The 57,671-nt window shown below is 36.6% G+C and carries 39 protein-coding genes (1 of these 39 only partly in view); 28 read left to right on the forward strand and 11 right to left on the reverse strand.

The window, feature by feature from the left end; genetic code table 11:
* Positions 1-1,126: 1,126 nt before the first annotated feature.
* Entirely contained in the window at positions 1,127-1,546 is a 420-nt protein-coding gene (locus tag ABEB31_RS14405; protein WP_347052333.1) for a DUF4359 domain-containing protein, read from the reverse strand.
* A 469-nt stretch (positions 1,547-2,015) separates the two neighbouring features.
* Between ABEB31_RS14405 and ABEB31_RS14410 the strand changes: the two genes are divergently transcribed.
* A complete protein-coding gene (locus tag ABEB31_RS14410) occupies positions 2,016-2,948 on the forward strand; it encodes an AlbA family DNA-binding domain-containing protein (protein WP_347052334.1) in 933 nt (310 codons plus the stop codon).
* A gap of 233 nt (positions 2,949-3,181) precedes the next feature.
* Here the strand turns inward: ABEB31_RS14410 and ABEB31_RS14415 are convergent, their stop codons facing one another.
* From ABEB31_RS14415 to ABEB31_RS14425, 3 genes are all read right to left on the reverse strand, one after another.
* The gene (locus tag ABEB31_RS14415; RefSeq protein WP_347052335.1) at positions 3,182-4,270 is read right to left on the reverse strand and encodes an efflux RND transporter periplasmic adaptor subunit; all 1,089 of its coding nucleotides are present in this window, start codon (positions 4,268-4,270) and stop codon (positions 3,182-3,184) included.
* A gap of 115 nt (positions 4,271-4,385) precedes the next feature.
* Complete coding sequence (locus tag ABEB31_RS14420; RefSeq protein WP_347052336.1) at positions 4,386-7,670, reverse strand: efflux RND transporter permease subunit; 3,285 nt, start codon at positions 7,668-7,670, stop codon at positions 4,386-4,388.
* Positions 7,671-7,682: 12 nt separating this feature from the next.
* Positions 7,683-9,182, reverse strand: a complete 1,500-nt coding sequence (locus ABEB31_RS14425; RefSeq protein ID WP_347052337.1) for a TolC family protein — start codon at positions 9,180-9,182, stop codon at positions 7,683-7,685.
* 59 nt (positions 9,183-9,241) lie between these two features.
* Here ABEB31_RS14425 and ABEB31_RS14430 point away from each other — a divergent pair, with 59 nt between their 5' ends.
* The 4 genes from ABEB31_RS14430 to ABEB31_RS14445 all read left to right on the forward strand — a co-directional run bounded on the left by ABEB31_RS14430 (position 9,242) and on the right by ABEB31_RS14445 (position 12,168).
* Positions 9,242-10,279, forward strand: a complete 1,038-nt coding sequence (locus ABEB31_RS14430; RefSeq protein ID WP_347052338.1) for a sensor histidine kinase — start codon at positions 9,242-9,244, stop codon at positions 10,277-10,279.
* The gene (locus ABEB31_RS14435) at positions 10,276-10,974 is read left to right on the forward strand and encodes a LytR/AlgR family response regulator transcription factor (RefSeq protein WP_347052339.1); all 699 of its coding nucleotides are present in this window, start codon (positions 10,276-10,278) and stop codon (positions 10,972-10,974) included. The genes ABEB31_RS14430 and ABEB31_RS14435 overlap by 4 nt, the downstream gene beginning before the upstream one ends.
* Positions 10,975-11,180: 206 nt before the next feature.
* The gene (locus ABEB31_RS14440) at positions 11,181-11,654 is read left to right on the forward strand and encodes a PepSY-like domain-containing protein (RefSeq protein ID WP_347052340.1); all 474 of its coding nucleotides are present in this window, start codon (positions 11,181-11,183) and stop codon (positions 11,652-11,654) included.
* 58 nt (positions 11,655-11,712) lie between these two features.
* Positions 11,713-12,168: a hypothetical protein gene (locus tag ABEB31_RS14445; RefSeq protein WP_347052341.1), complete on the forward strand. Its 456-nt coding sequence runs from the start codon at positions 11,713-11,715 to the stop codon at positions 12,166-12,168.
* 157 nt (positions 12,169-12,325) lie between these two features.
* On the opposite strand, the gene ABEB31_RS14450 is transcribed toward ABEB31_RS14445, so the two are convergent.
* The 6 genes from ABEB31_RS14450 to ABEB31_RS14475 form a co-directional block, all read right to left on the reverse strand.
* Positions 12,326-13,090, reverse strand: a complete 765-nt coding sequence (locus tag ABEB31_RS14450) for an SDR family NAD(P)-dependent oxidoreductase (RefSeq protein ID WP_347052342.1) — start codon at positions 13,088-13,090, stop codon at positions 12,326-12,328.
* Positions 13,091-13,336: 246 nt separating this feature from the next.
* Positions 13,337-14,062 (reverse strand): SDR family oxidoreductase, encoded by a 726-nt coding sequence (locus ABEB31_RS14455; RefSeq protein ID WP_347052343.1) that lies wholly within the window; start codon positions 14,060-14,062, stop codon positions 13,337-13,339.
* A 380-nt stretch (positions 14,063-14,442) separates the two neighbouring features.
* Positions 14,443-15,366: a helix-turn-helix domain-containing protein gene (locus ABEB31_RS14460; RefSeq protein ID WP_347052344.1), complete on the reverse strand. Its 924-nt coding sequence runs from the start codon at positions 15,364-15,366 to the stop codon at positions 14,443-14,445.
* A 234-nt stretch (positions 15,367-15,600) separates the two neighbouring features.
* Positions 15,601-16,302 carry a 2'-5' RNA ligase family protein gene (locus tag ABEB31_RS14465; RefSeq protein WP_347052345.1) on the reverse strand — a complete coding sequence of 234 codons (702 nt, stop codon included), beginning with the start codon at positions 16,300-16,302 and terminating at the stop codon, positions 15,601-15,603.
* Between the two features lie 24 nt (positions 16,303-16,326).
* Positions 16,327-16,641: a hypothetical protein gene (locus tag ABEB31_RS14470; protein WP_347052346.1), complete on the reverse strand. Its 315-nt coding sequence runs from the start codon at positions 16,639-16,641 to the stop codon at positions 16,327-16,329.
* Between the two features lie 535 nt (positions 16,642-17,176).
* Positions 17,177-18,115 (reverse strand): alpha/beta hydrolase, encoded by a 939-nt coding sequence (locus ABEB31_RS14475; protein ID WP_347052347.1) that lies wholly within the window; start codon positions 18,113-18,115, stop codon positions 17,177-17,179.
* 393 nt (positions 18,116-18,508) lie between these two features.
* Between ABEB31_RS14475 and ABEB31_RS14480 the strand changes: the two genes are divergently transcribed.
* The 9 genes from ABEB31_RS14480 (at position 18,509) to ABEB31_RS14520 (ending at position 29,804) form a co-directional block, all read left to right on the forward strand.
* Positions 18,509-19,978, forward strand: a complete 1,470-nt coding sequence (locus tag ABEB31_RS14480) for an MFS transporter (RefSeq protein ID WP_347052348.1) — start codon at positions 18,509-18,511, stop codon at positions 19,976-19,978.
* A 43-nt stretch (positions 19,979-20,021) separates the two neighbouring features.
* Positions 20,022-21,338 carry an MFS transporter gene (locus ABEB31_RS14485; RefSeq protein WP_347052349.1) on the forward strand — a complete coding sequence of 439 codons (1,317 nt, stop codon included), beginning with the start codon at positions 20,022-20,024 and terminating at the stop codon, positions 21,336-21,338.
* 89 nt (positions 21,339-21,427) lie between these two features.
* Positions 21,428-22,267: a 5-dehydro-4-deoxy-D-glucuronate isomerase gene (kduI, locus tag ABEB31_RS14490; RefSeq protein ID WP_347052350.1), complete on the forward strand. Its 840-nt coding sequence runs from the start codon at positions 21,428-21,430 to the stop codon at positions 22,265-22,267.
* Positions 22,268-22,271: 4 nt separating this feature from the next.
* On the forward strand, positions 22,272-23,063 hold the full coding sequence (locus ABEB31_RS14495) for a gluconate 5-dehydrogenase (protein ID WP_347052351.1): 792 nt from the start codon (positions 22,272-22,274) through the stop codon (positions 23,061-23,063).
* A 24-nt stretch (positions 23,064-23,087) separates the two neighbouring features.
* On the forward strand, positions 23,088-24,488 hold the full coding sequence (uxaC, locus tag ABEB31_RS14500; RefSeq protein ID WP_347052352.1) for a glucuronate isomerase: 1,401 nt from the start codon (positions 23,088-23,090) through the stop codon (positions 24,486-24,488).
* A 289-nt stretch (positions 24,489-24,777) separates the two neighbouring features.
* Entirely contained in the window at positions 24,778-25,800 is a 1,023-nt protein-coding gene (locus ABEB31_RS14505) for a PfkB family carbohydrate kinase (protein WP_347052353.1), read from the forward strand.
* Between the two features lie 14 nt (positions 25,801-25,814).
* Positions 25,815-26,483 (forward strand): bifunctional 4-hydroxy-2-oxoglutarate aldolase/2-dehydro-3-deoxy-phosphogluconate aldolase, encoded by a 669-nt coding sequence (locus ABEB31_RS14510; RefSeq protein WP_347052354.1) that lies wholly within the window; start codon positions 25,815-25,817, stop codon positions 26,481-26,483.
* 216 nt (positions 26,484-26,699) lie between these two features.
* Positions 26,700-28,145: a tagaturonate reductase gene (locus tag ABEB31_RS14515; protein ID WP_347052355.1), complete on the forward strand. Its 1,446-nt coding sequence runs from the start codon at positions 26,700-26,702 to the stop codon at positions 28,143-28,145.
* 36 nt (positions 28,146-28,181) lie between these two features.
* On the forward strand, positions 28,182-29,804 hold the full coding sequence (locus ABEB31_RS14520; protein ID WP_347052356.1) for a UxaA family hydrolase: 1,623 nt from the start codon (positions 28,182-28,184) through the stop codon (positions 29,802-29,804).
* 131 nt (positions 29,805-29,935) lie between these two features.
* Here ABEB31_RS14520 and ABEB31_RS14525 read toward each other — a convergent pair whose 3' ends face one another.
* Positions 29,936-30,964 carry a LacI family DNA-binding transcriptional regulator gene (locus ABEB31_RS14525; protein ID WP_347052357.1) on the reverse strand — a complete coding sequence of 343 codons (1,029 nt, stop codon included), beginning with the start codon at positions 30,962-30,964 and terminating at the stop codon, positions 29,936-29,938.
* Between the two features lie 287 nt (positions 30,965-31,251).
* Here ABEB31_RS14525 and ABEB31_RS14530 point away from each other — a divergent pair, with 287 nt between their 5' ends.
* From ABEB31_RS14530 to ABEB31_RS14595, 14 genes are all read left to right on the forward strand, one after another.
* Positions 31,252-32,691, forward strand: a complete 1,440-nt coding sequence (locus tag ABEB31_RS14530; protein WP_347052358.1) for a glycoside hydrolase family 28 protein — start codon at positions 31,252-31,254, stop codon at positions 32,689-32,691.
* Positions 32,692-32,720: 29 nt separating this feature from the next.
* Positions 32,721-35,852 carry a SusC/RagA family TonB-linked outer membrane protein gene (locus ABEB31_RS14535; protein ID WP_347052359.1) on the forward strand — a complete coding sequence of 1,044 codons (3,132 nt, stop codon included), beginning with the start codon at positions 32,721-32,723 and terminating at the stop codon, positions 35,850-35,852.
* Between the two features lie 12 nt (positions 35,853-35,864).
* Complete coding sequence (locus tag ABEB31_RS14540) at positions 35,865-37,538, forward strand: RagB/SusD family nutrient uptake outer membrane protein (protein WP_347052360.1); 1,674 nt, start codon at positions 35,865-35,867, stop codon at positions 37,536-37,538.
* A gap of 97 nt (positions 37,539-37,635) precedes the next feature.
* Positions 37,636-38,574 carry an alpha/beta hydrolase fold domain-containing protein gene (locus tag ABEB31_RS14545; RefSeq protein WP_347052361.1) on the forward strand — a complete coding sequence of 313 codons (939 nt, stop codon included), beginning with the start codon at positions 37,636-37,638 and terminating at the stop codon, positions 38,572-38,574.
* A gap of 8 nt (positions 38,575-38,582) precedes the next feature.
* Positions 38,583-39,548, forward strand: a complete 966-nt coding sequence (locus ABEB31_RS14550; protein ID WP_347052362.1) for a DUF4861 family protein — start codon at positions 38,583-38,585, stop codon at positions 39,546-39,548.
* Positions 39,549-39,626: 78 nt separating this feature from the next.
* Positions 39,627-40,820 carry a glycoside hydrolase family 88/105 protein gene (locus ABEB31_RS14555; protein WP_347052363.1) on the forward strand — a complete coding sequence of 398 codons (1,194 nt, stop codon included), beginning with the start codon at positions 39,627-39,629 and terminating at the stop codon, positions 40,818-40,820.
* Between the two features lie 18 nt (positions 40,821-40,838).
* The gene (locus ABEB31_RS14560) at positions 40,839-42,047 is read left to right on the forward strand and encodes a glycoside hydrolase family 88/105 protein (RefSeq protein WP_347052364.1); all 1,209 of its coding nucleotides are present in this window, start codon (positions 40,839-40,841) and stop codon (positions 42,045-42,047) included.
* Between the two features lie 159 nt (positions 42,048-42,206).
* Complete coding sequence (locus ABEB31_RS14565; protein ID WP_347052365.1) at positions 42,207-43,430, forward strand: glycoside hydrolase family 88/105 protein; 1,224 nt, start codon at positions 42,207-42,209, stop codon at positions 43,428-43,430.
* 253 nt (positions 43,431-43,683) lie between these two features.
* The gene (locus tag ABEB31_RS14570; RefSeq protein WP_347052366.1) at positions 43,684-45,273 is read left to right on the forward strand and encodes a glycoside hydrolase family 43 protein; all 1,590 of its coding nucleotides are present in this window, start codon (positions 43,684-43,686) and stop codon (positions 45,271-45,273) included.
* Between the two features lie 9 nt (positions 45,274-45,282).
* Positions 45,283-47,280, forward strand: a complete 1,998-nt coding sequence (gene pelA, locus ABEB31_RS14575) for a pectate lyase (protein ID WP_347052367.1) — start codon at positions 45,283-45,285, stop codon at positions 47,278-47,280.
* A 220-nt stretch (positions 47,281-47,500) separates the two neighbouring features.
* Positions 47,501-48,856 (forward strand): glycoside hydrolase family 28 protein, encoded by a 1,356-nt coding sequence (locus ABEB31_RS14580; protein WP_347052368.1) that lies wholly within the window; start codon positions 47,501-47,503, stop codon positions 48,854-48,856.
* 145 nt (positions 48,857-49,001) lie between these two features.
* Positions 49,002-49,745, forward strand: coding sequence for a rhamnogalacturonan acetylesterase (locus ABEB31_RS14585; protein WP_347052369.1), 744 nt, complete (start codon positions 49,002-49,004; stop codon positions 49,743-49,745).
* Positions 49,746-50,284: 539 nt separating this feature from the next.
* Positions 50,285-55,543, forward strand: coding sequence for a T9SS type B sorting domain-containing protein (locus ABEB31_RS14590; protein WP_347052370.1), 5,259 nt, complete (start codon positions 50,285-50,287; stop codon positions 55,541-55,543).
* Positions 55,544-55,873: 330 nt separating this feature from the next.
* The coding region annotated (locus ABEB31_RS14595) for a collagen-like domain-containing protein (RefSeq protein WP_488168026.1) crosses the window boundary (this coding region is incomplete at its 3' end): on the forward strand, positions 55,874-57,671 show 1,798 of its 2,189 nt. The annotated region continues 391 nt past the right edge of the window.

Raw genomic sequence — 57,671 nt, forward strand, 5'->3', positions numbered from 1 at the left:
GAGTCTCCTTTCGTCGAAATGACACGATCACAAAAATCACATCCAGTTTGTCATTTCGACGGAGGAGAAATCACACTCGTATATCGACAAAGATTAACGAATTACTTTGTGTCCCGAAGCTTCGGAATAGTGTGATTTGCTTCGCCTGTTCGCTATCGCTCGAGTCTCCTTTCGTCGAAATGACACGATCACAAAAATCACATCCAGTTTGTCATTTCGACGGAGGAGAAATCACACTAGTATATCGACAAAGATTAACGAATTACTTTGTGTCCCGAAGCTTCGGGATAGTGTGATTTGCTTCACCTGTTCGCTATAGCTCTAGTCTCCTTCCAGTCTAAATGGCAAGATCACAAAAATCACATCCAGTTTGTCATTTCGACGGAGGAGAAATCGCACTCGTATATCGATAAAGATTAACGAATTACTTTGTGTCCCGAAACTTCGGGATAGTGTGATTTGCTTCGCCTGCTCGCTATCGCTCGAGTCTCCTTTCAGTCGAAATGACACGATCACAAAAATCACATTCAATTTGTCATTTCGAGGAACGAGAAATCACACGCGTATATCTACAAAGATTGGTGAATAGGAGCGGAGTTTCTAGTGTGATTTCTCCTTTCAGTCGAAATGACAAACTAAACTTTAAAATTTGATAAAGATAATATATAATTGTAAGAATAAATTTATATTTTAAATCAAATTTCCTTACATTTGCAGTTCTTAAATCTTCACATTTAAAATAAGTAAAATTTGCCTTTAATGGTTTTGGATTGCAAAAATCATTGCCAAAAGGCTTTAAATTCATTAAATGGAAGAAATGAAAACCAACATCCTTTCCAAAGAAGCCGAAACCAGGCTAATTGGATTTTTTTAATCCAATTATCGATCCCAAAGATAGGACTAAAATAGTATGTACAAGTAAACTGCATTTCAGCCTTAGGCGTAACGCGACAACACGAAACTCTCCAACTCGGACCAACAAATTTTGAAGACAATTATTATTGGCTCAATGAATTGGCGGAGATTTTAAATCCTTATTTGAGTGAGGAGTAAGGATTATAAAATGGAAAACCTCGATTATTTTAGAATCGAGGTTTTAGATACTGTAGAAATACCGACTATCGGATTATTCTGTTGCCATTGAGTCTACACTTACAGCCATAGTATCAATTGCTTCTAAAGTATTTTCATAACTGTTTATTTCATCATTATTAAATGCTTTATTTACTTTTTCAGAAAGAAAAACATTTCCAAATAGACCATATCCAATACTTTTGCTTTTACCTTGCCATGTAATTTTAGTAATTGAAAATAGTAAATAATTGTCTCTTGTTACAGAATTCTCAATTAACTTTTCTGCCAAAGAACTTCCAAACAAAATTCCTAAATTTTCTATATCAGAACCGTTTTCTGATATAGAATTTTGAACCACTTGATTTATTACTGATTTTACAGCTTGTTTGTGATCTTCACTACCTGGATTAGTTAAAACTGCTGTCAAAATAATAACAGCGAAAATTATAAGTATAATATCCGGTTTTTTCATAATATTTTTATTTGGTTTTCATTTTCAATAAATAAGACTTCCATTTCTGGAAGTCTTAAAAACAAACAATATACTTTAAGCATATCTAATTAATTTCCAGGTTACAGCTTTGTTGTTGTAAGGAGGAATTGATTACCTCTAGCTAGAGGTATAGTTGTTGATGGAGAAGACTGTGCCTCCCAAACTCCTGATTCAGGACACGTTTCACCTGTTTTGCGAGTTGTTCCTAATGGTAATGCCATAATTTTAAATAATTAACGTTAATAATTAGTAAACTTAAAACCAATCATTAGCTAATTATTACGGAAAACCTTATTTTGATTATTTTTATAAGATAATTTAATTTTTAGTTCGATTACCAGCCGTTTTTCCGTTCAATTGCCTTGTCTTGTTGATTAAAAAATTTGTTGATTTATTTTTGACAAAATAATTGTATGTTTGAAAGAATAATCAGCAAAAAAAATAACTTATGGAAATTCATAAACGAGAAGATTATGATATTGCATTTATTCAGTCACTTATTGATAATGGCATTGAGGAGTCAATAAATATAGATTTCAAAGCTTCTGGATCACTTTCAAAGGATGAAATGAAAAAAAAAGAAATATCCAAAGATGTTTCTGCTTTTGCAAATTCAAACGGTGGAATTATCATTTATGGCTTAACAGAAAAGAATCATAAAGCAGATAGCTTTTCTTTTATTGATGGTGATATTTTTTCGAAAGAATGGCTTGAACAAATCATTAGTACAACAATTCAGCGAAACATCAATGGTTTAAAAATTTTTCCAATTAGAAATAATGGAAATATAAAAGAATCAATTTATGTTGTACAAATTCCTGAAAGCCAAGACGCTCCGCATATAAATAAAGATAAAAAATTTTATAGAAGATATGATTTTCAATCTGTTGTAATGGAGGAATATGAAATCAGAAATCTATATGGACGAAAATCAAAATCTGATTTAATGATTTCACAATATATAATCTCATACAAAGAAATGATTAACGAAAAAGCAAGGTTTGAGTGCGTAATTGCTGTTCAAAATATTGGTGATATCGAAGAATCTTCATATAAAGTGAATACATATTTCTGCAATTATCTTCCAAAAGATCTTTCTATAACTTGGAATGATACAGAAGATATTAAAAGATATAATTATATTCATTTGGATAATAAAAGAGTTAAAATTTCTGCAAATTCTAATTGCACAATTTATCCTAACGAAACTATTAACGTTACTAGATTTTATTTTGATATTGATTTACAATACTTAAACGATTCCTTTAATCTGATGAAAATTGAGTTATTATTATTTTATAGTGGTGGAGAGCACAAAGTAAAAATAGATTTTAAGCAAGTAGAAGAATTTTACAATAAAAGACCTCTTAATAAGATTTAAAAATACGAATGTATTTAGGCAAAAAAAGAAATTTCCAATATTTATGGAGTTTCTTGCGGAGATTTCTCCTTCGTCGAAATGACAAAATTGGCGAAAAACTTTGTGTCTTAATGTCTTTGTAGCAAAAAAAACAGCCCTCCAAATAGAGAGCTGTCTTAAGCAAATTTTCAAATTTGCACTCCTAAGAATGCGTACAGTAATTGGTAATCACTAAATCGAAGGCTAAACGCAGGTTATTCGTTTATGGTATCGCCTTCTTTAGTTTCTTCGCTGGCCATTTTTACCAGTTTATCTTGCGGGGTTAAATCTCCGTAAATTTCGATTTTATCGTCGATTTCTCTTCCTTTTTTAATGTCAACTCTTGTCGCTTTGTGGTTTACTACTTTTACCACATACAAACCTTCAGCAGAATTTACAACTGCCGTTTTTGGTACTACAAATGTGCTGTCTTTCGCGTTAAGCGGTAATAAAACTTCGGCAACCATTCCGGGTAATAAATTTCCTTTGGTGTTGTGAACGTCCATTTCGACTCTTTCAGAACGTAATTTCAAATCTAAAGCTCCGGACATTCTGGTAATTTTTGCGGTAAAAGTTTCCGGTAACGATTTTACATTAAAACTCATTTCGTCACCCGGATGCAGATATCCTGTGTACAATTCCGGAACCGAAACCGCCAAACGCAACTTACTTTGTTCCTGAATCGTTAATAAAGGTAAATCAGATCCTTTTCCGTTTGGACCAACATACGTTCCTAAATTGACATTTCTTGCCGAAACCACTCCGTCAAAAGGAGCGCGGATTTCCAGGTAACCTCTCATAATCGAGATTTCCTTGTGCGCTGCAACTGCTGCCTGATATTGTGCGTAATCCGAATTTTTCTTTCCGCCTGCCATTTCTAAATCGTTTTTAGAAATCGTTCCTTCCACTTTGCTGGTTTCGTACAAACGGTTGTAAGTACTTTTGCTTGTCGTGTAAATCGCTTCCATCGATTTTAATCTCGATTCGGCTGCAGCCAATTGCGAAGAGATTTCCGGTGCTTCTAAAACAATTAAAAGTTGTCCTTTTTTAACTTTAGAACCAATGTCTACTTTTAAGGTTTTGACAAAACTGCTCACTTTGGCGTACAAATCCACTTGTTGAAAACCGGTTAACTCTGCCGGTAAACGCAATTCTGTAGTCAGTTTTTCTTTAGATAAAAGGAAAGTTTCTACTTTAGGTTCGATTGCTGCCGGTGCAGTTTCTTCTTTTTTCTTTTCGCAGCCGCTTAATACCACTAAAGCTGTAAATAATAATGCGGTTGATTTTATAATGTTACTTTTCATTTTTTGGTTTTATATAAATATATTTTAAGAAATAGAAGGAAAGTAATTTATCAAGTATATCCACGACGATTGTAACTTTCGACTTTCCAACTTTCGACTTTATGACTTTACGACTTTACGACTTTCTCGACTTACTTATTGATGCGATATAATGGATACTTTCTTCGTCTTCAGGATCTAAAGAAACCGATTGAGTCGATGTTTTTTCCTGTGCCCACGCAAAAATCTGCGGAAGGATCAATAATACGGCAAAAGTAGAAAATAATAAGCCGCCGATAACCGCTCTTCCTAGCGGAGAAACCTGATCGCCTCCTTCGCCATGACCAATTGCCATTGGTAACATTCCCGCAATCATCGCAACCGAAGTCATGATAATCGGACGAAGACGCAATGCAGCAGCTTCTCTGGCAGATTCTAAGGCGTTTCCGTTTATTTTTCGCAATTGCTCCGCATTCGTGACCAAAAGTACGGCATTGGCGATCGAAACCCCAACCGACATGATGATTCCCATATACGATTGTAGATTTAAGGTTGAACCTGTAATGGTCAGCATTAACAACGATCCTAAAACTACCGCCGGAACCGTCGTTAAAATAACCAACGATACTTTGAACGACTGAAAATTAGCGGCCAACATTAAGAAGATTACGAAAACGGCAACCAATAATCCTGTCTGTAAACTGCTTAATGTTTCACTCAATACAGTACTTAGTCCAATTGGCGTGATAAACAAACCACGAGGTAATTCGCCCAATGAACTAATTGTCGACGCAACATCTTTTGTAGCCGTTCCTAAATCGGTCTGGTTGATGTTTGCGGTAACGGTAATGTATGGCATGGCCCCTAAATTGTCATTTTCACCGCTTACAAAGCCTGGTGTAATTTTGGCAACGTCACTTAAAACAGGACGAAGCGAGTTTTTCAATACCGGAATTTCTCCAATATCGGTTTTGCTTTTCATTTTATTCAACGGAACCTGAACTTGTACCGAATAGGATAATCCGGCTTTTTCGTCGACCCAGTTGTTTTTTTCTGTGTAACGGGAAGAAGAAGTCGAAGCTACCAGCGAACGTGAAATATCATTCATATCAACGCCTAATTCCGCAGCACGGGTTCTGTCAATTTCAATATTCATTGCCGGATAATGAATTGGCTGTCCAATCTGAACGTCCCTGAAATACGAAATTGCTTTTAGTTTTTCTACGATTTGAGTTGCGTACAATTCATTTCGTTTTTTGTCTTTTCCTGCAATTCGAACTTCGATTGGAGTAGGGGAACCCTGACTTAGAACTTTATCTGTTAATTCGATTGGCTCGAAAGAAAGTTTGGTATCAGGCAATACTTTTTTGATTCTCGCTCTAAAATCGTCTTTAAATTCATCCATATCTGCATGATAATCTTTCAAACTCACCTGAAAAACCGCTTCGTGAGAACCTGCCATGAACAAGTAAATCGGGTTGATGGAGAATAGAGAAGGGTGCTGACCCACATAAACAGAAGAAATTCCGATATGTTCTTTGCCAACCATTGTTTCCAATTCCTTTAGAACAATTCTGGCTTGTTCTTCGGTTCTTTCCAAACGCGTTCCATCAACGGCGCGCATTCTTAACTGAAACTGACTCGAATTAGTTCTCGGGAATACATCTTTTCCAATGAAACCAAGAAATACAATCGCTAAAACGGTTGCTACAAGTAAATACGTAATACTCGTTATTTTTTTATGTACAAACAATCTGTCTAAAGTGCGCATGAAACGATTTCTGAATTTCTCGAATCCGCTTACTTTTCCGTCGTTGTTAAAATCTTCTCTTTCGACTAAATCTTTTTTCTGGCCAATTAAATTCTGCTCAGATTCAGGTGTTAATCCGCAGGCATTAAATTCTGCTTCATCGTCTGTTATATTGTGTTCATGAGTATGTTTTGGATGCGCTTTCATCATCCAGTTCGCCATAACGGGAACAAAGGTTTGAGAAAGTAAAAACGAAATCACCATTGAAAATCCAATTGCCAAAGCCAACGGCAGGAACAACGCTCCGGGAATACCAACCATCGTAAACGCTGGCGCAAAAACGGCCAAAATACAAAGTAAGATCAATAACTTCGGCAAAGCGATTTCCTGACAGGCATCCCAAATAGCGAGAGCTTTCGGTTTTCCCATGTCAAGATGCTGATGGATATTTTCAATCGTTACGGTACTTTCATCCACCAAAATACCAATTGCCAGAGCCAATCCTGATAAAGACATTAAGTTGATGGTTTGTCCGAATAATTTCAGGAATAAAACGCCCGAAATAATAGAAATCGGAATCGTCATAATTACGATCAACGCCGCGCGACGGTCACCAAGGAAAAGCATTACCATTAATCCCGTTAGAACCGCACCGATAATTCCTTCTGTAATCAAACTTTTAACCGAATTAATTACATAAACCGACTGGTCAAATTCGTACGTAATATTGACATCTTCAGGAAGTGTACTCTGAATTTTAGGTAGTTCCGATTTTAATTTCTGAACCACATCCCAGGTCGAAGCATCTCCGGCTTTTGCAATACTAATGTAAACCGAACGTTTTCCGTTTACCAAGGCGTAACCGGCTGTAATATCGGCACCATCTTTTACAGAAGCAACATCGCCTAATTTTAAGTTTTGAACGCCGCCTTTGAATAACGGAATCTGCTCAAAATCTTTTATTTCTTTAATCGTATTATTGGTTGGTGTAATATAGTTTTTGTCACCCATTCTCACGTTTCCGGATGGAGCCGTCTGGTTGTTCAGACGAATCGCCTCGACAATCTGATCGGGTGTCATATTATGCGAACGCAATAAATCTGGATCTACGTTAACCTCAATAGTTCTTGGGCTTCCGCCGAAGGGTGCCGGAGACAATAAACCGGGAATTGAAGTAAAGGAAGCACGAACATAAACGTTGGCCAAATCCTGTAATTCGTTGTTGGATCTGATTTTAGAACTCAAAACCAATTGTCCGATCGGTAATGAAGAAGCATCAAAACGAATGATAAACGGAGGCTGTGTTCCCGGAGGAAAAACCGCCTGAATCCTGTTCGAAAGCGCACTTAACTCGGCTGCAGCCTGAGCCATATTGGTTCCTTCATAATAGGTTAATTTCATAATCATTAACCCCTGAATATTTTTAGTTTCTACCGATTTGATACCGTTCGAAAAAGGTAAAACGTTCACGTAGTTTTTAGCAAAATAAGCTTCCATCTGGTCCGGCGTATAACCTCCAAATGGGTGTGCGATGTAGATAACCGGCAAATTCATTTTCGGTAAGATATCTACCTTAATATCTTTGATGGCACCAATTCCGAAGAAAAATAAACCCGCCACCAATACTAATATGGAAATGGGTTTGCGGAGTGCAAAACGTATTAAATTCATTAGGATTTATAATTAAAATTCATTTATAAATAAGTCAAAATTCCCTGTTGCAGCAACTTTCAAAAGGTATGACTGCCACACATTATTATTGACAATATCACGATCGATTTCGGCACGGTTTAAAACATACATCGTCTGCGTTAAATCGGTTAAATCGGTTAAGCCATTTTTGTATAAAGTCGATTTTTGAAGATACGCTCTTTTGGCAGCATCTACCTGAATCGGCGCTTCGGCATAATTTTCCAGAGTGATTCTGATTTTATCTTCAGCAAAATTCAACTGCGATTTTAGTTCACGATCAGCCTGATTGTATTCTTCCTGTAAACCCTGTGAAATAAATTTCTGTGCGCTAACTTGTTTACTAGATCGAAATGGAGTGGTTAAATTCCACGTAATTCCAACACCGATTAAATAATTCGAGCGATCCGGATTTACACCATCCCAATAATTTCTGCTAAAAGCGGTCTGGTCTGCTGCATAAGAATTTTCAAAACCGGATGCTCTGGTTTGTAAAACCCCAAAAGCAGTCATAGTCGGGTAATAAAACCTTTTGTACAATTTAACCTGCTGATTGCTGTAATCGATTCGGGTTTTATACAATTGCAATAAAGGATGAAGACTATCGGTTGAAATTTCTTTGGTAACTAATTCTTTCGGAATCTGAGTTACAAAAAGCGTGTCAACAACAAAATCCTGAGGCGCAACGCCCATTAAATCTACTAATTTGTTGTTTTGTTCTTTAACGAAGTTCTTCGCGAGATTCAAAGCAATTTTAGCTTTAGAAACTTCAGCTGTTGCTAAGGTAGAGTCTACGCCTGCCAATAATCCGTTTTTAACTCTTGCCGCGGCGGTTTTTTTGAAAACTTCGGCACGTGAAAGGTTTTTTTGCTGCGAAATCAATAATCTCTGACTTGCTAAAAGATTTAAATAAGCGGCAGAAATTTTAATTTCCTGTTGGAATTTCTCCTGCTGTAAATCTCTTTCCTTGGCCTGAACATCAATTTTAGACAAATTGATTCTTTCTTTGGTTTTTCCGAAAGTAAAGAAATCCCAGTTCATGTTGACCAGATAAAGCGCTCCAAACGCCGAATTCCAGTTTTGTTCAGGAAGAGGTAAACCTGACGAAGCAACTCCTAAACCTCCAAATCCGTAAAGTGGTCCGTTTTGTCCGTTTACGGTTCCGTAATCCTGTTGCGCCGATAAATTTAAATTGGGCAGGTAATCACGTCGGGTTTGTTTCAGAGTCTCTTTTGATGCATTGGTGTAATTGTTTTTTGCCCGGATAGCACCGTAGTTTTCAAGACCGGTCTTTATTGCTTCTTTTAAAGACAGGGTTTGAGCAGAACCGATTGAGGCAAAAATCAATAAAAATAATAAGGTAATTTTTTTGAAGTACATAAACTCAAGGTGTAATAAATATGTTTTTGATGCAGCAAATTTATTTCTCTTGTATTGATAAAACTCAGGTTTAGTGATGTACTGCACTAGTAAATGACGAATTGAATTTGTCATTTTTTGAAAAAATTAATTAAATATTTGTCCGTACTTTGTAAACTATTTCACAATTAAGAATGAACAAAAGAATTGATAACATACTGGATAACAAATGGTGGCAGGAGGTTGCCGTTGTCCTTTTCTCCTTTACGATTTATACCTTAAAAAATGACTGGATGCTCTTTAGTTCCTTCATTTCTATTTTAATGGGTATATTCTTTTATTGCGTTTTGTATATGCACGCGCAGTTTAACCGCTTTTTTCTGCTTCCGATTTTATTCAAAGCCAATAAACCTTTTACTTATATTATACTGACTCTTTTTGGGGTTTTTGTATTTTCTGTTGTTTTGTATGAAATCACAATGCTCGACATGTTTGCCAAATGTCATTTGTACCAAAATTCGCATCAGAGAAGTTACGCGTATCAGTTGGCGAGTGTTTTAGGAACTTTGGTCTGCATACTGAGTCCGATTATTGTTTTTAAATTTTATCGTATTCACAGAAAACAAACTGATGCGGCTTTATTGTTCAATCAAATGCAATTGAATTCATTGAAGGGACAGTTAAACCCGCATTTTTTATTCAATACCTTCAATACACTTTATGGGATCAGTCTGGAATTTCCGGAAAGGACTCCGGATTTAATTATGAAAGTTTCGCAGTTAATGCGTTATCAATTAGAGAGTAATGGTAAACAATGTGTTTCTTTAGAAGATGAACTGGAGTTTATAAACAGTTATGTTCAGTTAGAAAAAGAGCGTGTCGGATATCGCTGTGATATTACTTTTGAGTGTAAAGTAGATAACGAATACACCTATAAAATTTCGCCGATGCTTTTAATTGCATTTATAGAAAATGCCTTTAAACACGGAACCTGCGCTATTGAAAAGTGCTTTGTAGAAATTACGATTTCAGTCGAAAATGGTTTATTGAAACTTCACGTAGCCAATTCTATTCCGAAGAAAAATGATGTTGTTTCTACCAAAATTGGTTTAAAAAACACGATTGAGCGGCTGAATTTGATTTATGGAAAAGACTATAAACTGGATATTCAGGATGACAAACAGATTTATATTGTTGATTTAGAAATACAACTTAAAAAGTTTGTAGGATGAAAGAAACAAAGAAATGTATCATTGTAGACGATGAACCCGCCGCGCATTACGTTCTGGCGAATTATATCAAGCAAAATCCGCAATTGGAATTGGTTTTTCAGGCATATAACGGAATTGAAGCGATGAATTATCTTCGGGAAAATGCAGTCGATTTAATGTTTCTGGATATTAATATGCCGGAGATTTCTGGAATGGAATTATTAAAGATTATTCCGAATCATCCGAAAACCATTCTAACTACGGCTTATTCTGAATTTGCCCTGGAAAGTTATGATTACGGCGTAATAGATTATCTGCTGAAACCGATTTATTTTCCAAGGTTTTTAAAGGCTATAGATCGTTTTTTTGCCAACGAAAACGGAAAGCAAAAAGTAGAAGAAACCGTAAATTCGGTAAGCGTAAAAATAGACGGTTACCTGACGGATATCGAGCTCGACCAGCTTTTGTATGCACAGAGTTTTGGCAATTACGTAAAACTTCACACAATACGAAAAACCTATCTGGCGTCAATAACCACCACTGAATTTGAAAAATGTCTTCCCGAGAAAAGCTTTATGCGAATTCATAAATCGTATATCGTGGCTCTGGATAAAATTGATGCAACAGAAAAAGATTTTGTAGTAATTAAAAATGAAAGGATTCCAATTGGTATAACCTATAAAAGGGAACTGACAGAGTGTATGAAGAAGTTGTAGCTTTAGTTTTTTTTAGTGCTTAGTTATTAGTTCTAAGATATTAGTTCTTTTCTCTTTTCTCTTTATTCTTAATATTTTCTCTTTATTCTTTTCTCTTTTATTCTCCGCCGATACTCATTAAAAAAAAAACTGTCCTTCATTTCATCTTAAGAAAAAAGTAGTACTTTTAATACGTTATTTACGAGTTTAATTTAAAAATTGAAACCATGAAAAACGCAATTTTAGCTTTTACTTTTTTATGCAGCAGTTATTTAATCGCGCAGGAGGGGACTAATATGAAAAAGGAAGTAACGCCACCGGAAAAGGTAAAGTTTGCTTTTGAACGAGAATATCCCGGGAAAACTGCTGTCTGGTCAGAAGAATATGTGGGAGATGATGCTGATGAAATTCGCTTTGAAGCGCGATACAATGTAAGTGCTACCACAAAAGCAGTAGCAATTTATGATAATCTTGGAAATATGAAAGCTTATGAGCTTCAGATTCCAGTTAGTCAGCTTCCGCCAAAGGCTCAGGCATATTTGAAAAAAAATTATGCAGCAAAAGCAATTATGGATGTTGTAACAGTTATAGATGATAAAAATAAAACAACTTATGAAGTTGGTGTTGCAAAAGATGCTAAATTTTACGATGTTGTTTTCGATAAAGACGGCGGATTTGATGTCGTTATCGAAAAAAATTAATATTATATTTTTGTAAGAAAAATTATATTTATATAGATTTGTAAAACAGTATCTATATATGAAGAATGTTATTTTAAGCTTAGTTTTATTTTATTGCAGTTTTTTGTGTGGTCAAAATGGCATTTTAGTTCCGCCAGATCAGGTAGTTGATGCATTTTCTAAAAAATATCCAGACAGAAAAGCGATCTGGAATTTAGAATACACTGGCAAAAAAGACGATGTTACTTTTGAGGCGAAATTTAGCGAAAAAAACAAGAAAACAGCTTTGGCACTTTTTGATCAAAAAGGAAGTTTTATTTCTTATAAGCTTCAGATAGAAATGGTTGAGTTACCGGTTAAAGCGCAGGCACATATTAGAAAAAATTATTCCGTTAAATCTCTTAAACAGTCGTTTTCAGTTTTAAACGCAGCAAATGATAAAACTTATGAGGCGTCGGTGATAAAAGATAAAAAAAACTATAATCTTCTTTTTGATAAAGAAGGAGAATTAATTAAAAGAATCCTGATTAGGTAAATGTCTTACTAATTCAATATTTTTGAAATGGCAAACCCGATAAGTTTTTATAGCTTATCGGGTTTTGTTTTTATAGGTTGTTTTTTTTTCAAGTTTCAAGTTTCAGGTTTTAGGTTTCAGGTTTCACGTTTAAACTTGAAATCTGCAACTCGGAATTTTATAACATCATTCCACCAGAAACCTCAATTCTTTGCGCATTTACCCAGCGTGCCTCTTCGGTACATAAAAAGGAAACAACGCCACCAATATCATCTGGTAATCCCACTCTTCCTAAAGCTGTTACCGAAGCAATCTGCTGATTCATTTGTTCATTGTCACGAACTACACCGCCACCAAAATCTGTCTCTATGGCGCCAGGAGCTACAATATTGACTCTTATTTTTCTGGCACCCAATTCTTTTGCCTGATATTTTGTTAAGGTTTCCATTGCACCTTTCATAGAGGCATAAGCTGCATATCCAGGAAATGAAAATCTCGCCAAACCTGTTGAAATATTTACGATTCCACCGTCGTCATTCATTTCGTCTAAAGCCTTTTGAGTCAGGAAGAATGGTCCTTTAAATTGGATATTCGCTAATAAATCAAAATTGGCTTCTGTTGTTTCTACAAATGATTTATGAATTCCAATTCCGGCATTATTTATTAAAAAGTCAAATTTATCTGTTTTGAAAGTCTCTTTTAAAGCTGTTTTTACTGCTCCGAAAAAAGAATCAAATGTACCTGAATCTGCAACATTCAATTGAATTGAAGTTGCTTTTTGACCCAAGTTTTCAATATCTGCCACAACCGCGTCAGCTTCTTCTTTTTTGCTGTTGTAGGTGATAATAACATCTAATCCCTTTTTAGCAATTGCAATTGCCATGTTTTTCCCTAAACCTCTGCTGCCGCCTGTTACCAGCGCTATTTTTGTATTTACTGCCATGTTTTTTATGTTAATAGTTTATAGTTTATAGTTTATTGTTTATTGTTTATTGTTTATTGTTTGTTGTTTGTCCGTCTGAGCGAAGTCGAAGACCTCTATAGTGAAAATGTCCTTCTCCCGATCCTCAAACTTCGGGACGGAATCTCCGGAAAACAAATGATTGTTTATTTATGAAACAAAAGAAATGCCTATTTGAGATTTGTATGTCTATGTCTCTATGTGTTTAGACTTAATTTATGCATTAAATTAATTGCCATGCAACGCCTCAAATGATGCTTTTAATTCCGGTACACTTGCATTTAATCTTGTTTCGCTGGTTCCGAAAGTAAGTTCTGATTTTCCTTCTTTCAATTGTTCGAAAATAGATGCTATAAAACTGCTCACGATGGGATGTGCATCGTGCAGTCCGATTCCACCTAAATCGGTATTTAAGGCCGGCGGAATTATTTCGATTACCTCGATATTCTTTGCTTTTAATAAATGACGAAGGGAAAGTGTAAACGAACGGAAAAATGCCTTGGTAGCCGAGTAAACAGGAACTTTTGCAAAGGGCGAAAATGCCAGTCCTGAGGTTACATTCATTACCGTGGTCAGCGATTTTAACTGAACAAATAAGGAAGTTAAATGCAAAGGCGCCTCAATATTAGTGCTGATTTCCGATTTCATATTTTCATAAAAATCAGCATCTGTGATGTTCATCCAGTTCTGGATTCCGGCATTATTAACTAAGACATTTAAATCAGGATGATTTTCAGAAATCCATTCGTAAAGTGCAATTCGTTCTGCTTCAATTCCTAAGTCACATACTTTTGTAATAACAGTTGGAAATTTGGCTTTTACATCATTTAAGACAGATTCTCTTCTTCCGCAAATAATTACGGTATTGTTTTCTTGCGTAAATCTTTCGGTAAGTCCGAGTCCGATGCCGGTTGCACCGCCGGTTATTAAAATTTTGTTGTTTGCTAAATTCATCTTTTAGATCTTTTAATTGGATAAGACAAAGGTAGAAGCAAAGAAGATTTGGAAGTTTGTAAATATCAAACCGATGTTTGCGAAATTCAAATTAAAAGTTTTTTAAATTCCGATTTTTCTTTTCATATCGTATGTCATCCTGAGCGATCCCGAGGCTTCGGGAGAAGGACACGTACAGTATGCATCTGTATGGATATAGCATGAGATCCTTCTCCCGAAGCCTCGGGATCGCTCAGGAGGACAAATCTTTGAGCTGAAAATCTAAAATTAAGAGCCTACAATCAAGAACCTACAATCAAGAACCTACAATCAAGAACCTACAATCTAAAATCTAAAATCTACAATCTAAAATCTACAATCTAAAATCTACAATCTAAAACCTAACTCCTAAAAGCCAACGGCGTTAAAGTGGTTTGTTTTTTAAAGAAATTAGAAAAGTGCGCCAATTCCTCAAAACCAAGAGAATAGGCAATTTCAGAAATATTCCAGTCCGTTTGTTTTAAAAGGATTTTGGCTTCGCTGGTTAATCTGTTGCTGATTAATTCGGTTGTTGTTTTTCCTGTATTTTCTTTTAAAACCTTATTTAAATGATTAACATGTACCGATAGTCGTTCTGCAAAATCCTTGGCAGTACGCAACTGTAATCTTTGATTTGGAGATTCAATAGGGAATTGTCTTTCTAATAATTCAGCAAATAAAGACGAAACTCTTGCAGCAGAATTATGTTTGGAATATAAAGCTGTAATGGGTTGTAATTTTTGTCCGAAGTGAATTAATTCGGCAACATAATTTCGAATTAAATCATACTTATAAATATAATCAGAATTGATTTCTTTTTGTATTTTATTAAAGATCAGTTCTACTTCAGCAACCTCTTCATCAGAAAGCTGGAAAACGGGATATCCGTCTGACGCAAAAATAGGCAGGGCATCCAGATCGATTCCGCTTTTGTTTTTAGAAAGAAATTCACTGGTAAACACGCAAAACTGACCCGATTGATTCGTGTCCTGTGGCAAATAATTGTATGGAATTTTTGGTGTTGCAAACAACAGGCCCTGCTTTTCAATTTCGATTACTTTATCGGCATATTCAGCTCGGTTATGACCTTTAATCAAACTTATTTTATAATACGCTCTTCTGTCATAAGGCATTATAGATTTTCCCTGCAATCGCTCTAAAAGTTCTTTTATTCCAAAAACGTTGAAATGTCCAATTTCTTTCTGAATGTCGTTTGGAAGTAAAGAATTGGGTTCTATGGTCGAACCTTCGGTAATGTCTTTGTAAAATGAGTCGAGCGATTTCATAGGGTCTGAATTTGCAAAAATCAAATATACGTTTTTTTAGTGGCTAAGATGCTAAGGTACTGAGGAGCTAAGTTTTTTTTCCGCGAAGTACGCCAGGAATTAAGCAGAACGCTATATTGTGTTTATTTAAAATTGTAAGCGCGCAAAGTTTTTTGTGGTTGGGATTTTTAGAACATAGTGCATGGTTTAACAATAAAAAACTTTGCATCTTAGTGCTTTAACCGCACAATTAAATTAAAACAAACTTCCCTGAACAAATTCTGGTTCAGGATTGCTTCCGAAAGGAAAAGTATCAATTACAACAAATTGTTTTAGAAGAGGGTCAAACTCTCTTAATACCATTTCTTTACATAAAAATTTTCTTTCAATATTAGTAAAAATTTCAGATGCTATTTTTATTTTTTCTAAGGATAATTTTCTGCCAATTGTAATATGCGGGTCATTACTTTTTTTCATCCTTGAAATTTTCAAGCCTTCCTGAGTTTTCTTCATCAGAGTTTTCAATTTTGTTTTTACGATAAGATCTTCAGTTGGCTTTTCTACTGTCTTTTTTTCAATTGGTTTTTCAATTGACTGATTTGGTTTGGCAACTTTCTTAGTTGTACTTACAGGTGCTTTTTGTGTCTTTTTAATTTTTGGTTTTATGGGTGTTGGATCTTCATTAAGACCAATGAAAAAAGCTCCAGCATTATCGTAAGAATCAAAATGATCTAAGTAAACTTGAAAAGGCGTGAAAGTATTGCAAATTTCTGATAGCTTTTGTTTTAGCTTTTCGAGTTCAGACGCATCAAGTTCAAATTCGCAGATTGTAATATGCGCCGTAGAATTACAGCTATTATACCATTCGATTTTACTTCGTAAATATCCCTTCATTGTTTTGACAAGATCAATAATATCTGGAGAAGGGTAAATTGCGACTGAATAAATTTTTTTCATTGCTAGACTTTAAATTATGCAAATTTAAAGCTTTCCTTTCAAATATAATCTATGAAGAATTTCCGATTTCAATAAACCGCTTCCGCCTCCAAAATGTTCAATTACTTCTACATCGGGCTGAGTTTTTAGACAAAAAGAAGTAAACTCTTTTTCGATATGATCTTCAATCGCCGAGCTTAAAAGAACAATATCAATTTTATTGTTCAGAAAATATTCCTGAGCTTCGTTTTCATCATCAAAAGCGACTCCGTTCCAGTTTTCATCTGCATTTACTAAACGAAGTAAAATAGCCAAAATTGCTTCGTTTTTTCCAAGTAATAAGAATTGTAATGTTTTCATATTTTTCTTTTCAGATTATGAGATCTAAGTTTAATCACTTTCTTTTACAAATTTACAGTCTTTACAACGGTATACTTCTTAATCTAGAATAAGAAAATAATTTTTTTTTCGACAAAATTGGAATGTAAAAAAGAGAAGTAAGAGATTTTAATTACCAATTTTGTGTTAAATCTGTTTTGATAATATTTTGAAAAACAATTATTTAACTTTTTAATTACTTAAATTTTTCATTTATTGAGGGAAACCGTAAGGATATGTCTATTGTGCCTTTTAATTTTGTGATATAGAAATTTTGAAATGATGACGTTCTTTACCTTTTTAAATGTCATTTTGAGTTTTTATAGAAAACTGTTTTTGGAGAAACGTTTTACAATTTAATTTTGACATATTCATTTGATCGTGGGTAATTGTATAAAGTTTGCTATATACATTAATGTCTAATTTTTATGGGTTTTAAAATTAAGTCGAAAGACATAATTTTAAAACCCTTTTTTTGAGAGCTTTCGAAGTAAAAGTATAGTATAAAAGGAAGGATTTAGTTATAACCATTTGCTTTTAGCCATTCCAGACAATCCCTCGTCCAGTATTTACTGGTGTCATTTACTCCTAATCCAAAACCGTGACCGCCTTTTTCATACAAATGTAATTCCGCTGAAACTCCGTTTTTCTTTAATCCTAAATAATAATTAATGCTGTTTTCAGGGATTACTACGGTATCATCTGTGGCATGAATTAAAAAGGCTGGAGGCGTTTTTGAGGTGATTCTTTTTTCATTAGAAAAGGAATCTATGAGTTCCTGAGAAGGATTTTTCCCTAACAAATTGGTTTGCGAACCTTTATGTGTTATTTCATTTTGCATGGAAATAACCGGATAAATTAAAAGTGAAAAATCGGGACGTGCGCTTACATTAAATTTAGATTCGTATACTTTATCATCGTAATGGGTTGATAGGGTTGCCGCCAAATGTCCCCCGGCAGAAAACCCTAAAATTCCAATTTTATTTGGATTAATATTCCATTTTGCCGCATTTTGTCGTACATATCTCATGGCTTCCTGCGCATCCTGCAACGGCCCCACGCTTTTATTTTTCATTGTTAAATCGGTTGGCATACGATATTTTAAAACAAAAGCCGCAATTCCCAGACTGTTAAACCATTCGGCCACTTTTGTTCCTTCTTTGTCATACGCTAAATGGGTGTAACCACCGCCCGGACAAATAATTACTGCGGTTTGATTAGGTTTTGATTCTTTAGGGATGTGGATGCTCAAAGTGGGAATAGAAACCTGACTCGTGCTTTGGAGCTTTCCATCCTTTATATCTTCTTTTTCCAGATATTCGGTTGCTTTTATTGCATCCGGAACCTTAGTCCAAAGCGGAATTGTCTGATTTTGAGAGTTTGCCTGTACGATTCCGAAAAAAAGAACGAAACTTAAGGCGATTTTTTTGAATGGTAGTGTGAAAATATTTTTCAATTTATTAGGTAATTATTTGGTTTACAATTCTTTATTTGATCTTATTGAACAGATGTTCTGCTAATTTAAGTATTTTTTTATTACAAATGAGCAGTCAGTTAAGAGGACAATTTTACCCCTTAAAAAGGATAAATTTCACCTGTCAGCTTTTAACAAATATATTGTTTAATGTGTAATTTTGTATTCTTTTTTTTATCTAATATGTTTATTTGAACACTTAAAATAATTTTTTATACAATTAATTTGGATTGTAGAGATTAAAAACTATATTTGTGCAATCGATTACATTATTTCTTTTTGAAACTGTTAAGATGTTGATTTTAATATTTTTAAATATTAGTAAATAGTGTTGTTAAGAATACCACAATTACAAAACTATAATACCCACTTACTATGAATCAAACCGAAACAATTGCAGTCAATCAAAACACAAAATCTACAGGAAAATACCGTTGGAGTATTTGCGGGCTGCTCTTTTTTGCAACAACTATCAACTATTTAGACAGGCAGGTACTTTCTTTAACTTGGAGTGATTTTATTGCACCGGAATTTCATTGGACGAATAACGATTATGGAAATATCACAGCTTTGTTTTCGATTTTTTATGCCGTTTCGTTATTGTTTGCAGGTAGATTTGTAGATTGGCTGGATACAAAAAAAGGATTTCTCTGGGCAATCGGGATCTGGTCTGTCGGAGCCTGCCTTCACGCTTTCTGCGGAATTGCAACTTCGGGAATTATCACTGGCAACTGGTTCGTAGGTTTTCATGGTTCTAAAGAAATCATCGAAAGTGTAAATGATACCGCAATGGTAATCAATGTAAGTGTATCGCTTTTCATATTTGCCCGTTTCGTTTTAGCAGTTGGAGAAGCAGGTAACTTTCCTGCGGCCATAAAAACTACAGCAGAATATTTTCCTAAAAAAGACCGGGCTTTTGCAACCAGTATTTTTAATGCCGGTGCCACAGTAGGAGCTTTGGCAGCACCTATTACAATTCCGTTTATAGCAAAATCTTTTGGATGGGAGATGTCATTTATCATCATCGGTGCTTTAGGTTTCGTCTGGATGGGATTTTGGATGTTTATGTACGACAAACCGGAAAGACATGCTAAAGTATCTGCCGGCGAATTGGCTTACATTCAGCAAGATGAGATTGCAGACAGCAAAATTGTAGGTTATGTGCCCGAAACCACTACAAAAGTTTCTTTGGCAGCCTGCTTCAAATACAAACAAACATGGGCTTTTGCTTTTGGTAAATTTATGACAGACGGTGTTTGGTGGTTCTTCTTATTCTGGACACCTGCGTACTTAAGTTCTGTTTACGGTATGGATTCTACAGAAGCTGCATTACCCCTGTTTGTACTTTACATGATTACCTTATTGTCTATAATCGGAGGATGGCTTCCAACTTACTTTGTAGAAAGAAAAGGAATGAATCCGTACGAAGGAAGAATGAGAGCCATGTTAATTTTTGCATTTTTTCCATTATTAGCCCTGATCGCACAACCGCTCGGTTACATAAGTTACTGGGTTCCGGTTATTATTATCGGAATTGCGGGTGCAGCGCACCAATCCTGGTCAGCCAATATTTTTACTACTGTGGGAGATATGTTTCCTAAAAAAGCAATTGCTACCATTACAGGAATTGGCGGTTTAGCAGGCGGAATTGGTTCGACACTTATCAACAAAGGATCTGGAGTTTTATTTGATTATTCTAAAGAAACCAATATGGCTTTTATGGGTTTTAAGGGAATCGAAGCAGGATATTTTATCATCTTTTCAATCTGTGCCGTTTGTTACTTAACCGGATGGATTGTAATGAAATCTTTGGTGCCAAAATACGCGCCTATTACAGATCTCTAACCAGGATCGCGGCTAACTAACCAATCTAAACCAACCTGAAATTATGAACCAAACTAATGCAGCCATTGGAAAATACCGCTGGACAATATGCAGTTTAGTTTTTTTTGCTACAACTGTCAATTATTTAGATAGAAATGTAATAAGTTACCTTCGTCCGTTTTTAGCAGAAGCTTTTCACTGGACACCGGAGCAGGAAGTTATTGATTATTCGAATATTGAAATTGCCTTTAAGATTGCGTATGCACTAGGAATGTTTGTTGCAGGAGGGATCATTGATAAATTGGGGACCAAAATTGGTTATGCAATCGCAACAGGACTTTGGAGTCTTGCCGCAATTGGTCACGCATTAGCAACGGGAACAGGTGGTTTTTTAATAGCGAGGGTATTTCTCGGAATTACCGAGGCAGGAAATTTTCCGGCAGCAATTAAAGCAACCGCAGAATGGTTCCCGCAAAAAGAAAGAGCTTTGGCGACCGGAATATTTAATTCAGGAAGTAATATAGGAGCAATCATAGTTCCTTTAACAGTACCGTTTATTGCAGCAAATTATGGTTGGCAATGGGCTTTTATTTTAACCGGAATTGTTGGGTTTGTATGGCTTGGACTTTGGTTTTGGTTTTATGAGATTCCACAGAAACAAAAACGTTTGTCCCAAGCAGAATTTGAATATATTACATCAGATCAGGTTGTGGTAAATGAAGAAGAAAGTACCGAAAAACCATCCTGGATAAGATTGCTTTCTTTTCGTCAGACCTGGGCCTTTGCAATAGGAAAATTGCTAACCGATCCGGTATGGTGGTTTTACCTGTTCTGGCTGCCTGATTTTCTGATGAAGCAATATAAACTTACTTCAACAGAAATAATATGGCCTTGCGCATTGGTTTACATGATTGGAAGTGTGGGAAGTATTGGCGGAGGCTGGCTTCCTTTAAAATTAATTAATAATAACTGGCCTGCTTACAAAGCACGTAAAACCAGTATGCTGCTGTATGCAATTGCTGTTTTACCGGTTTTATTTTCTCAATATTTAGGCGCAATAAACATGTGGATGGCAATTCTTGTTATTGGTCTGGCAGTTTCTGCACATCAGGCGTGGAGTGCTAATATTTTTACCACGGTTTCAGATATGTTTCCTAAAAATGCCACAGCGTCTGTAACGGGAATTGGCGGAATGTTCGGAGCTTTGGGCGGCATCTTACTGACACTTGTTGTTCAGAAAAATATGTTTGTGTATTATACCAAATTAGGCAAAATTGAAACAGCTTATTTTATTATGTTTTGTATTTGCGGAGCTTCTTATTTAAGTGCCTGGCTTATAATGCATATATTAGTTCCCAAGATGAAAAAAGTAATATTGTAATTTAAATTTATTATAAATTTTAATTTGAATTATGGTTTATTAAATATAAAAATATAATTTTGTGCAATCGATTACATTAATTTAAAATTATGACAAAATATAGTTCAAGATACGCGTCAAGCCCGGAAGCTGTTAAAAAATATGATACTCAGGAATTAAGAAACGAATTTCTGATTGATGACTTAATGCAGGAAGATGAAGTAGTGCTGGTTTATTCCCATTACGACAGATACATTGCAGGTTCTGCAGTTCCTGTAAAAGGTAATTTGGCTTTGGAAACAATTGATCCATTAAAAGCGCCTTATTTTTTAGAAAGAAGAGAATTAGGAATTATCAACGTAGGCGGAAGTGGTTCTGTCGTGGTTGAAGGAACTTCTTATGAGTTAGGTTTTAAAGATGCTTTGTACATCGGGAGCGGGAATAAAGAAGTTATCTTTAAAAGTGATGACAGCAATAATCCGGCAAAATTCTATTTGAATTCTGCTCCGGCGCACAATTCTTACCCAACTAAAAAAGTAAGTTTAGCAGAAGCGAATAAATTGCAATTAGGAACAATGGAAACGGCAAACCACCGTACCGTAAACCAAATGATTATTGGAAGTGTAGTTACAACCTGCCAATTACAAATGGGAATGACTGAGCTGAAACCAGGAAGTGTCTGGAATACAATGCCGGCACACGTACACGATCGTAGAATGGAAGTGTATTTCTATTTGGATATTCCGCAAGATCAGGCTGTTTGTCACTTTATGGGGCAACCACAGGAAACCAGACATATCTGGATGAACAATCATCAGGCTGTAATCTCGCCGCCGTGGTCTATTCACTCCGGTTCCGGAACCAGTAATTATACTTTTATCTGGGGAATGGCCGGTGAAAATCTGGATTATGGAGATATGGATGTTTGTAAAATCACTGATTTAAGATAAGAGCATGACAAATTTATTTGATATACAAGGAAAAGTGGCCCTTATCACTGGTTCTACACACGGACTCGGAATGGCAATGGCAAAAGGATTGGGTCAGGCGGGTGCTACAATTGTAGTAAACGGAAATTCGTCCCAGCAAAAAATTGATGATGCTGTGGCTTTGCTTAAAAGTGAAGGAATCAATGCAGTAGGTTACAAATTTAATGTAACAGAAGAACAGGAAGTCAAAAGCGCTGTTCAGCAGATCGAAAGTGAAGTTGGACCAATCGATATCTTAATCAACAATGCGGGAATTATTAAAAGAATTCCGCTTTTGGATATGGAAGTTTCAGATTTCAGAGAAGTGGTAGATATAGATTTAGTAAGTCCGTTTATTGTTTCTAAGCATGTTGCTAAAGGAATGATTGAAAGAAGACAGGGAAAAATCATCAACATTTGCTCCATGATGAGCGAGTTAGGAAGAAATACGGTTTCTGCGTATGCTGCCGCTAAAGGAGGTTTAAAAATGCTGACTAAAAACATGGCAACCGAATGGGCGAAGTACAATGTGCAGATCAACGGAATTGGTCCCGGGTATTTTGCAACAGAGCAGACAAAACCAATCCGCGTAGACGGACATCCTTTTAATGATTTTATTATCAGCAGAACCCCAGCTGCAAAATGGGGAGATCCGGGTGATTTAGCAGGAGCAGCAATATTTTTATCCTCAAAAGCGAGCGATTTCGTTAATGGTCACATTTTATATGTGGATGGTGGAATTTTAGCGACAATCGGAAAACCTTCAAACGAAGAATAATTTTCAAATTATATTTAAAAAGACATGAGCCAGACATTCATAAACGATAATTTTTTATTAGAAAACAAATACGCTGAAGAATTGTATCACAATTATTCTAAAAATCAGCCAATCATAGATTACCATAATCACTTAAATCCCCAGTTTATTGCTGAAGATAAAATCTTTGAAAACATCACACAGGTTTGGATTAATGGTGATCACTACAAATGGCGAGCCATGCGTACTTTGGGAATCAACGAGCAGTTTGTAACAGGAAATGGTTCAGATAAAGATAAATTCCTTAATTGGGGAAAAACGGTTCCGTACACAATGCGTAATCCTTTGTACCACTGGACACATTTAGAATTGGCGCGTTATTTTGATATTTATGATTTATTGAATGAAAAATCGGCTGAGAAAATTTATATCGAAACTTCAGAAAAAATAAATTCTCAGGCATACAGCACGCAAAACCTTCTTAAAAAAGTAAACGCTGAATTAGTTTGTACGACAGAAGACCCAATTGATACGTTAGAATTTCACCAGAAATTTGCAAACAATTCGAGTGGAATTAAAATGAGTACAGCTTTCAGACCTGATAAAGCCATCTTAATTGCTAATGATGGTTATAATGCATATCTGGACACATTAGGGGATGTGTCCGGAGTTGCAATTAACACTTTTGCTGATTTACAGTCTGCTTTAAGAAAAAGAATCGAATTCTTTAATGCCAACGGATGTAAATTAAGTGATCACGGTTTAAATCAAATTGATTTTGAAAACTTTACAGAAAGTGAAGTGAATTCAATTTTCAAAAAGAAAAGAGAAAACGGAGAATTGTCACCAGAAGAAGTTCTAAAATTTCATAGTGCTGTTTTAGTATTCTTATCGGAAACTTACCATGAGTTTGGATGGGTGCAGCAGTTTCACTTAGGTGCATTACGTAATAATAATTCGCGTATGCACAGAATTTTAGGCCCGGATACAGGATGGGATTCTATTGGAGATTATCCGCAGGCTCAAAAATTATCTGCTTTCTTAAATGCATTAGACAGCAAAGATAAACTGACTAAAACGATTATTTATAACCTTAATCCGGCCGATAACGAAGTAATGGCAACCATGATTGGAAACTTCAACGACGGAAGCGTTCGCGGAAAAGTACAATTTGGTTCCGGATGGTGGTTTCTGGATCAGAAAGACGGAATGACAAAACAATTAAATGCGCTTTCAAACATGGGATTAATTAGCTGTTTTGTTGGAATGCTGACAGATTCGAGAAGTTTCTTATCGTTCCCAAGACACGAATATTTCAGACGTATTTTATGTAATCTTTTGGGAGACGAAATCAAAAGAGGGGAGCTGCCAAACGATATGGAATGGATCGGAAAATTAGTTTCAGACATCTCATACAATAACGCAAAAGAGTATTTCAAGTTTTAAGAAAAGTTTTTTGAACCATTAAGACATTAAGAAAATTAAGTTTTTTTTGGAATCTGATTTTAGAAGCTGAAAGCTTCACATGTTTATAGCAAATGAACAATTTTAGCCACGTTCGACTCCTACGGAGTCGTATGTTTGAGAATAATTTTAGATCTATAAACATATGAACCTTTCAGGTTCAGAATTGGGAAATCTCTAACTTATTTTGGATTTCTTTCAATAAATAAAACTTAATTTCCTTAATTTCTTAATGGTAAAAAATACCTTAATGGTAAAATAAAAATATAATATGAGTAGAGTAGTTGCATTTGGAGAAATCATGCTTCGTCTTTCGACGGAGAGACACTTACGTTTTTCACAATCTACAGCATTTGGTGCTACTTATGGAGGTGGAGAATTTAACGTGTGTGTTTCTTTGGCAAATTATGGCGTAAATGCTGAGTTTGTAACGAGATTGCCGGAAAACGAAATTGGTTTTTCTGCCCTGAAGGAAATACGAAAAATGAACGTAGAATCCAAAAACATTGTTTATGGAGGAGAACGTTTAGGAATTTATTTCCTGGAAACCGGTGCAGGTACCCGCGGAAGCAATGTGGTCTACGATCGTGCACACAGCGCCATGTCGACAATCCAGAAAGGTCAGGTGGACTGGGATACAGTTTTGGAAGGTGCAGAGTGGTTTCACTGGAGTGGAATTACTCCGGCGATTTCTCAATCTGCTGCAGAAGCTTGTTTAGAAGCGATTAAAGTCGCTCACAAAAAAGGAATCAAAATTTCCTGTGATTTAAATTACAGATCAAAATTATGGCAATACGGCAAAACACCAAGCGAGGTAATGCCGGAAATGCTGCAGTACAGCAACGTGATTTTAGGAGATATTGACACAGCGTATTTTATGTTAGGAATTCCGAAAGTAAATCCGAATTATCAGGATGAGAAAACACTTCCAGTTTTATACGATAAATTATTCGAATTGATTCCGAATTTAAAAATCGCTGCAACCACACTTCGTTATTCTGTAAGCGCTTCACACCAGAGAATTGGCGGAATTTTATACGACGGAAAGGCAATTCATAGTGCTGCTGTTAAAGAAGTCACTCCGGTTGTAGACCGTGTAGGAAGTGGCGATGCCTTTATGGGCGGATTAATTTACGGACTGTTGGAATATCAAAATAATAACCAGAGAGCATTAAATTTTGCAGTTGCAGCTTGTTGCTTAAAACATACAATTGCAGGAGATTACAATTTGGTTACTTTAAAAGAAGTAGAGAATATGATTGACGGTGACGGTTCTGCGTTGGTGTCCAGATAATTGTAAATATAAAAATGGCAAAATTTTCAAGATTAGAAGTCGCGGCCCAAATGAAGGAAAACGGTATGGTTCCGTTGTTTTTTCATTCGGATATCGAATTAAGTAAAAAAGTTTTAAAAGCCTGTTACGACGGAGGTTCCAGATTAATGGAATTTACAAGCAGAGGCGATTTTGCGCATGAGGTCTTCGGTGCTTTAAATAAATATGCTTTAGCAGAACTTCCTGGAATGATTTTGGGCGTTGGTTCTGTTACAGATGCGGCTTCGGCTTCATTGTACATGAGTTTGGGCGCCAATTTTATTGTAACTCCGGTTTTTAGGGAAGATATCGCAATTGCCTGTAACCGAAGAAAAGTATTGTGGTCGCCAGGCTGCGGGACTCTGACAGAAATTGCAAGAGCAGAAGAATTAGGCTGCGAAATTGTAAAATTGTTTCCCGCAGATATTTACGGACCGGAATTTATTAAAGCAATAAAAGGCCCATGCCCGTGGACGAATATTATGCCTACAGGAGGTGTTTATTCAACGGTAGAAAGTTTAAGTTCCTGGCTCAATGCCGGCGCGACTTGTGTTGGTTTGGGTTCGCAATTAATTTCAAAAGAAATATTAGACAAAAAAGACTTCGACGGTTTAACAGCAAAAGTTCGTCAGGTCTTAGATATTATAAAAGACATTAGAAAATAAAATGAAGGAGTAATCACGCCAACTCCTTGTTTTATAAGTTTTTTTTAGATTTTTAGAGATTGTAATTGAGCATTACGCTTGCAAAATTTACCCGCCATTCCTCACAGCAGGTTTGTTTTACTAAACAGGTGTAATGTTTCTTTTACAATTTAAGAGGTTGAAATTAAAAAATAAGGTTTTAAGTGATTATTTAATAACGCTTTAAAGAAATTGTAAATGAAAAAATTAAATAGAATAAATACAGGATTAGAAAAGTTACAGCCTATTAAGGTGGTTCAGTTTGGAGAAGGTAACTTTTTAAGAGCTTTTGTAGATTACGCTTTTCACAAACTAAATAAGGAAGTAGATTTTAATGCCGGTATTGCAATAGTTCAGCCTTTGAAAGATGGTATGGTGAACATGATTAATGATCAGGACGGTTTGTATACTTTGTTTATGAACGGAATTAAAAAAGGGGAAAAAATACAGGATATTGAGTTAATTTCTAATATTGTAAAAACGGTAAACCCTTACACTGAATTTGCAAGTTATTTGGCTTTGGCCAAAGAAGAAGAGCTTCAGTTTATTGTTTCTAATACTACAGAAGCTGGAATTGAATTCATTGAGAGTGATACTCCCGACATGCAGCCACCCGTGTCATTTCCTGCAAAGCTGACTGTTTTATTATACGAAAGATTTAAACATTTTAATGGTGATGCGTCTAAAGGAGTAACAATCATTCCTTGTGAATTGATTGATTATAACTCAGAGACACTGAAAAAATATATTCTGCAGTATTGTGATACATGGAAGTTAGAAGATGCATTTAAAACATGGGTATCAGATGCTTGTACCTATCACAGTACTTTGGTGGACAGAATTGTTCCTGGATATCCAAGAGCTGAAATTGAAGAATACAATAATAAATTAGATTATGAAGACAATTTAATTGTCGCTGCTGAACCATTTTTTCTTTGGGCTATTGAAGGCGGAGATGCTTTAAAAGCAAAATTACCTTTTCATAAAACGGATCTGAATGTAAAAATCGTTGATGATATACGTCCTTTTAAAATGATTAAAGTCCGTATTTTAAACGGTGCGCACACAGCAATGGTTCCTTTTTCACTTTTGCATGGTAACAAATTAGTGATGGAAACTGTTAACGGAGATTTTACCGGAAAATTTGTAAATAGCGTTATTAGTGAAATTAGTGAAACGCTGGATATGGACAAAAATGAAATTACGGCCTATTCTGAGGAAGTAATGGACCGATTTAAAAATCCATTTATTAAACATGCACTTGCTGATATTGCATTGAATTCTATCTCGAAATTCAAAGTAAGAGTTTTGCCTAGTTTATTGGGATATTATAACACTAACAAAAAATTACCTGCAAATTTGACTTTTTCATTCGCGAGTTTAATTCGTTTCTACAAAGGAACATGGAACGGACAGGAATTGCCGGTTAAAGATGGTGAAGATATTACAACGTTCTTTAGCGGACTTTGGAAATCGGATGATTACGAAAAAATTGCTCGTTTAACATTGCAAAATAAAGGTTTCTGGGACGAAGATTTAACCGAAGTTCCGGGATTGACAAAAGCAATTACAATAGCATTGGAAGAAATTGATGCAAACGGTGTTGAAGCAGGTTTTGCTAAATTTCAGGAAAGAATAAAATAAAAACACAGGAAAAAGAACAAAGAACAAAGGTTAATTATGGCAACGCAAAAAAAACTAATAAAAGTTCATCCTACCGACAATGTTGCGGTAGCTTTGGTGAATCTTACTGCAGGCGAAGTTATTGATTTTGAAGGAGAATCAATTGCCGTTGAGTCTGATGTAAAAATGAAACATAAGATTGCAATGGTTCCTTTTAATGTGGGGGACAGAATCATTATGTACGGTGTTTTGGTTGGAAAAGCAAGTGCAAGAATCGAAAGAGGAGGATTGCTTTCTACTGAAAACGTAAAACACGAAAGTGACAAGGTAACTGGTAAAACAGAAACTATTGGCTGGTCTGCTCCAAATGTTGACAAATGGAAAGACAGAACGTGGCAGGGCTATCACAGAGAAGACGGGCAGGTAGGAACAGAAAATGTATGGTTGTTTTTTCCGTTGGTATTTTGTGAAAACAGAAATATCGAGATCTTAAAAGATATTTTTGAGAAAGAATTAATGAAACCTAAAGAAAACGATTATCAGTTATTGTTGCGTTCTTTAGTGAAATCAGAAACCGGTGGTGCAGGAAATCAGGAAGCTTCAAACGATGCGAACTTGTTTAATAATATTGAAGTAAAATTCATTACGCATCAGGGTGGCTGTGGCGGAATACGTCAGGATTCTCATAGTCTGGCTAAACTTTTAGCTGGTTATGTAAACAATCCGAATGTTGCCGGAGCTACAGTATTGAGTTTAGGATGTCAAAATCTACAGATTCAGATTTTCAAAGATGCTTTAGATGCTATTAATCCGCACAGTAAAAAACCGGTTTTAATTTACGATCAGCAATCTATCGGAACTATAGAAACAATGTTGAGCAGTGTGGTTAAAGATACTTTTGAGGCGATTAAAAAAGCAAACGAAATTAAGAGAGAACCAGCGCCTTTATCTAAATTAAGAATTGGTTTAGAATGTGGAGGATCTGACGGATTCTCCGGAATTTCTGCTAATCCGACTTTAGGAGTATTGTCTGACAAATTGGCCGCATTAGGAGGAACGACAATTCTTTCTGAGTTTCCTGAATTATGTGGTGTAGAGCAGGAATTAGTAAACCGTTGTGTTGATGATGAAGATGGAAAACGTTTTCTGGATTTAATGAAATGGTACGAAAAAACGGTGGTAGATGCAGGTTCAGGATTTGATATGAATCCGTCGCCGGGAAACATCAAAGACGGTCTGATTACCGATGCTATGAAATCTGCAGGAGCAGCTAAAAAAGGTGGAACATCTCCAATTGCGGGCGTTTACGATTATGGAGAGTATATTAACGAACCAGGATTAACATTGTTATGCACACCAGGAAATGATGTTGAATGTACAACTGCAATGGTAGGTTCAGGAGCTAATATGGTATTGTTTACAACCGGTTTAGGAACTCCTACAGGAAATCCAATTGCGCCGGTAGTAAAAATATCTTCTAACTCAGAGTTAGCTGCAAAAATGTCTGATATTATCGATATTGACACTGGAGGCATTATTAAAGGAGAAAAATCTATCGAAGAAATGTCTGATGAAATGCTGGAGGCTATTATTAATATTGCTAGCGGTACTGTAAAAACCAAAGCAGCAATTTTAAATCAAAATGACTTTATTCCTTGGAAAAGAGGAGTTTCTTTGTAAGTTTTTAAACCATATAAGTTATATAAGTCCATTTTAGCTTAATAAATTAAGCCCTATAATCACAAATTGGTTATAGGGCTTTTTAATTGCAGCTAAAAATTATTTAAATGAACTTATATCACTTATATGGTTTAATTAGCAGTTCTGGTAGAAGATTTACGAATATGCAATTCCGGAGCTAACACTACCTTTTTTTCGATTTTGATTGTATCGGTTTTATCCACTTGTTCTAAGAAAACACGTGCAGACATTTTTCCCATTTCCAAAGGTGACTGATCGACAGATGTAATAGAAAGTTCCATAAATTTTGTAAACGGTTCGTTACTGAAACCGGCAACGCAAAATTCATTTGGAATACTGATATTTCTGCTTTGCAGTTCCTGAATAGCACCCAAGGCAGCAAAATCACTTGATGAAAAAATGGCATCAGGCGGGGTTTTTAACTGCAGTAAAGTGTTAACTGCCTCTTTGCCGGCATCTACACTACTTTTTACATGAATAACAAATTCCTCATTAAAAGTAAGTCCGTTGTCCAGTAAAGCCTGTTTGTATCCTAAAAACCTATTTTTAAATATGTCTAAAGACTGATCTCCTGAAAGGTGGGCAATATGGCTGCAGCCTTCATCGATTAAATGCTTGGTCGCCAGATAACCGCCTTTAAAGTCATTAATGGTTACAGAACTTACACCGTCTATATGTTTACTTCTGTCAAAAAATATTAAGGGTACATTTTTTTCTAAAACATTTCTGAAAGCGCTGTCATTATCATTGGAAACGCCGGTAACCGACATCATAATGCCGTCTACCTGAGCGTCTATAAGTGTATGAAGATTTTCATTTTCTCTTTTAATGCTTTCGTGCGTCTGGCAAATAATAACCTGATAGCCGTGAGGATAAAGTTCTTCTTCAATTCCTCTGATGACAGAGGCGAAAAAATTGCTGTCAATACGCGGAACAATAACTCCAATATTGTTACTTCGACCGCTCTTTAAAGCCAGCGCCAATTTATTTTGCTTATAATTCATGGCTGCTGCGGTTTTAATAACCAGCTCACGCGTTGCTTCTTTTATTTTCGGATTGTTGTTTAACGCTCTGGAAACAGTTGCAGCGGTGATATTTAATTTTTCAGCAATATCATAAATAGTTACTTTTTCGCTCATTCAAAAAAAAGTTTTTGAGATTATTTTTAGACAAAAATACATTATTTTTTATTATGCTACATAAATTGTTATCGATTACCCTAGAGAAAAACGCAAACGTTTTCAGCTATACAATGATAATAAATTATATGTTTTTTTGCATTAAATGTAATTATTTTTTGCAATAAAAATTAAATATACATTTTTTTTCTAAATAAATTTGGTGAGTAAGAAGTATTTTTCTACTTTCGTGTAATCGATTACATAATTATTGTGATGTTTTTGATGTAAATAAGAAATACTGCGTTATGATTCCAAATAAGAACTTTACATTTAAATGGATTATATTTTTAACGGCATTTGGCGTTTTAGCCGGAGCGTGCGCAAAAAAAAGTTTTTCTGCTGCAGATAATGATCCGTGGAAAAAAATGGATTTGGTTGTCAACAGCATTCCACATACCAATTTTAAAAACAAAATATATAATATAAATCAGTTTGGTGCTGTTGCAGATGGTAAAACGTTAAACACTCAGGCTTTTGAAAAGGCAATAAAAGAATGCGCTTCAAATGGTGGAGGGCAGGTTTTAGTACCAAACGGAAAATATTTAACCGGGGCAATTCACTTAGAAAGTAATGTAAATCTGCATTTAGAAGATAATGCTGAGATTCTTTTTAGTATAAATCCAAACGATTATCCTATTGTTCATACTTCCTGGGAAGGAACAGAAGTAATGAACTATTCACCGCTAATTTATGCGAAGAACAAAACCAATATTGCCATTACAGGAAAAGGAACTCTAAACGGACAGGCAGACAGTACCAATTGGTGGGCCTGGGCCGGATCTAAAACGTATGGCTGGAAAAAAGGAACCCCGTCTCAAAATGATCCTTCAAATCGGGAAGTTTTGGTCGAAATGGCAGAAAAAGGTGTGCCGGTTGCAGAAAGGGTTTTTGGTGAAGGGCGTTACCTGAGACCTAATTTTATTGAATTTTTTGATTGTAATACCGCTTTAATAAAAGAGGTTACCATAATCAATTCTCCTTTCTGGATTTTGCATCCGATTAAAACCAAAAACATGATTATTGACGGTGTAACGGTCAACAGCCACGGCCCCAATAATGATGGATGTGATCCTGAATATTCTCAAAACATTATTATTAAAAACTGCACTTTTAATACAGGGGATGATTGCATTGCAATAAAAGCAGGACGTGATGGCGACGGAAGAAGAGTAGCAATTCCGTCAAAAAATATAATCGTGCAAAACTGCAAAATGATTGACGGACATGGCGGTGTTGTCATCGGCAGCGAAATTTCTGCAGGAGTAAACCATGTTTTCGTAGAAAATTGCGTCATGGACAGTCCGAATCTGGACCGCGCCATCAGAATCAAAACCAATTCGAGAAGAGGAGGAATTATCGAAGATATTTATGTTCGAAACCTGGAAGTGGGAACGGTAAAAGAATGTGTTTTAAAATTAAACATGTTTTATAATGTGTACGGTTCTCAGACTGGAAATTTTATTCCGACCATCCGTAATGTAAGCTTAGAAAATATAACTGTTAAAAACGGTGGTAAATACAGCGTTTGGGCAGAAGGATACAAAGAATCGCCTGTCGAAAATATTACACTTAAAGATGTAAAAATAGATAAGGTAGATTCTGTCTATTTATTAAAAAACGTAAAAAACATAAACTTTATAAACACCTATATCAATGAGAAAAGAGTAGAATCTGTTAAAAACTAAACACTATTAACCAAACATTAAACCACATTATGAGTATTAAACAATTATCAAAGAGAAAAAAAAGATGCAGTCTTGTATTTTTATTTTTCCTGAATTTACTGCTGTGCAACACTACAAATGCGCAGTCAACAACAATTGAAGGGAAAATTACAGACGCAGCAGGATTATCGCTGCCGGGAGTAAATATCAATGAAAAGGGAACTAAAAACGGAACTTCGACAGATTTTGAAGGAAGTTTTAAAATTAACGTAAGCAATTCAAAAGCGATTTTGGTTATTACGTATCTGGGATTTCAGACACAGGAAATTAGTGTCGCGGGAAAATCTAAAATCAATGTAAGTCTTGCAGAACAATCAAATGCTTTGACAGAGGTTGTGGTTGTAGGATATGGGTCTGTTAAAAAAACCGATCTTACAGGTTCGGTTAGTACGATTAGCGCCGCAACAATTACAGAAAGAAATACAATAAACCCATTAGAAGCTATTCAGGGAAGTACTCCGGGGGTGCAGATCTCCTCTTCATCAGGACGTGCCGGTGATGGTTTTAAAGTGGTTATCAGAGGAAATAACTCTCTGATTGCAGATTCTAGTAATCCGAGTCAGGTTGGTTCTTCTCCTTTATACGTAGTAGACGGTGTGCCTATGGACGGAATTGATTTCTTAAATCCACAGGATATTGCAAGAATGGATGTTTTAAAAGATGCCTCTTCTGCTGCAATCTACGGTTCAAGAGGTTCAAACGGGGTTATCATTGTAACAACAAAAAGCGGTACAAGCGCAAAAGCAGGAATCAGTGTAACCTTTGATACATCATACGGAAATAAATCTGCAGCCAGATTACCAAAGATGATGACCGGGGAACAATGGTGGAAATTTCATCAGGTAGCTTATATGAGTGCCACACCTGCAACGCAAACTCCGGCACAATTGGCGACTTTAGCAGGAAATCAGAGTCCGCTATTGGTTTCACGCGCCAACAGTGGTTACAACTTCGACTGGTATGATGCGGTACTGCAATCAGGAATGACAGAGAATAATTACCTGAATATTTCAGGACGTTCTGACAATGGTTTAAGTTATAATTTAGGCTTCGGAATTCAGAGTGACCGTGGTTTACTTGAAAATGATGCGACAGATAAATATTCTTTTAAACTGGGATTAAATCATAAAATAAACGATAAATTTTCTACTGGTGTCAATGTTACCATTGCAAGACTGGACAACCAGTTAGGAAGTGATCTGGCCATGCAGGATGCTTTCAGACTTAGTCCGTTAATGTCTCCGTGGGCTGTAGATGCCGCCGGAAATGAGAAAGTGGGAACGTTATTTTTTCTTCCGGGAAAACTAACCTATCCTGATGGTTCATGGGCAATTAATAAAACATCCGCGGTTAATCCTTTAATGGAAATTGCGAATTCTTCTCAAACCGAAAAAACATGGCAGACCGTCGGAAATGCATATTTCCAGTATCAGCCCTTAAAATGGCTTTCGTTTAAAACGACATTTGCAGCAGGAATTATGGATACACAAAATTCAAGAGCATATACCGCACAAACAAATGCAGGTGTAACATTGAATGGGAAAAATTCTGCAACACTGGAAAATTTCAACAACTTCAATTATACCTGGGACAATCAAATTGATATTAAACATACTTTTAACGAGGTGCACGATTTTAGTGTATTGTTACTTCAGAGTTTGTATTCTAATGTGGATGAGTTCTCTTCGTTGTATTCTAACAATCAGCCTTTTAATGTAGGTACGGATAATATGGGTTCGGGAGTTCAGACCAGTTATGTGGTAAAATCTTCTTATGCAAAAAACACTTTAAATTCGTATGCTGTTCGTTTAAACTATGCATTTAAAGACAAATACTTAGTGACAGCATCTAGCAGATGGGATGGTTCGTCTGTTTTATCTGACGGCAATAAATGGCAAAGTTTCCCATCTTTGGCTTTAGGATGGAAATTAAGCAAAGAATCATTTTTAGAAAATAGTTCAGTGATTTCTGATTTGAAATTACGTGCCAGTATCGGTTACACCGGTAATGATAACGTAGCACCTTATACTTCTCAGGCATTACTAAACCAACAGACTTTTTATGCTGCGGGTCCAAATGTAGTTTCGGGATGGCAGTCTGAAAATCTTGCAAATCCAAATTTAACCTGGGAAAAAACCAGAGAGTATAATTTAGGTATTGATTTTGGTTTCTTAAAAAACAGAATTACAGGTACGGTAGACGTTTACGACAGATTGTCTGATGATTTGATTTACAAACAACAATTACCGGCAGAATCCGGATGGAAAAATACGTTTGCAAACGTAGGATCTGTAAGCAACAAAGGAATTGAAGTTTTATTGACAACTAAAAATATCAGATCTAAAAATGTAAGTTGGGAAACTACTTTTACTTTTACTAAAAACGTAAATAAATTAGAGTCTATCTACAATCAGGATCAGGTTAGTGATATTGGAAACAAACTAATTTTAGGAGCGCCTTTAAATCCTAACTACAATTACATATATGACGGAGTTTGGCAGGAAAGTGAAGCTGCAGCAGCTGCGTCGTACGGAATGGCTCCCGGACAGGCGAGACCAAAAGACTTAAATGGCGACGGTAAATTCAATCAGGATGACAGAACGGTAATCGGAAATCCGAATCCGGAATGGCAGGGAAGTTTTTACTCCAAGTTAAATGTAGGTCAGTTCGATTTTAACTTCTCGGTAATTACAAGTCAGGGACAGACGGTTTTGAGTACATTCCACCAAAATTTTGCTGATGTAAGTGACAGAGGAAGACAAAAAATAGCAATGGATTATTTTATTCCGACAAACGGAGCGGGAATCGAAGCCAATGCAAACAATGAAAATCCAAGACCAGGACCAGTTGCAACTGGAGCCGGTGCTTACTGGACCTCTTTATTTGGTTATTACAGAGATGCCTCTTATGTAAAAATCAAAAATATATCTTTAGGTTACACATTAAATTCTGATTTATTGAAGAAATTAAAAATCAGCAATTTCAGAATTTATGTAAATGTTTTAGATCCATTTGTGTTTACAAAATTTGACGGATATGATCCGGAGTGGGCAGCTTCGCCTTTTGGTGTAAACCGTCCGGCAGCTGTTACAACGCAATTAGGGTTAAGTGTTAAATTTTAATAAAGATATCAGATGAAAAAAATAATAATAATGTTAGGAATAATTGCTGTTTCTGTAAGTAGCTGCAATGATTATATTGAAGAAGAAAGTAAATCATTTGTTCCTGCAGATGAAACTTATAAAACCGCATCTGGATTTCAGTTACTGGTAAATTCAAATTACGCCTGGTTAAAAGGAATTTATGGAGGAAATCCATGGTTGTTTGAATCGGGAACTGATTTATATGCAGAAGGAAGAACTCCAGAGCCGGCAGGATTGAGTCAGTACACGCTTTTAATTCCGTCCTCAGATAATGTGGCAGATTTGTATAACTCTTGTTATCAGCAGATTCAGGCGGTCAATAAAACAGTATATTATTCAACAATTACAGAACAAACCCCAAATTTAAATGCATTAGTGGGCGAAGCGCGTTACCTGAGAGCGAATGCTTATTTTTTGTTAGTACAGACTTATGGAGGAGTTCCAATTGTTCTGGATAATATTACAACACCAGTATTGTCTTTTAAGAGAGATACTGCTGAAGATGTTTACAAACAAATCATCACAGATCTTGAAGCTTCTCTTGCCTCGGTAGGAACCGGAGCTTATGCCACAACAGGAAGAGTTAACAAAAGAGCTGTAAATGATTTACTGGCAAAAGTTTATTTAACAAGAGGTTACGAAACGTTTGCCGCTCCGGATGATTTTACAAAAGCAGCAGCTTATGCAGATGCCGCAATTGCGGGACAGCCTTTAAATATCGCTGCTGATCAACTTTTTAAACCAGGAAATGATTTAAATGCAGAAACTATTTTCTCAGTTCAGTACGATAAAGCTTCTACCAGTACAGACCCTACAAAATTGGGTAATAACCAGTTTTACTATTTTAGTTCTTATTTAGGAGGAGCAGAAACAGGAGCACCTCTAAGAAGTTATAATTTGTGTCCGACAGGATTTGCTTTAAGTCTATTTGAAAAAGGCGATAAAAGATGGGATGCTACTTTTATGACTGAAATTCTGGAAGGACCGGAAACTACAAATGGGGTAACAAAAACAGTTTTGTACTATCCGTATTACAGAAGCACAAACCCGGCATCTTTAAAAGTGAGACATTTTTATGAGCCAAAATGGTTTACGCCGGCAGACAAGACAGCGTGGATGACAGCAAACGCTTCCAGATTAGCTGCTACTTTTGTGTATCATCCGTGGGGAGAATATTCTGCCGAACATACTTTAATAAAAAACTTAGATGCGTACACTATTCCGGTTAAGAAATTTGATGATCCGGATCCGACAACGCCTTCAAGCACAGGTCCGGTAAGTACAAGAGATATTATTTTATCAAGACTTGGAGAAACGTATTTAGTTGCGGCAGAAGCATATTTAAAAGCTGGGAATCCGGGAACTGGTTTAGACCGTTTAAACGAAGTAAGAAGAAGAGCAGGTGTCGCAAACGCAACTGCAGCTCAGTTTAATATCGATTATATTCTAGATGAAAGAGCAAGAGAATTATTAGGAGAATATAAAAGATGGTTTGACTTAAAACGTACCGGAACACTAGTGGCAAGAGCCTCTGCTCATAACTATAAAATAAAAGAAGCGAATTTTGTGGGTGTTGATGGAAAACTTAAAATCTTAAGACCAATACCTCAAACCGTTTTGGATTTAAACCAAAATAAAGATTTTCCTCAAAATCCTGGTTATTAGTAATTTGTTAGTTTTTTGAGAACTATTGTTTTTTGAAGTAGTTAAAAAGGAGTTTGATTTTGTCGAACTCCTTTCTTAACTAAAAAGTTAAAAGTAAATGCGAAAAATTGGATTAATTTTAATAGTACTTTTTAATTGTATTGCGGCCCATAGTCAGCAGTACCAGACGGATACTTCGTATACCGTAAAAAGTACTTACGCAAAATTGATTAAAAAATATCCTTTTATTACCATTCCTGAAATCAAAGTAAATGAAAAGGTTCAGGAACAATTTGATTTGGTTTATAATAAAGATCAAGATCGGATTTTACATTTTGATGCATTCATCAATAAAAGTAAAAAACGAAATCCGGCAGTTATCATGATCCACGGAGGCGGATGGCGTTCAGGAAATAAAAACCAGATGCAGTTTCTGGCCAAAGAGATAGCAGCAAAGGGCTATTCCTGTTTTTCAATAGAATACAGATTATCATTAGAAGCAAAATATCCAACGGGAGTTATAGACGTTAAAAATGCAATTAAATTTATAAAAGACAATGCAGGAAAATTTCATGTAGATCCAGACAAAATTGCGGTTTTAGGCTGTTCTTCGGGCGGGCAAATGGCAGCTTTGATTGGTACAACAAATGATAATCCGATATTTGAAGATCAGAATTTTAAAAGTAAATCTTCTTCAGAAGTGCATGCTATTGTTGATATAGACGGCGTTTTAGCCTTTAAACATCCGGAATCTTCAGAAGGAGATATGGCAGCATTTTGGCTGGGAGGAAAATCAGATGAAAAACCCGAAGTGTGGAAGACCGCTTCAGCATTAACTCATACCAATAAACATACTCCGCCAACGCTTTTTATCTGCAGCAGCATACCAAGATTTCACGCTGGAAGAGAGGATATGATTGCAATTTTGAACAAAAACAAAATTTATAACGAAGTTAAAACGATAGAAGATTCTCCGCATTCTTTTTGGTTTTTCGAACCCTGGTTCGGTCAGACTATTTCGTATACCACACAATTTTTAGATAAAATTTTTAAATAAGCATACCAATGAAGACAAGAATCACCACAGCTGTTTTATTTTTTGCAGGTTTAACGGCCATTAATGCGCAGCAATACGATATTAAAACCAATAAAACATACGCCGAAATTTCTGCTAAAACAGACGGAAAATGGGAAGGAAGAAAGTATAAAGGAGGGACCGTATTTAAAAATGTGGATCGGTTAAAATTGGCTCCAGAGCATACAGATCATTCTTTTGACATTCGTTATGAAGGTCCGGGATGGGAAAATAACAGAATTGGTTACCGTCTGTATCTGGACTGGAGAAATGCAATTGATATTTTCGGAAAGAAAACTTCAAAAAATATTTTGCCATTAGTAGGTCAGGACAATTTTGATTCTTATCACGAAATGAGCGATTGGGGAGCCGATATTTTAAAAGCCGGAAAAGGAATCGGAATTGGATCTATAGACCGTTATTTAAATAAAGAAAAATTACACTTTCGTGATGTAGATTCGACTATTGCGACCGTTTCTAACAAGGCAAAAGAATCGGTTGTAAAAGTGAATTATTACGGATGGAAGACGGCTTCTGACAAAATTGATTTTATATCTGAATTGACAATCAAACCAGATAATCTTTATACACAGCATACCATTAAGGCGTCAAAAGAAATTAAAGGAATTTGTACCGGAATTGTCAAACAAAAAAATACAGACCTTCTTAAAAAGGAGAGCAAAAATAAAAAATGGGCGTATCTGGCCACTTACGGAGCGCAATCTCTGGTGCCGGACAAATTAGGAATGGCTATTTTTTATGAAGTAAAAACGATAGAAAGTATTGAAGATACCGATTTAGATTATCTTCTGGTTTTCAAACCTACAACTAAAGCAACGACTTTTTATCTTTTAGGAGCCTGGGAACAAGAGGTGAACGGAATTAAATCGAAAGAGGAATTCGAAAAATACTTAAATGAAAGATTAGAAGTATTAAATAAGAAAGGAAAGATCTAGAGATTTTAAAGTTTCAGGTTTCAGGTTTCAGGTTCCAGTAACTTGAAACCTGAAACCTGAAACAAAAAAACAAAGAATATGTATAAAAACATTTCCAAAAGCTGCATTTTTATCTTTTTGATGCTTTTTAGTTTAAAGGGTATTTCGCAAAATCAGAAAAGTTTAGCTGACGATTTAAAATGGTCAGAGAGAACGGCTTTGACTATTTTGAATAAATATCCGGAAGCGTGGCAGCTTGATGGAAATGAAAAGCCAAAATGGGATTATAAAATGGGTTTTGTATTGTCTGGTTTTGAAAAATTATATTTGAAAACTAAGGATCCAAAGTATCTAAATTATATTAAGGAATATGTAGATGAGAGTATTGACAGTACAGGAAATATTAAAAAATACGACCTCAAAGAATACAATATTGACAATCTCAATCCGACAAAGCTGTTGTTTAATTTATATGATGTTACCAAAGATTCCCGTTATTTTCAGATTTTAGGAAAAGTCAGAAATCAGTTAGAAACGCAGCCGAGAACGCCAAGCGGTGGATTTTGGCACAAACAAATCTATCCCAATCAAATGTGGATTGACGGTCTGTATATGGCAGAACCTTTTTACACACAATTTACGGTTAAGTATGAAAACGGCAAAAATTTAGAGGATGTTGCCCGACAGTTCGAGCTGGTTCAAAATCATATTCTGGATCAAAAAAGCGGTTTGGTTTTTCAGGCATGGGACGAAAGTAAAGAAATTGCCTGGGCCGATAAACAAACCGGTACTTCTCCCACAGTTTGGGGCCGTGGAATTGGCTTGTACATGATTGCGCTGGTGGAAACTTTAGATTATTTTCCGAAATCGCATCCAAAATATAAAATTTTGGTGGGGTATTTGAATCAGATTGCCAAAAATGTAAATCAGTACAAAAGCGATTCAGGACTGTGGTATCAGGTGGCCGACAAACCAGAGCAATTAGGAAATTATGTAGAGTCTTCAGCTTCAGGAATGATTATTTATGCTTTTGCGAAAGGTGCAGACAAAGGGTATTTGCCTTCCGTTTACAAGTCGACGGCAAAGAAATCTTTTGACAGTTTTGTAAAAGAATTTATAAAAGTCGACAAAAAAGGAGAGGTTAATATCATAAACAGCTCCTCTAATATTGGTCTGGGAGGAAAACCTTTCCGCGATGGAACAAACGATTATTATTTGACCTCAAAAAGGAAGGATAACGGAGCCATTGCGTATGGTGCATTTTTATTAAGTGCAATTGAACTGAACAAATAACAAGTTAAAAACAATCTCATGAATTATACTAAAAATAAATTTCGTGTTTTAATTTTATGGATTGGAATCGTAGTTTTCAACCTTTCAGTTGCGGGTCAGGAGAATGCATCAAATGTTATTTCTAAAGATTTAAAATGGTCCGAAAGAATGGCACTTTCTATCATGAAACGTGCTCCCAAAGCGTGGCAGATTGATCAGAATCAAAAGCCGAAATGGGATTACAAAATCGGTTTGGCCATGTTGTCTTTTGAGCAATTGTATAAAGAAACCAAAAACCCGGTTTATCTGGAATATGCCAGAGGTTATGCAGAATCGACTATTAACGATTCGGGAGAAATCCTGAATTACAAACTGGAAGATTATAATATTGATAATATAAATGCAGGAAAAATACTTTTTGATCTTTACGATGCAACCAAAGAAAAACGGTATTTAACAGCAATGCAAACGCTAAGAAAACAATTGGAAACACATCCAAGAACGAATTCCGGCGGATTCTGGCACAAGAAAATATATCCCAATCAAATGTGGCTGGACGGTTTGTATATGGGTGAACCTTTTTATGCGAGATATACTGCAGAATTTGAAAATGGAGAGGCTTTTAATGATATCGCCAAACAGTTTGAAGAAGTACATAAACATACTTTAGATTTAAAAACAGGATTGCTTTTTCACGCCTGGGATGAAAGTAAGAAAATGGATTGGGCGAATAAAACGACAGGAACTTCGCCAAACTTTTGGTCGCGTTCGATTGGCTGGTATATGATGGCTTTGGTTGATGTTCTGGATTATATGCCAAAAGAACATCCCAAAAGAAAAGAATTGATTAAGTTTTTAAATGATATTTCAATAGCAGTTTTAAAATATCAGGATCAGTCGGGCCTATGGTATCAGGTAACCGATGCAGGAAATAAAAAAGGAAATTATCTGGAAGCTTCCGGTTCTGAAATGTTTGTTTACGCTTTTGCGAAAGGAGCCAAAAAAGGATATTTGTCAGAAAGTTATAAAAAAGCAGCTTTAAAAGGTTTTGACGGAATTGTGAAAAAATTAATTAAGGTCGATGCCGATGGCGAACTTCACATTACGCAGGTTTGTGCCAGCGCGGGATTGGGCGGAAATCCGTATCGGGATGGTTCGTACGAATATTACACAGGCGAAAAAATTAAAGTCGATAATTCACACGGATTAGGACCTTTTATTTTAGCCGCTATTGAATTAGATAATTAGACGATTTGATAATTAGACGATTTGATAATTAGACAATTAGATAATTAGACAGTTAGATAATTGGATAATTGGATAATTGGATTGTTTGATTGTTTGATTGTTTGATTGTTGGATAGAACTTAAAAATAGAAAAGTAGTAGAATTTAAATATATTTTGAAATGAAAAATTGTAGAAAGCAAAGTTATCTGATGTCGGTTTTAATGATTTGCGTTATGACTCTTACGAGTTGTAAGGTTACGTCGCAGGAACCGGCAAAAAAGGCCATCGTGATTGGAAAGAATTTAAAATGGTCGGATAAAATGGCTCTAACGTTAATGAAACGCCATCCTCAAGCTTATATGCTCGATGACGCCAAAAAGCCAAAATGGGATTATGTGCACGCTTTGGTTTTACATTCTATCGAAGAATTAAATAAAAAAAATCCGGATCCGAGATATAAAGCATACATCAGAGGTTATGTAGACGAATTGGTACAGGAAGACGGATCTATTAAAACTTATGAATTTGATAAATTTAATATTGACCTGGTTGTTCCGGGGAGATTACTGTTTGATATCTACGCGACTTCAAAAGAAAAAAAATATCTAACAGCTTTACAGCAAATTCGCAAACAATTACAGGAGCAGCCAAGGACAGCAAGCGGCGGCTTCTGGCACAAGGAAATTTATCCAAACCAAATGTGGTTAGACGGTTTGTACATGGGAGAACCTTTCTATGCACAATATACACTGACATTTGAAGATGGAAAAAGTTTTGATGATATCGCCAAACAGTTTGAGTTGATTCAGCTTCATGCTACAGACCCCAAAACAGGATTATTATACCACGCCTGGGACGAAAGCAAACAAATGCCATGGGCAAATAAAGAAACAGGTAATTCTCCAAATTTCTGGTCGCGAGCTTTGGGTTGGTATATGATGGCTTTGGTTGATGTTTTAGATTATATGCCAAAAGAACACCCGAAACATAAAGAATTAGTCAAATATCTAAATAATGCTGCGACGGCTTTGGCTAAATTTCAGGACAAATCCGGTTTATGGCATCAGGTAACAGACAAAGGCGGAGAGAAAGGAAACTATTTAGAAGCTTCTGGATCTTCGATGTTTGCTTATGCTTTTGCAAAAGGAGCCAACAAAGGATATTTACCGGCAAATTATAAAAAATTGGCCAACAAAGCTTTTGACGGATTAACTAAAATATTAATCAAAAAAGTAGACGAAGACGGCGGAATCACATTGACGAATTGTTGCCAGGTGGCGGGTCTGGGTGGTAATCCATACCGTGACGGTTCTTACGAATATTACGTAAACGAAAGAAAAAAAGACAACGATCCTAAAGCAACAGGTCCATTTATTCTGGCTGCTTTAGAGTTGAACAGATAAGTAAAGTTTGCCACGAATTACAGGGATTTTCGCGAATTTAAAATTAATGGAATTCGTGTAATTCGTGGCGAAAAACTTTGCGCGTAGTTCTTCTCCGAAGTTTCAGGGCGCTCAGAATGTAGGGCAGGAAAAAATTTTGAGTCTTAGGGTCTTTGTGGCAAAAACTTTGCGCATAGGTCTTCGACTACGCTCTGACTGACAGCCTAAAAAACTTAGCAAATCTTCGCAGTAAACCCACACAAACACATTTAAAATGAAAAATATAAAAATCATCCTTTTTCTTCTTTCTATTTTTTCAGTACAAAAGAATCATGCGCAGGTTTGGGTTTCTGATAACGGAGACGGAACTTATACCAACCCTGTTCTTCATGCCGATTATTCCGATCCGGATGTTGTTCGCGCAGGCGATGATTATTATATGACGGCTTCGTCGTTTAATTGTATTCCGGGATTGCCGATTTTGCACTCTAAAGATCTGGTCAACTGGAAAATCATTGGTCATGCATTAGTAAAGCAGCCACCGTTTGAAACATACAATAAAGTACAGCATGGAAATGGAGTTTGGGCGCCAAGCATCAATTACCATAATAACGAATTCTATATTTACTATCCGGATCCGGATTTCGGAATTTACATGATTAAAGCCAAAAAAGCAGAAGGTCCGTGGTCGGAACCCCTTTTGGTAAAAGCCGGAACAGGTCTAATCGATCCGAGTCCGCTTTGGGACACTGACGGAAAAGCATATATGGTACATGCCTTTGCAGGAAGCCGTGCTCAAATTAAAAGTTTATTGGTGGTTTGCACCATGAAACCTGACGGAACTGTGGTTAATAACGATGAGGTAATGGTGATTGACGGACACGAAAGCGAAGGAACAATTGAAGGGCCAAAATTTTACAAACGAAATAATTACTACTACATTTTTGCACCTGCGGGCGGAGTTCCCACGGGCTGGCAAACCATTTTGAGATCAAAAAATGTTTTTGGTCCGTACGAAAAAAAGAAAGTTTTAGAACAGGGGTCGACCACAATAAATGGTCCGCATCAGGGTGCGTGGGTTACCACACAAACCGGAGAAGACTGGTTTTTTCATTTCCAGGACAAAGGAGCTTACGGACGTATTGTTCATTTGCAGCCTGTAAAATGGGAAAATGACTGGCCGGTTATGGGACAGGATTTTGATAAAAACGGAATTGGCGAGCCGGTAACTACGTTTAAAAAACCAAACGTTGGCAAAAAATATGCGGTTGAAACTCCGGCAGAATCAGATGAGTTTAATTCGCCAAAACTAGGGTTGCAATGGCAATGGCAGGCCAATAAGCAGATTAACTTTGGAATGCCGACAAGTCTGGGATATCTCAATTTATTTTGTAATACCACCAGCAGCAACATCTTTAATGCTCCAAATTTATTATTACAAAAGTTTCCTGCGGAAGAATTTACTGCGACCACAAAACTGACTTTTAATCCGAGATTAAATGGAGAAAGTACAGGTTTGCTTATTATGGGATTGGATTACAGTTACCTGAATTTTAAAAATGATAACGGCAAACTCTATTTGAATCAGAAAACGGGAACTTTTGATAAAGCGGTTTCAGAATCGGAAACAAAACCAGTTTTAATCGACAATAATACGATTTATCTGAGAGTGAAAATTAGTAAAGGAGGAATCTGCAGTTTCTTTTACAGTCTGGACGATAAAAACTATCAGGCAATTGGAAAAGAATTTACCGCGAGGGAAGGAAAGTGGATTGGCGCAAAGGTCGGACTTTTTGCCCTGGGTACCGAGGTTAAAAACGATTCGGGAAATGTGGCAGTAGATTGGTTTAGAATAACAAAATAATAAGAAATAATGCAGTTGAAAAAACAAATAGTACTCTCTCTTTTACTTTGCTGTTTTGCTGTAAAGGGACAAACGCAATATAAAAAATGGTCTGAAATTATTCGGAAGAGTGATGCCACGTGGTTCGCTTCGGCGGAAGCCAAAAAAATCGCTGAAAATGTTTTACTATACCAAAGAGATATCGGCGGATGGCCTAAAAACACGGAGATGCAAAAGGAATTATCAGAAAAGCAAAAGAGTGATTTATTAGTTCTGAAAAAAACTGCCGCTGAAACCACTACTGACAATGGAGCCACCACTCAGGAAATGCTTTTTATGTCAAAAATGTATGCACAGGTTAAGGATGAGCGATACAAAGAATCTTTCTTAAAGGGATTAAATTATCTGCTTGAAGCGCAATATGATAACGGAGGCTGGCCTCAGTTCTATCCACTCAAAAAAGGCTATTATACCCATATTACCTACAATGACGATTCGATGGTTCATATTTTGAATGTGATACGGGCTATTGCAGACCAAACCGATTATTACAGCATTAAACCTTCAAATGAAATCGTTGAAAAATGTAAAAAATCTTTCGATAAAGGAATCGACTGTATCTTAAAAACGCAATACAAACAAAATGGTATTTTAACTGCCTGGTGCGCGCAGCATGACGAAAATACGTTACTTCCTGCCAATGCGAGAGCCTTTGAGTTAGCTTCTTTAAGCGGCTATGAATCTGCAAAAATTGTATTGCTTTTAATGTCAATTGAAAAACCGTCGCCAGAAATTGTTACAGCTGTTAAAAGTGCCGTAGCATGGTTTGAAAAGACAAAAATCACCAATCTGGAAGAAAAGAGAGTAACAAATGAGGATGGGAAAATTATCGATAAAAAGATGATTCCGACTCAAAATGCCGATCCCATCTGGGCCAGGTTTATGGACCTGGAAACCAACGAACCCTTCTTTTGTGATCGTGACGGAATTCGAAAAAAATCACTGGACGAGATTGGTCCGGAAAGAAGAAATGGTTATTCCTGGTATTCGGACGCAGCAAAAGAAGTGTTGAAAAAGTATCCGGACTGGGCAGTTAAAAATGGGACAAAAGTTGGAAATGCTGAAAAAAAGAATGTGGTTTTAATTACCGTGGCTCAGGATGGTTCGGGAGATTTTTCTAAAATTCAGGATGCAATATATGCCTGTCCGGCGTTTCCGTACGAGAAAGTTACCATTTATATCAAAAACGGAACTTATAATGAAAAAGTAAGAATTCCGGAATGGAATACCAACGTAATCCTCAAAGGAGAAAGCAGAGAAAATACCATTATTACATTTGATGATAATTTTTCTAAAATCAATGTAGGAAGAAACAGCACTTTTTATACCTACACTGTTGCCTCAGAAGGCGATGACTGTACGGTTATGAATCTTACTATTAAAAATTCTTCCGGAGAACGGGGACAGGCAATTGCATTAGCTGTAACCGGAAACAGAGTTAAAGTGATCAATTGCAGTCTTTTGGGAAATCAGGACACCTTATATCTGTCCGGAAAAGAGGCCAAACAATATTTTAATGATTGTTACATTGAAGGAACAACTGATTTTATTTTTGGGAGTGCGACAGCCGTATTCGCAAATTGCGAAATTCACAGCATTAAAAGTTCTTATATCACAGCAGCGTCTACTCCGCAGGGAATTCCTTTTGGCTTTGTTTTCCTTAATTGTAAGCTGACAGCACATCCGGAAGCAAAAGAAGTGTATTTGGGAAGACCGTGGAGAATTTATGCGAAGACAGTTTTTGTAAATTGTCAAATGGGAAAACACATTAAATCCGAAGGCTGGGAAAACTGGTCGAAGCCCGAAGCAGAGAAAAATGCTTTTTATGCTGAATACCAGTGTACAGGAGAAGGATATCAACCGGCAAAAAGAGTAAAATGGTCCAGTCAGCTTTCTAAAAAACAAGCGGCTTCATACACCGTGCAAAATATTTTAAGTGATACAGTTCCAAATTGGTTTTTAAAATAAACATTTATGAATAGATATAATTTATTGAAAATTTAAAATCAATAAATTGGTGTTATGAAAAATAACATTCATAAATCGGTTTTAATTAATTTGTAAGAAAAATACATGTTTATGTATTTATTTCAAAAAATTGTTCTTTAAAACAAAGTTAATTGAGTTTTAGATTTAATCATTTCACGAAAGTATATTTAAAAGTCTCAAACTATAATACAAGTATAAAATGAATTACAAATTTCTACTGATATTGTTATTTTCATGTAGTGCCATTGCACAAAATAATGCATTTCAGAAAAGTAAAGCAGATTCAATTGTCAGCAATATTGTGCTACCTAAGATTCCTTCATATCAAATAAATATTGCCAAATTGGGAGCAAAAGGAGATTCTCTTTTTAACAATAAAAAAGTTTTTGATAAGGCGATGGCTTTATGTAAAAAGAAGAACGGTGGAACTATTGTGGTGCCAAAAGGAATTTATAAAATTAACGGACCCATTCATTTTGTAAGTAATGTAAATCTAAAATTAGAAAAAGGGGCGAAAATTAAATTCAGTGATAATCCAGCGGACTATCTGCCAATGGTTCTAACGAGTTGGGAGGGTACAATGTTATACAATTACAGTCCGCTTATTTATGCCAATAACTGCCGGAACATTGTAATTTCCGGCGAGGGAACAATAGATGGAGAAGGAGGGAAAATATGGAAAACTTTTAAAGCAAAAGAAGCAGCAGGAAAAGAACGAAGCCGTGAAATGAACCATACCAATGTCCTAATAGAAAACAGAAAATTTGGAGAAGGATATTTTTTAAGACCACAAATGATTCAGTTTCTGAATTGTAAAAATATACTGGTAGAAAATATCAGAATCGAAAATTCACCTTTTTGGTGTCTGCATTTATTAAAATCCCAGAATATAACCGTTCGTGGCATCAGCTATAAATCATTAAATCATAACAATGACGGTATCGATCCGGAATATTCGAAAAACGTATTGATTGAAAATGTAAATTTTGATAACGGCGATGATAACGTCGCGATCAAAGCAGGAAGAGATCATGAAGGAAGGGCTAATAGAGCAACACCAAGCGAGAATATCGTAATTAGAAATTGTAATTTTAAGGGACTTCACGGAGTTGTAATTGGCAGTGAAATGTCAGCCGGAGTACAAAATGTATTTGTGGTGAATTGCAAAACAATTGGTTATTTAAAAAGAGGCATCTATTTAAAGACAAATGCCGATCGCGGCGGATATATTAAAAATATATTTGTGCGTAATATTCAGTTAGACCAGGTGGAAGACTGTATCTACATTACGGCAAATTATCATGGAGAAGGCAAAGGTTACCAATCGGATATATCCAATGTACATTTTTCTAATATCACTTGTAATAAAGCTTCTGAATCGGGTATTGTCATTCAGGGATTTCCCGATAAAAAGATTCAGAATATAACGTTGACAGATATCGAAATTAAGGAAGCAAAGAATGCATTATCCAACGAAAATGCTGAAAATGTTTTAATGGCAGATGTATTTATTGGACAAAGAGCCAGTGTGCCGTCAGCTGTTTCTAAACCATAGAGAATTTTACCGCAATGCACGCAAAGATTTTTATTTTATGTGATTCTAAAAACACAAAGTACGCAAAGCTTTGTATCAAAAACTTGGCGTCCTTTGCGTAATTCCCTGCGATCTTTGCGGTAAAAAAAAATAAAACCAATATAATATGAAAAAATATATTTTAGTTACATTTTTTATCACTTCAGTTTGCTTCGCTCAGAAAACGACAGTCTACTGTATTGGAGATTCGACAATGGCCAATAAAAAAGATCCTGAAAAAAATCCCGAACATGGCTGGGCGCAGGTTTTACAGCCTTTTTTTACAGATAAAATCGTAATTGAAAACAAAGCCGTAAACGGCAGAAGCACCAAAAGTTTTATCAGCGAAAAACGATGGGATTCTGTATATAAAAAATTAAAAAAAGGCGATTACGTTTTGATTGAATTCGGGCATAATGATGAAAAAATAGAAGATTCCACTCGATATACCAATCCGCATACGGCCTATCGGTATAATCTCATCCGCTTTGTAAAAGAAACACGAGAGAAGGGAGCATTTCCTGTTTTACTGACTTCTATTGCGAGAAGAAATTTTAATGAGAAAGGTGTTCTGGTGCCCACACATGGCGATTACCCGCTGGAAACCAGATTGACGGCTCAGGAATATAAAGTTCCCTTTATAGATATGGAACATTATACCGAAAAATTAGAGCAATCGTACGGACCTGATAAATCTAAGGAATTGCATCTTCATTTTAAAGCCGGAGAAAGTCCGTATTACGAAAAAGACAAAGCAGATGATACTCATTTATCTTTAAAAGGAGCACAATCGATAGCGCAGATTTTTGTTGATCAGCTTAAGCTTTTAAAAGAACCAGAAATGGAAAGATTAAAGAATGCTGTAAAGTAGTGCCATTTTATAAAATCATAAAAGCCTGAATAATATATTTATTATTCAGGCTTTTTGTTTTTATAGCTGTAGATCATTAGCGACTACTAAACATATTTTTTAATTGTAGTAATTTTTTTATGAAGTAATAATATAATTTGTTGAAAATCAGTAAATTTGCTATTCTATAAGCTGGATTCTTATAATTATAACGCCTTCTATAATTTATAGCCGAAATCTTTTTATCTGTTCCATCCTCCAAGCCTTATTACTGTAAGGAAAATAGCTTTTTCTAATTTAAAAAGCAATTTCAAATAAAAAAAGAATATTCCTTACTTCTGTTGCTCTTAATTAAACATATAAAAACCCTTATCTGTTGTTTTTTAGACTTTTAAAGGAAATGATATAATTGAGTTTACTATAATTTTGCACCCGCTAAAAAGCAGAGACATACCTTATTACGCGTCTACTAATTAGACAATTATTACAAAAATTATTATTGATAATCTCAGGAATTGATTTTACGATTTGTAATAATTGTTGTTAAACTAAAAACAAATATGAAATCAAAAATTACTTTATTGGTACTATTAATTATTTTTCCTGTACTGAAGTTTACAGGTAATATGATTTTTGCTCAGACAGTATCTGGTTCAGCAACCAACACTGGATGTTTAAACAGCGGCATTATAACAGCCAGTAGTGTGGGTTTGGGAGCCACGCCGCAATATCAGTTATTAAAGGCTGGGGTTGTCGTTGCTCCGGTGTCAGGAGATGCCACTCAATTTACTAATGTTAACGTATTTACAGGTTTAAGTACAGGAAGTTATACGGTAAAGGGCAGAGCTGTCGCGGGAGGGACAATTTTTAGCAGTACTTCTATTGCCGTTGTAGATGGTTATACACCAATGACCATTTCGACACCTACAAAAGTTGCGGGATGTGTTGGAGGTAATGCTGTTTTAACTTCGACGGTTACAGGAGGAAAGGCCACTTACACGTATACAATTTCCACACAGAGTGCACCGGGAACGATCTTGCAAAGTAGCGGACCTGTTGGGGGTACAACATTTTCGTTTAATCCTGTTCCCGTTGGTAATTACCTCATAGGTGTTACAGATTCATGTGGTCAAACCGTGACCGGAGCAACTTCTGTTTCCAATCCCACTGTGGGATTAGCAGATATTAAATTAGGTAGTGTGGCCTATCCTACCTACGTTCCTGAATTCAAGTGTTCATCACCAATATACATAAATAATGAACTCCTTTTTCAATACTCTGCAACCAGCTCAACATTATCAACTGCCGATGCAGCAAATTTTAGCTGGAAAATTAAATATCAGGGGCAGTTATATGGGCAGGATATAGATGCAGATGGCTATAGCGATATTGGTGGTACAGGTTACAGTCCTTTACAGCAACTTGCAATTATGCCGGCAATAGCAAACCGAACAAATGTATTTGCTGATTTGAATAATATGAAAGTGGTATTGATTGATAAATGTGGCAATACAAAAGAATTTCCTGTCAGCGCGCCATCCAGTAGCATAGGTACATACAATTGCGGAGGTACAGGATTAGTCCAGACATCAGCTAGCCGGTTAGGCTGTTTACCGATAAATATTACTTTTACGAATATTGCCAATCCTGCCGATGTTATTTCAAAAACACTTATTAATGCTAATGATTTTACTTCTGGTTTTACCGCAGGAGCCACATATCACGTTACCTATGTTGATGCCGGTGGTAATACTACAGGCGACTTTGCTTTATCACCCTCTCAAAACATTGTAATTCCTGCAGTACCTTCAGTTAACATTACACAAAATAGTTTTGGAATCCAACAGAATTTAAATGTTCTTGGATATGGGCGATTGCTTATCAAAGTAAGTCCTTATCAGTCTGGTGAAGTTATAAATTATGAGGTTACCGCCTCAGGCAATCCTCTGGTCACTATCGGGCAGACGGGTAGCGCGGCATTAGATGCCAATGGAAACGTTTATTTACCCAGAGTAAATACATCAGATCCAGTTGGTTATTGGCCAAAAGGCGATTATACTTTAAATGTAACTACTTCTTGCGGAACAAAAAGTCTTAATGTAACCGTAAAAGGATATAACGCCAGTTTGAATGGCAATACTATAACCGCTGTTTGTGGAGGTTTTAATTATGTAATGAATGGAATTTTTGATGATGCAACCGCATATCAGGTCATAATCGTTTCGGGACCATCAAGCGTAGGGCAAACCAGAGATTTAGCCTCTGTTACAGCCTCACTTCCTTTTAACGGGTTAAGTTATGGTACTTATATTTTTGCGCTGCGAATGAAGGGAGGAACACAAAATGTACTCACACAAACTGTTACTTACGATGCCAATAATGCTATTATAGTAGATAAGACCAATACAGGCGGTTATGTGTGTGCTGCCGGAGCAAGTAATGGTACACTAACGATTACTGCTGCATCCAATTCGCCAGCGCCCGGTAATATAATGGAATATGCGCTCAGTACAGACGGAGGTATTAATTATGGCGCCTATCAAAGCGCTAATACTTTTGGCGGATTAACAGACGCTACTTATTTTTTTAAAATAAAAGATGGCTGTGGAAACATTATTACACAATCTGCACAAATAGGCGTAGCTGCAGCACCTGATGCAAGTGCGAACGGCTTAGTAAATCCGGCCACCATCTGTAAGGAAACGTCTGGAACGATTAAATTAGACGTCAATATATTTGGGGCACTTTCTTATTTGTGGACGGGGCCAGGCATTACTGCTTCCAATAAGGCAGAAAAAGATCCTCTTATTAATTATGCTGATCTGGCGGTAGGTGCCAATAATTTTACCTGCACCGTCTCACTGGGGGCACCATGTAACAGTAGTACAGTTTCTAATCTGACTATTAATGTTAATCCGGCTCCATCTGTAATTGTTACCAATCCGGCTCCGGTCTGCAGCCCTGGTACAGTAAATATTACAGCTCCGGAAATTACTGCCGGAAGTGAACCTGGTTTAACATACACCTATTTTTCTGAGGAAACTGCCACCGTTCCTGTAGCAAATCCTACTGCAGTAGCAACAGATGACATTTTTTACATAAAAGGCACTAATGCCAACGGATGCAGTACTATAGTACCGGTAGCAGTTACTATTAATACGCTTCCTACGGCAGCAATAGCATACACGGATTTACCCTATTGCAATACCGGAACAGCTAAAGTGGAACTCATCGGAAATCAGGCAGGAGTATTTTCGTCAGACCCCGGCCTGACTATAAATGCACAAACAGGAGAAATAGATTTATCAGTTTCTTCAGCGGGAAATCACACTGTTACCTATACTTTTAGTGATAGCACCTGCTCCAATACCGCTACAGCAACCATAAATATAAATGCCTTACCAACTGCAACTATAGCTTATTCCGGTTTGCCGTATTGCAACAGAGGTACGGCTGCTGTAACTGTTACCGGTACAACAGGAGGGGCTTTCATTGGCGACACAGGTTTAATTGTTGATGTGCAGACAGGAGAAGTCAATTTGTCGGCTTCGACTCCGGGAACACACCTTATCACGTATTCCTTTAGTAACGGAACCTGTTCTAATACCACTACAGCAAGTATAATAATTAATGCAACCACATTACCGTCAGCTTTAGCAGATATAACGGCAGAATGCTCTGTTGTTCCTACTTCGCCAACGCTAACAGATGCTTGCGCGGGGATAATTACAGGAACTACGGCTACGGTTTTTCCAATAACCACTCAGGGAACAACTGTTGTTACCTGGAGTTTTGACTACGGAAATGGATATACACAAACAGCCAGTCAAAACATCATTATAAAAGACATAAGCGCACCGGTAACTCCGGTTCTGGCAGATGTTACAGCAGAATGTTCAGCCACGCCAACAGTACCAGTCGCTACTGATGCCTGCGCGGGAACAATTACAGGAACTACGGCTACGGTTTTTCCAGTCACAACACAGGGAACAACAATTGTAACGTGGAGTTTTGATGATGGCAACGGGAATATAGCAACCGCTAATCAAAACATCATTATAAAAGACAGCACTGCACCGGTAACTCCGGTTCTGGCAGATATAACGGCAGAATGTTCGGTCACCCCAACAGTACCAGTCGCTACTGATGCGTGCGCAGGAACAATTACAGGAACTACGTCTACAGTTTTTCCAGTTACAACACAGGGAACAACAATTGTAACGTGGAGTTTCGATGACGGAAACGGGAATATAGCAACTGCTAATCAAAACATTATTATAAAAGACAGCACCGCACCGGTAACGCCGGTTCTGGCAGATATAACGGCAGAATGTTCAGCAACACCAACAGTACCGGTCGCTACTGATGCCTGCGCAGGAACAATTACAGGAACTACGTCGACAGTTTTTCCAGTCACAACACAGGGAACAACAATTATAACGTGGAGTTTCAATGATGGAAACGGAAATGTTTCGACCGCAAGTCAGAATATAATTCTGAATGACACCACACCTCCTGTAACACCAGTTTTAGCAGACATCAAGGGGCAATGCGTTGTTACGCCCGTAGCACCAACAACTACAGATAACTGTGCAGGAACCGTTACCGGAACTACTACTACGCCTTTCCCAATTACAGAGACAGGAACCACCATTGTAACGTGGACATTTGACGATGGAAACGGAAATAGTGTGACCGCAAATCAGAATGTAATTATCAGCCAAATTGGACTTGAAGGGGCTGAAACAGTTGCCTGCTCTGCGACAGAAGCAGGTTATAGGGTTACTTTGGAAGTTAGTGGGCAAGCGCCATTTGCAGCATCAGGAACGGGAGCACCCGGAACATGGTCAGCAAATAGCTGGACATCGGATCTTATAAATTCGGGAACAAATTACAACGTCAAACTACAGGATGCCTCTGCCTGTAATACGATAAGCGTTTCGGGTGTTTCGCCCAATTGCTGTAGTTTTAATGTCGTGTGTCCAACATTCCCTCAAACAGTAGTTTCGTGTTACAACGAGCTTCCAACAGCATCAAACCTTACCAGGGCACAGTTTGAAGCTTTAGGAAATGGCGATGGAAGAATTGTCAATACCAATTGTGGTGTAATTGAAATCACGGCCTCAAATGGCGCAGATCAAGGCTGTAATGCTACCGTAGTCAGAACCTACGTCGTAACAGAATATGAAGATACAAACAAAAATGGACTACATGACGCAGGAGAAAACACCATTCTGAATAGTGCACAGTGTACGCAAAATATACTAATGAGCGATACAACGCCACCGGTTTTTACAGGGACTCTTCCGGAAACGGTTATCAATGCCAGTTGCGATACTATTCCGGATCCCACAAATTTAACAGCGACGGATAATTGCAGTACAGCAACTATAAATTATGAGGAAACAAGAACAGAAGGCGACTGCAGCAGCAGATACACATTATTAAGAACCTGGACCGCATCTGACCAGTGTGGCAACCAGACCATCTTCAGTCAGACAGTAAACGTATCCTGCATACAGGAAGTCTACAACGCCGTATCGGCAAACGGAGACGGACTCAACGACCATTTCGTTATTAAAGGCATTGACTGTTATCCTGATAACGTCGTCCGCATCTACAACCGTTACGGAGTAATGGTGTATGAGAGAAGCGGATACGATAATGTGACGCGCCCATTTGAGGGATTCTCTGATGGAAGGGCAACCATCGACAGAGGAAACAAATTGCCTGGCGGAACCTATTTTTATACCTTAGAATATGCCGGCAGCACAGGAAAAATCAAAAAAGCAGGATATTTATATGTTAACAGTCAGTAAGATTGTAAACGTTTTAAAGAAAAATAAAAGAAAGGCAGCTGTTGATACAGCTGCTTTTTTTTGTAAAAAATATTTTTTTTAATGCAGTATTATTCAACTCAGGACAATCTTAGCAAAATTTTATAAATCATTTGTAATCTTAATAATACCCGCATTTGTAAAGCGAAAACTTAGTCTTATTCTTTCATTTTTTAAACTTTTAGTGGCTCTTTTAGCCTTCATTTAGAGTGTACTTTGCATTTTGTTCACGACAGTTAAATTGAATTTTATACGGTTAATGAACTAAGCAATAAAATACACATAAAGTTATACTAATAAAAATGATTATTTATGAAGAATAGACTATTACCCTTATTTATGCTTGTGGGAGGATTTGCCAGTTATGGTCAGCAGGTTATCATAGGAGATACAAAGGTAGAATACAAATCGGCTTTGGTTCATATGAAGTCTGATAATAAAGGTATCTTGATTCCTCAGGTTAAATTAACGAGTTCAACCGACACTTCTACAATTACAGACGGAAACGTCAATAGTTTGTTGGTTTTTAATACGGCAACAAATTCAGACATAACGCCCGGTTACTACTATTGGTACGTTAACAAATGGTGTAAAATTGCTAGTTTGGCTGATATAAACAATAATGCTGTTAAAGGCGAAGGAGAGCCGGGAGCAAAAGGAGAACCTGGATATCCTGGTGAAAATGTTACGTTTTATACGAACACTACGACAGGAACCGTATATGTGCAAAATGCAGATGGAACATGGACTCCAATAAATGGAAAAAACGGACTGGACGGTAAAAACGGTATCATTGGTGGTAACGGACTACCGGGTGCTAAAGGTCTGGATGCAACCATCGAAATGTATGTTGACTATACAACCGGTATTGTATACGTAAGAGACCCGAAAAACCATGATAACTGGGTGCCAATTAATGGTACAGACGGAAACAACGGTATTGTAGGAGGTAAAGGAGATCCTGGAGATCCTGGAGTCAGTATTCCTTCAAACACTACCATCTGGATTAATACAGATACAGGAACTGTATTTATTTTAACTCCGGGCACAGATTCAAAAGATCCAAAAAACTGGGTACCAATTAACGGTAAGGACGGTAACAATGGAAGTGATGGTATCGTGGGCGGAAAAGGAGATCCGGGAGATCCCGGAATCAGTATTCCTTCATACGCTACAATATTTGTAAACACAGATTCAGGTGTTGTGTACATCTTAAAACCGGGTACCGATCCTGACGACAAAAACAACTGGGTGCCAATTAATGGTAAAGATGGAAACAACGGAAATAATGGTATAATGGGAGGAAAAGGGGATCCGGGAGATGCCGGAGTAACCATTCCTTCAAACACAACCATCTGGGTTAATACAGATACAGGAACCGTATTTGTACTAACTCCGAATACAGACCCCGCAGATCCAAAAAACTGGGTGCCGCTTAACGGTAAAGACGGAAACAACGGTGCAGACGGTATCATTGGCGGAAAAGGAAATCCAGGAGATCCCGGAATCAGTATTCCTTCATACGCTACAATATTTGTAAATACAGATACAGGCACAGTATATATATTAAAACCAGGTACCGATCCTGATAATCCAGATAACTGGGTTAAAATAAACGGTGCTGATGGAGTAGATGGTGCAAACGGTATTCCGGGTGCGGCGGGTACACCTGGATCAGACGGAACTACACCGGAATCCAACATCTGGATCAATACAAAAACCAAAGAAGTTTTTGCTTATATCGGACCGGGACCTAAATATCCGTATGAAGGAAATGAAAAAAACTGGATCAAAATAAACGGAGCTGACGGAGTAGACGGTGTAAACGGTATTCCGGGCGGAGCAGGTACACCGGGAGCAGATGGTACCACACCAGAATCAAACATCTGGATCAATACCACTACAAAAGAGGTATTTGCTTATATTGGACCTGGACCTAAATATCCGTATGAAGGAAATGAGGCCAACTGGATCACATTAAACGGAAAAGCAGGAAACAACGGAAAAGACGGTATGGTTGGCGGAAACGGAGCACCTGGTACACCGGGCGCTTCAGGTATCGATGCTGATAGTACAATCTATGTTGATAATTCAACAGGGGATGTTTACA

Source organism: Flavobacterium olei (assembly GCF_039749035.1).
In the GTDB taxonomy this organism is placed as follows: Bacteria; Bacteroidota; Bacteroidia; order Flavobacteriales; family Flavobacteriaceae; genus Flavobacterium; species Flavobacterium olei.

Bases quoted from the DNA above. Each gene is read 5' to 3' on its own strand.
- ABEB31_RS14460 (WP_347052344.1), bottom strand. From the start codon at position 15,366: ATGAAATCGCTCGACTCATTTTACAAAGACATTACCGAAGGTTCGACC.
- ABEB31_RS14585 (WP_347052369.1), top strand. From the start codon at position 49,002: ATGAAAAAATATATTTTAGTTACATTTTTTATCACTTCAGTTTGCTTC.
- ABEB31_RS14525 (WP_347052357.1), bottom strand. From the start codon at position 30,964: ATGAGCGAAAAAGTAACTATTTATGATATTGCTGAAAAATTAAATATC.
- ABEB31_RS14405 (WP_347052333.1), bottom strand. From the start codon at position 1,546: ATGAAAAAACCGGATATTATACTTATAATTTTCGCTGTTATTATTTTG.
- ABEB31_RS14480 (WP_347052348.1), top strand. From the start codon at position 18,509: ATGAATCAAACCGAAACAATTGCAGTCAATCAAAACACAAAATCTACA.
- ABEB31_RS14505 (WP_347052353.1), top strand. From the start codon at position 24,778: ATGAGTAGAGTAGTTGCATTTGGAGAAATCATGCTTCGTCTTTCGACG.
- pelA (WP_347052367.1), top strand. From the start codon at position 45,283: ATGCAGTTGAAAAAACAAATAGTACTCTCTCTTTTACTTTGCTGTTTT.
- ABEB31_RS14550 (WP_347052362.1), top strand. From the start codon at position 38,583: ATGAAGACAAGAATCACCACAGCTGTTTTATTTTTTGCAGGTTTAACG.
- ABEB31_RS14440 (WP_347052340.1), top strand. From the start codon at position 11,181: ATGAAAAACGCAATTTTAGCTTTTACTTTTTTATGCAGCAGTTATTTA.
- ABEB31_RS14410 (WP_347052334.1), top strand. From the start codon at position 2,016: ATGGAAATTCATAAACGAGAAGATTATGATATTGCATTTATTCAGTCA.
- ABEB31_RS14560 (WP_347052364.1), top strand. From the start codon at position 40,839: ATGAATTATACTAAAAATAAATTTCGTGTTTTAATTTTATGGATTGGA.
- ABEB31_RS14590 (WP_347052370.1), top strand. From the start codon at position 50,285: ATGAAATCAAAAATTACTTTATTGGTACTATTAATTATTTTTCCTGTA.
- ABEB31_RS14450 (WP_347052342.1), bottom strand. From the start codon at position 13,090: ATGGCAGTAAATACAAAAATAGCGCTGGTAACAGGCGGCAGCAGAGGT.
- ABEB31_RS14555 (WP_347052363.1), top strand. From the start codon at position 39,627: ATGTATAAAAACATTTCCAAAAGCTGCATTTTTATCTTTTTGATGCTT.
- ABEB31_RS14515 (WP_347052355.1), top strand. From the start codon at position 26,700: ATGAAAAAATTAAATAGAATAAATACAGGATTAGAAAAGTTACAGCCT.
- ABEB31_RS14530 (WP_347052358.1), top strand. From the start codon at position 31,252: ATGATTCCAAATAAGAACTTTACATTTAAATGGATTATATTTTTAACG.
- ABEB31_RS14485 (WP_347052349.1), top strand. From the start codon at position 20,022: ATGAACCAAACTAATGCAGCCATTGGAAAATACCGCTGGACAATATGC.
- ABEB31_RS14545 (WP_347052361.1), top strand. From the start codon at position 37,636: ATGCGAAAAATTGGATTAATTTTAATAGTACTTTTTAATTGTATTGCG.
- ABEB31_RS14455 (WP_347052343.1), bottom strand. From the start codon at position 14,062: ATGAATTTAGCAAACAACAAAATTTTAATAACCGGCGGTGCAACCGGC.
- ABEB31_RS14430 (WP_347052338.1), top strand. From the start codon at position 9,242: ATGAACAAAAGAATTGATAACATACTGGATAACAAATGGTGGCAGGAG.
- ABEB31_RS14495 (WP_347052351.1), top strand. From the start codon at position 22,272: ATGACAAATTTATTTGATATACAAGGAAAAGTGGCCCTTATCACTGGT.
- ABEB31_RS14435 (WP_347052339.1), top strand. From the start codon at position 10,276: ATGAAAGAAACAAAGAAATGTATCATTGTAGACGATGAACCCGCCGCG.
- ABEB31_RS14570 (WP_347052366.1), top strand. From the start codon at position 43,684: ATGAAAAATATAAAAATCATCCTTTTTCTTCTTTCTATTTTTTCAGTA.
- ABEB31_RS14510 (WP_347052354.1), top strand. From the start codon at position 25,815: ATGGCAAAATTTTCAAGATTAGAAGTCGCGGCCCAAATGAAGGAAAAC.
- ABEB31_RS14565 (WP_347052365.1), top strand. From the start codon at position 42,207: ATGAAAAATTGTAGAAAGCAAAGTTATCTGATGTCGGTTTTAATGATT.
- ABEB31_RS14445 (WP_347052341.1), top strand. From the start codon at position 11,713: ATGAAGAATGTTATTTTAAGCTTAGTTTTATTTTATTGCAGTTTTTTG.
- kduI (WP_347052350.1), top strand. From the start codon at position 21,428: ATGACAAAATATAGTTCAAGATACGCGTCAAGCCCGGAAGCTGTTAAA.
- ABEB31_RS14540 (WP_347052360.1), top strand. From the start codon at position 35,865: ATGAAAAAAATAATAATAATGTTAGGAATAATTGCTGTTTCTGTAAGT.
- ABEB31_RS14420 (WP_347052336.1), bottom strand. From the start codon at position 7,670: ATGAATTTAATACGTTTTGCACTCCGCAAACCCATTTCCATATTAGTA.
- ABEB31_RS14425 (WP_347052337.1), bottom strand. From the start codon at position 9,182: ATGACAAATTCAATTCGTCATTTACTAGTGCAGTACATCACTAAACCT.
- ABEB31_RS14535 (WP_347052359.1), top strand. From the start codon at position 32,721: ATGAGTATTAAACAATTATCAAAGAGAAAAAAAAGATGCAGTCTTGTA.
- ABEB31_RS14470 (WP_347052346.1), bottom strand. From the start codon at position 16,641: ATGAAAACATTACAATTCTTATTACTTGGAAAAAACGAAGCAATTTTG.
- ABEB31_RS14415 (WP_347052335.1), bottom strand. From the start codon at position 4,270: ATGAAAAGTAACATTATAAAATCAACCGCATTATTATTTACAGCTTTA.
- ABEB31_RS14520 (WP_347052356.1), top strand. From the start codon at position 28,182: ATGGCAACGCAAAAAAAACTAATAAAAGTTCATCCTACCGACAATGTT.
- ABEB31_RS14465 (WP_347052345.1), bottom strand. From the start codon at position 16,302: ATGAAAAAAATTTATTCAGTCGCAATTTACCCTTCTCCAGATATTATT.
- ABEB31_RS14580 (WP_347052368.1), top strand. From the start codon at position 47,501: ATGAATTACAAATTTCTACTGATATTGTTATTTTCATGTAGTGCCATT.
- uxaC (WP_347052352.1), top strand. From the start codon at position 23,088: ATGAGCCAGACATTCATAAACGATAATTTTTTATTAGAAAACAAATAC.